The sequence below is a fragment of the Cryobacterium sp. Hh11 genome (assembly GCF_004404045.1).
In the GTDB taxonomy this organism is placed as follows: Bacteria; Actinomycetota; Actinomycetes; order Actinomycetales; family Microbacteriaceae; genus Cryobacterium; species Cryobacterium levicorallinum.
Genome location: NZ_SOHF01000037.1, coordinates 57,672 through 115,342 on the forward strand (window position 1 = coordinate 57,672; position 57,671 = coordinate 115,342).

A 57,671-nucleotide genomic window follows, 5' to 3' on the forward strand; every position below is an offset into this window, starting at 1 on the left:
GACGCGGTGAAGCCGCGCGCCCTGGCGTCGTCGGTGGCGGCAAAGGTGGCTCGAACGGCATCGAACAGGCCGGTATAGGTGGCGAGGTTGGAGCGCGGGGTGCGGCCGATCGGCTTCTGGTCAACCTGCACCAGGCGATCCACGGCTTCGAGGCCGGTGACCGCGGCGACCGGGCTCGAGTCGAACTCGACTTCAGTATCGGGGTCGCCCAGATCGAGCACCGGAACGTCGTCGGGATCGGGGTGCAGGTGTCGACCGACGGCCTCGGCGAGCACCTGGCTGACCAGGGTGGATTTGCCCGAGCCGCTGACGCCGGTGACGGCCGTCAAAACCCCGAGCGGAATCTGCGCATTGAGACCCTGCAGGTTGTGCCGGGTCACGTCGTGCAGGCCCAACCAGCCAAGCGGATGCCGCAGCTCGCCCCGCGCCACCGGCTCCCGGTCCGCAGCAAACAGGTAGCGCCGCGTGACGGAGGCGTCGACCTCGGCCAGCCCCGCGGTCGGCCCGCTGTAGAGCACCTCGCCGCCGCCCTCGCCGGCCCGAGGACCGACGTCGACGACCCAATCGGCGCGTCCGACGACGTCCATATTGTGTTCGACCACGAAGACGGAGTTGCCCGAGAGCTTGAGCTGCTCGAGCACGAGCAGCAGCGGCTCGGCGTCGGCCGGGTGCAGACCGGCCGAGGGCTCGTCGAGCACGTAGATCACCCCGAATAGGCCAGAGCGCAGTTGGGTGGCGATGCGCAGCCGCTGCATCTCGCCCGGCGAGAGCGTGGGGGTCGAGCGGCCGAGGGCCAGATAGCCGAGGCCCAGTTCGAGCAGTACATCGATGCGGCGCAGCAGGTCCCCGGCCAGGGTGACGGCCACCTCTGACACAGAGTCGCCCGACACAATCGGCCGCAGAACATCGGCCAGAGCTGTCATCGGCAGGGCGTTGAGCTCGGCGATCGAGTGACCGGCCACGGTGACGGCGAGGGCTTCCGGCTTCAGGCCACTGCCACCGCAGTCGGGGCACGGGCCGGTATCGACGTAGCGCAACACTCGCTGCCGCACGTTCGGGCTCTTGCTGTCGGCGAGGGTGTGCAGTACGAAACTCTTGGCGCTCCAGAACCGGCCCTGGTAGGGCTTGGCGATGCGGTCGCGCTGCGGCACGACCTCGACCACCGGCTGTTCCTCGGTGAACAGAATCCAGTCCCGGTCGGCTCTGGACAGGTCCTGCCAGGGCAGGTCGATGTCGTAGCCGAGCACCGCGACGATGTCGCGCAGGTTCTTGCCCTGCCAGGCACCGGGCCAGGCCGCGATGGCGCCGTCGCGAATGCTGAGGGTGGGATCGAGCACCATCGATGCTTCACTGACCGTGTGCGCCATACCCAGACCGTGGCAGCGCGGGCAGGCACCCATCGCGGTGTTCGGTGAAAAGGAGTCGGATTCGAGGCGACCGGCAGCATCCGCTGGATATATGCCGGCACGGGAATACATCATGCGGAGCGAGTTAGACAACGTGGTGACCGTGCCGACGCTCGAACGGGAACTCGGTGTACCGCGTCGTTGCTGCAGGGCGACCGCCGGGGGCAGGCCGGTGATCTCATCGACGTGCGGGGTATGCCCTTGTTGAATGAGCCGACGGGCGTAGGGCGCTACCGATTCAAAGAAACGGCGCTGAGCCTCGGCAAAGATGGTGCCGAAGGCGAGCGAGGATTTGCCGGAGCCCGAAACGCCGGTGAAGGCCACGATGGCGTCGCGGGGCACATCGACGTTCACATTGCGCAGGTTGTTCTCGCGGGCACCGCGCACCCGCACGAAACCCTCGGATTGATTTTCACTAAGCATCCGAGCAAGTGTAGTTCGCTCGATTGGGAACCGCGCGGCTCAGATCGAGGTGGCGTCCTCGACCTGACCGACGAGCTCTTCGATGATGTCCTCCAGAAAGAGCACACCGGTCACGGTGCCGTTGGCGTCGAAGGACGTCGCTACGTGCGCTCCGAGGCGTCGCATCGACGCGAGCGCGTCTTCCAGCTCGCTGTCACACGAGACGGATGCGAGACGCCGCAGCCGTTTGCTCGGTACCGGCTGAGTGAAGGTGTCGCCGCTGGTGAGATCCATGACGTCCTTGAGGTGCAGGTAGCCGGTCGGCTGATCGTCGTCGTCGGTGAGGATGTACCGCGAGAATCCGTGTTGGCTGACGGCCCGCTGAATGTCGGCCGGTGAGGCCGTGGAGGGCAGGCAGACCATCGATTCGATCGGCACCTGCACGTCGGACACCTTTTTCGCCGTGAACTCGAACGCGGCTGTGAGCGTGCCGGAGGCATCCTGCAGCATGCCCTCGCGGGTGGACTGCTCCACGATGCTGGCGACCTCGTCGAGGGTGAACGCGCTCGTCGCCTCGTTTTTGGGCTCGACCTTGCACAGGCGGAGCACGCCGTTGGCTAGCCAGTTCAGGCTGAAGATGATCGGGTTGAACACCCGAGCCACGAACACGAGTGGCGGCGCCAGAATGAGGGCGGCCTTTTCGGGAACGGAGAACGAGATGTTCTTCGGAATCATCTCGCCGAAGACAACGTGCAGAAAGGTCACCAGAATCAGCGCGAAGCTGAAGGCGATCGTGCTGATCATGCCCTCGGAGAGGCCGGTGCCCGCGAGCGGGTATTCGAGCAGACCATGAATGGCCGGCTCGGAGACGTTCAGAATGAGCAGTGAGCACACAGTGATACCCAGCTGGCTGGTGGCGAGCATGAGTGTGGCGTGTTCCATGGCCCACAGGGTGGTCTTGGCGGCCTTGCTGCCCTGGGCGGCGAGCGGTTCGATCTGGGAGCGCCGGGCGGAGATGACGGCGAATTCGGCGCCGACGAAGAACGCGTTCACCACCAACAGCACGACGAGCCAGATCAGTCCGGGCAGGTACGCGGTTAAATCGGCGCTACTCATGAATCAGGTCTTTCTGAATTTTATTGACGATGCGGTCGTGCGGGGTGGCGAGGCTCGGATCGGTCTCGGGGTCGACGGGCGTGTAGCGGACGCGGTGAACGCGTACGCCGTCGACGCGGTCGATGCGGAGCACGCCGCCCTCGATGGCGACCTCGTCACCGAGTTCGGGAATGCGATCGAGCTGATCGGCGAGGAATCCGCCGACCGTGTCGTAGTCGCCGTCGGTCGGCACGGTGACGCCGGCCCGGTCGAACAGCTCGTCGGGGCGCCAGGCCGCGTCGAACACGACCGACCGTCCGGAGCGGATGACGCCGGCCTTGGCCCGATCATGCTCGTCTTCCAGCTCGCCGACGAGTTCTTCGACGAGGTCTTCGAGGGTGACGATGCCGGCGGTTCCGCCGTATTCATCGGCGACCACGGCAATCTGGAACCCCTGCTGGCGCAGAGCGGCGAGCAGGGAATCTACGCCCATGGTCTCGGGAACGCGCAGCGCGGGGGCCTTCAGGTCGGCAGCGGTCACCGTGGCCCGCTCATCTAGTGCAACGGCGAAGGCTTGTTTCACGTGCAATACGCCCACGATGTCGTCGGCGTTCCTGTCGATCACGGGGAACCGTGAGTAGCCGGTGCTGGTCGCAAGACGCACAACGGCCTCGGCCGTGTCGGTGACATGAACGGAAGCCATGCGCACCCGGGGGGTCATGACATCGGCAGCAGAATGGTCGGAGAACCGCAGGGTGCGGTGCAGCATGGCGGCGTGGTCGTCGTCCAGCACCCCCTCGAGGGCTGAGCGGCGCACCAGAAAGCTCAGCTCTTCGGCGCTACGGGCACCGGAGAGTTCTTCTTTCGGCTCGATGCCGAACCGGCGAATGATCGCGTTGGCCGTGTTGTTGAACAGCAGAATGACGGGTTTAAACACGGCCGTGAACACGGTTTGGGCCGGCACGACGATTTTCGCGGTTGCCAACGGCACGGCGAGGGCGAAGTTCTTGGGAACGAGCTCGCCGATCACCATGGAGAACAGCGTCGCGAGCGAGATCGCGATGATCGTTCCCAGCAGCGGCACGACGCCGGCCGGTACGCCCGCACTGGTCAGCGGCCCGCTGAGCAGCGACCGGATGGCTGGTTCGAAGGTGAATCCGGTCAGCAGCGTGGTGAGGGTGATGCCCAGTTGGGCGCTCGACAGGTGCGTCGAGGTGATCTTGAGCGCCTTGATAGTCGGACCGAGTCGCTTTTCGCCGCGATCGCGGCGAACTTCGAGCTCATTGCGGTCGAGCGTAACCAAGGCGAACTCGGAGGCTACGAAAATTCCCGTTCCGACGGTGAGTAGGAGTCCTACGCCCACCATGATCCACTCATACATATTGTGCTCCTCTCAGATCGAGAAGCATGTCGGTGGTGGCGGGCGAGGGTTTATGCGAGGGAGGGTCTTCCATTGTGTTTATAAACCTACAGACGGATGCTGACAAACCGCCGGTTCGCCGCGTTTCGGCCGTGACCGGGCCCGGGTGCCGGGGTGGTCACCTCGGGCCCGGCCAACCGGGAATTCAACGCGACGATCACCCCGCCGGCCAGCGGAACGGCGTAGTGGGCGATTAGCATCTCGGGTATATTCGGCGCGAGGAATATAACCCGGTCGCCCGTCGTGATACGTCAGCGGATGGCGGGGGCCAGCTCCTCGGCGGCCTGCGCGAACTCTAGGTAGCTGCAGCGCCGAGCGCCGTAAACGATCGCATCCTTGTTTGGGAATACTTCAGCGCTGCGCTGGAGAAATCGCATCGGTGTGAGCGGTGAATCGTTGGGCGAGCTGGTCTTGGTGTCAATCACGTGGGGCTCCTGTGTCCGGAAAGATGCACCGAAGTGGGGCTAGTGGAAGGCGCTGACCCCGGTGAGGTCACGTCCGATGAGCAGCGACTGGATGCTCTCGGTGCCCTCATAGGTGTGGATTGACTCGATGTCAGCGAGGTGCCGAATAACGTGGTTTTCGAGCAGGATGCCGTTGCCACCGAGCATGTCGCGGGCCAGCGACGCGAGCGAGCGCGCCGCCCGGGTGTTGTGGAATTTGGCCAGGCTGGCCTGGATCGGGCGCAGCGTTCCGGCCGCGTCGAGTTCGGCCAGGCGCATGCAGTGCAACTGCATCGAGGTGAGTTCGGAGAGCATGAGAGTGAGGCGTTCCTGCACGATCTGAAAACCGGCGATCGGCTTGCCGAACTGCACCCGCTGCTGGGCATAGTTGAGGGCGGCTTCGAACACCGCGGTGGCGTGTCCGAGAGCCGACCAGGCCACACCGAGCCGGGTCGCGAACAGTACGACAGCGGTGTCCTTGAAGGTATGGGTGCCCGGCAGGACGGCGTCCAGCGGAATGCGCACGTCAGTCAGCGTGATGCGGGCCTGGTGCACGGCGCGCAGGGAGCCCTTACCGAGCATCGTCTCACCGTGGTAGCCCGGCAGGGACTGATCGACCAGAAATCCGCGCACGTTGCCGTCGTCGTCGCGGGCCCAGACCACGGTCACGTCGCCGACCGAGCCATTGCCGATCCACTTCTTCTCGCCGTTGATCACCCACTCGTCACCGTCTCGGTGGGCGGTGGTCTCCAAGGCCACCGAATCCGAGCCGTGGTCCGGTTCGGTCAGGGCGAAGGCACCGAGCTTTTCGGCCCGGGCCAGCGGCACCAGCCAGGTGGCTTTCTGCTCGTCGCTGCCGAACATGGCGATGCTGCGCAGGGCGAGCCCGCCCTGCACTGCCACAACGGTGCCCATCGAACCATCGCCGCGGGAGATTTCCATGTTGACCAGGCCCGCCGCGAGCGGAGACATGGGAGTGAGGCCGGGGCCGGTCACGCCGTCGGTGAGCAGATCGAGGTCTCCGAGGCGGCGAGCCAGGTGCAGCGGGTACTCCGCTTTGTCCCAGGCTTCGCTCAGCTCGTCGAGCGTCTCCACCGCAAAGGTACGTGCCCGGCCCCAGAAGGCCCGATCCGCCTCGGGAACATCGGCGAAGACGCCGTAATAGTCGGTGTCAAGCGGGGCGGACACATCGTAATCGGGCATCATTGCCTTTCGCAGCAGCGGGTGTGACTACAGTTCTACCTGACACTGAGTTTCAGGTCAAGTGACACGTAGTGTCAGATGCTGCCCGACTGGTACCGGCCCGCGATCGCCCGGGCGACGTCGTCGGGCAGGGCGGAGGCCGGAAACACCGCGACCAGCAGCTCGCTGGCCGGGGTGGCCTCGGCCACGCCTCCGGGGGCAAAGCGAGTGCGTACCGCCTGCAGGTGGGCGGCCAGTCCTGCCGAATCGAGCATCCGTTCTGTTCCGGCAGCGCGAATCATGCGGCGCAGCTCATAATTGTGCGTGGCCGTCACCGCCGCAGCGAATTGAATGGCTAGCACCGGGTCGACCTGCGGCAGCCGTCGCCGCAGATAGGCCGAGAAGGTCTTCTCGTAGCGCGACACCATGACCGTTTCCCGGTCGCGCAGAACGGATGTCTGGCGCACCACCCGGTCGCGCACCCGCACGACCTCGAGGCGCTCCCGAAACCGCTCGAACACGAGCGCGGCAGCGTCGCACACGGCCAGCCACGGGTCAACGTGTTCGCGGGTGAAATACTCGCCGATCTGCTCGAGCAGCTCATCATGATCGGCGAAGATCACGTCGTCCTTCGACCGGAACTGTCGAAAAAAGGTGCTGCGGGACACCCCGGCGGCGGCGGCGATCTGGGCCGCGCTGGTGGCCTCGTATCCCTGGGTGTGGAACAGGCCGACGGCGATGTCGGCGACGGCGACGCGGCTGCGGGCATCCGCTGGTCGCGAACTGGAAACCGGGGTGAGGGTGGCTGGTGCAGACGGATCAGACATGGTCTGGCGAAATTAGCACGGAACGGTGGGCGGCCGTCGCGCCGCCCTGCCCGCCAAAGGAATGCGACCGGGCCCGGGCCCGGTCGCTGGGCCCATGTTCTATCGTGGGCCCACTTGCCGGGCCCGGGCCCGGCAAGTGAAGGGGCGGGCCGGGGCAGATTGCGGCTCGGGTGGATGTACCGGCGAATGCACAAGGTTTCCATAAGGCCCGCGAAGCACGCTTGCACCATTCGCTCACCCTGAGGAGATAGGTGTGTCATGAGCAGGTTCGAAGGTAAGGGAATCGTCCGCAGCAACAGCAATTCCTCCGGAATGCGAGGTAGTCCACCTTCCCAGGACAGTGGAAGATCCCAGCGAGTCTTCGGCAAGCCCATGCGCATCCTCGCCGCCGGCATGGCCGCCGTACTCTACGCCGGACTCGGCCTGACGGCCGCACTCCCCGCGCAGGCGGTCGTTGCCCCAGTCGGTCAGGGCTTCGCCGTCACGGTTTCTGACCTCGCCTACATTCTCAAGCAGATCAAGATCGCCGAAGCCCACGTGGCCAACACCACCTCGGCTACCGGCCCCTGCGGCGCCCTGGTCGGAACGGGCGCCAACCAGATCGCTAGCCCGCTGCTCTCACTCGGTCTGCGCACCGTCGACGGTTCCTGCAACAACCTGCAGCCCGGCCAGGACCAGTTCGGCGCCGCCGACCAGGTCTTCCCGCGCCTGGCGACGCCGGTCTTCTCCGCAGCGGATGTCACTCCCTCCGGCTTCGGACCGCCGAACCCGACCTCCTACGCCCAGAAAAAGGGCCTCGTCTTCGACTCGGAGCCGCGCACGGTCAGCAATTTGATCGTCGATCAGACCTCGACCAACCCGGCCGCCATCGCTGCCGCCGGAAACCCGGTGCGGACCCAGGGCAATGAGGGCGTTGTGGCCTGCACGACCGACCCGAGCCCGGACGTGCCATTCGGCGTTCCGGCCGGCTGTATCCCCTCCCACGAGACGCTGTTCATGCCGAATGTGACGACCGACGTCGGCCTCTCGCCGCCATACAACTCCTTGTTCACCCTGTTCGGCCAGTTCTTCGACCATGGCATTGACCAGACGGTCAAGGGCGGCGGCACCGTCTTCGTGCCCTTGCAGGCCGATGACCCGCTGGTCGCCGGGCCGGACCACGTGTTCGGCAACGCTGACGACCTCGACCCGAACCTGCGCTTTATGGTGCTGACCCGCGGCCAGAACCAGCCCGGAGCCGACGGCGTCGCGGGCGATAACCCGTCCACCCCGGCCGATGAGAGCGCCGACGACATTCGGGATGCCCTCAACACCAACTCGCCTTGGATCGACCAGAGCCAGACCTACTCCTCGCACGCCTCGCACCAAGTATTTCTGCGCGAGTACGTCACCGAGGGAAATCGACCGGTTGCCACCGGCAAGCTGCTCGGCGGACCGGCCGGACCCACAGCTGGCGGTATGGCCACCTGGGCGACCGCCAAGGCCCAGGCCGCGAACGTGCTCGGACTCCTGCTCGTCGACCAGAACGTCACCAACATTCCGATGTTGGCAGTGGATGCCTACGGCAAGTTCATCCCGGGACCGCTGCGCGGAATGCCGCAGTATGCCACCGCGACCGGCCTGGTCGAGGGTGACCCGGCGAACCCCGTGGCCGTTCCGAGCAACGTGCTGTACTTCAACACCCCGTTCCTCACCGACATCGCGCACAACGCGGAGCCGAAAGCCGGACTGACCCCGGACGGTAACTCGACTGCATCCGCTGACTTCGCCAGCCAGCCGGCCGGAACCTACGACGATGAAATGCTCAACGCGCACTTCATCGCCGGAGACGGTCGCGTCAACGAGAACATCGGCCTGACCGCCATTCACCAGGTCTTCCACTCGGAGCACGACCGCCTGGTGGACGATATCGAGAACACCCTGACCAACGACACTTCTGCCAAGGGCGTTGCGGCCCTGGCCGAGTGGAAGTTGGCCAGTGGGGCCGCCGGCTGGAACGGCGAGCGTCTGTTTCAGGCTGCTCGATTCATCACCGAGATGGAATACCAGCACCTCGTGTTCGAGGAATTCGCGCGCAAGGTGCAGCCGGGAATTAACCCGTTCGAACCGTTCGCGTTCACGCAGACCGAGATCAACCCCGCGGTCAAGGCGGAGTTCGCTCACGCCGTGTACCGCTTCGGGCACTCCATGTTGACCGAGACGATCTCGCGTACGAACGAGGGCAAGCCCGGCGCCGACGGCGAGTTCGGCACGAGTGACGACGTTCAGGGCAGCCTGAACGACATCTCCCTGCTCGAGGGGTTCCTCAACCCGCCTTCGTATACCGACGGTGGGCCCGATGGTCAGCTGACCTCCGAGGAGGCAGCCGGCAGCATCATCATGGGTATGAGCGACCAGGTTGGTAACGAACTCGACGAGTTCGTCACCGATACGCTGCGCAACGACCTGCTCGGCTTGCCGCTCGACCTGGCAACGATCAACATGACCCGTGCGCGTTCGGAAGGCGTGCCGCGGTTGAACGTGTTCCGCCGCGACCTGTTCAACAAGACCAACGACGGGGCGCTCAAGCCCTACACGAACTGGATCGACTTCGGGGAGAACCTCAAGCACCCGGAATCGCTGATCAACTTCGTGGCCGCCTATGGTCAGTTCCCCACCATCACGGGAGCAACCACGCTCGACGGCAAGCGCGACGCCGCGCGACTGATCGTGAGCCCGGACGCCCTGGCTTTGGAAGTTTCTCCGGACGGCGCCATGGACTTCATGAACAGCACGGGAGCGTGGGCCAACTCGGGCACACACTCGATCACCGGGCTCGACGAGGTCGACCTCTGGGTTGGTGGCCTTGCGGAGATGACCACCCCGTTCGGTGGCCTGCTCGGCACGACGTTCAACTATGTGTTCGAAAACCAGATGACCGACCTGCAAAACGGTGACCGACTGTACTACCTGGCCCGCACGCCCGGCATGAACCTCCGTACCCAGCTGGAGGGCAACTCCTTTGCCGAGCTCATGATGCGCAATACCAACGCGCACACTCTGAAGGCCGATCCCTTCGCCACGGCTGACTGCAAGTTCGAGCTGAAGAACCTGGCTGGAACCGTTGCCGGCTTCGAGGCTTCGGGCAATACCGTCGCCAACGACACGCAGTCTGAGTGTGACGAGACAGCGCTGCTGATTCGTATGCCCGACGGCACGATCAAGTACCGTGCCCGCAACACGGTCGACCCGACCGGCATCAACGGCCAGGCGGTCTACAACGGCACCGCCCAGGTGGATCGGGTATTCGGCGGCAACGACAACGACACCTTTTGGGGTGGCCTCGGCAACGACGTCATCGAGGGTGGTGGCGGAGCCGACGTGGCTCTCGGCGGTGAAGGTGACGACATCATCACCGACCTTGCCGGAGACGACGTGCCCAAGGGTGGCCCCGGCAACGACGCGATCGACGCCGGTCCCGGACTCGACATCATCATGGGTGGCGAGGGCAAGGACTTCACTAACGGTGGAGCCAATGCCAACGAAACCTTCGGCGGCGCTGACGACGACTTCATCATTCTCGGTGAAAGCCTCGACGCGGCCTTCGGTGACGGTGGCGACGACTGGGAAGAGGGCGGCAACCAACCCGACCTCATGATCGGAGACAGTAGCAATCTGTTCTTCCTGGACGACTCACAGAAGCCCGGTCACGACTTCATGATCGGCCAGGGCGGCGATGATGACTACGACATGGAGGGTGGCGACGACATTGGCGTTGCCGGTCCGGGAATCGAAAAGAACGCTGGCGGGTCCGGCTACGACTGGTCGACCGGCCAGGGTGACCCGCAGGCGCAGGACGCCGATCTGGCCCTGCCGATCGCGCCCCTCGACATTCTGCAGGTCGGTGTGCGCGACAAGTTCAATGAAGTCGAGGCACTTTCCGGCTGGAAGCTGAATGACATCCTGCGTGGTGACGACCTTGTTCCCAGTGCTGTGGGTGGCGGCGGCTTCATCGGCTGTGACGTTCTGGACCAGGCCGGAGTTGACCGCATTGCGGGCTTCGACGCGCTGATTCCGGAATTCACGACCACGCTGGCATCCGTTGTCGCACTGTCGGCACAGGGTGACTGCCCGATCCTGACCGGCCCGAACGTCTGGGGCGCCGGCAACGTGCTCCTCGGCGGCGGCGGAAGCGACCTGATCGAGGGACGAGGAGCCGACGACATCATCGACGGTGACGCGTACCTCAGCCTTCGACTGAGCGTTCGGACCAACCCGAACGATCCGGCGACGGAGATCGGCAGTGCCAGCATCAACGGCACGAACCAGAGTGCCATGACCAGCCAGTACCTGTCTGACGGCGCCGGTGGACTCACCGGACCGACCCTGCAGGAGGCTGTCTTCGCCGGCGCGGTCAACCCGGGCAACATCGTGGCTGTCCGCGAGATCCTCGACGGAACGGGTGGTATCGACAGCGCGCAGTTCTCTGGTCTGACCAGCGACTACGAGGTGACGACGACCGGCGGCGACGGCACTCTCGGTTCTGCGGGCTCGGTCACCACGGTGATCGACAACCGCGGCACCGACGGTACAGACACCCTGCGCAACATCGAGCGCCTGCAGTTCAGCGACACCGTGGCTCCCGGAACCCCGACCATCGGTGCGGCCATTGCCGGCAACGGGCAGGCAACCGTGGACTGGACCGCGTCGCCGACCGGCATCGCCACCAGCTTCTCGGTGAGGGTGCTCGACTCGTTCGGAGACCAATTCGGTGCACTCCGCACCGCAGCCGGAACCGCGTTCAACCTGGTGGTCACCGGGCTGAACAACGGCTCCAGCTACACCTTCCAGGTATCGGCGACCAACGCGGAGGGGACGAGCGCATTCTCGGCACAGTCCAACGCGGTGACTCCGTCGGCACCGGTGGTCGCGGGAGCTCCGACGATCGGAACCCCGGTCGCCGGTGACGCCCAGGTGAGCGTGAACTGGACGGCCCCGACGCCGGTGGCCAACCAGGCGACAATCACGGGCTACCGGGTTCGCGCCTACGAAGGAACGAGCGCCACGGTGTTCCGAACCTCGCTGGTCGCTGACGTCTCTACCGTCACGATTACCGCTCTGACCAACGGAACCGGGTACACCTTCGACGTCGCCGCGCTCAACGCGGTCGGCACCGGAGCGGCCTCGGCCCGGTCAGTGGTAGTCACCCCGACCGCTCCGGTGGTGCAGGTGGTAGCTGGAGCTCCCGTGATCGGAGTCCCGGTTGCCGGTAACGCATCGGCGACAGTGAACTGGGCCGCCCCGGCACCGGTGGCCAACCAGGCTCCGATCACGGGCTACCGGGTGCGCACCTTCGTCGGAACGGGAGCAACGGCTGCTGCCACCGCGACGGTGGCCAACGTCACCAGCACGGTGATCGGGTCGCTGACGAACCGTACCGGGTACACCTTCGATGTCTCCGCGATCAACGCGGTCGGCATCGGAGCGGCATCCGCTCGTTCGGTTGCGGTCACGCCGCGCACGGAGTTCGTGCTCCCGACGGTGATCGCACGCACGCCGGCGTCCGGTGCTCGCTCGGTCAGCCAGACCGGCAATCTGACGGCGACGTTCAGTGAACCTGTTGCCGGGGTCAGCGGAACGACGTTCGTGCTGCGGCTCGGGACGACGGTGATCGCAGCTGCGGTCAGCTACAACGCCACGACTCGAGTCGCGACGTTGAACCCGAGTGCGACTTTGCTCGCCGACCGCAGCTACACGGCTACTCTGTCGGGCATTCGGGACGCGGCCGGAAATACGATGGTGGCCAGTTCCTGGTCATTCATCACCGGTCCGGCTCCGAGGATCACCACGAGAACTCCCGCTTCGGGAGCCACCGGGGTGCGCCGGAACGCCAACGTGCTCGCGACCTTCAGCGAAGACATCACCGGAGTCAGCGCGACCACGGTTCAGATCACCCGGGTCTCCACCGGCGCGGTCGTCACCACCTCGTCGGCGTTCAATGCCACCACGAACGTGTTGACGATCAACCCCTCGGTGACCCTGACCTCCAATGTTCAATACCGGGTGACCATCATCGGTGGCACCGCGAGCGTTCGAGATCTGATCGGGAACCCGTTCGTGACGAGCACCTGGACGTTCACGACCGGCGCCCTGCTCTAGGAAATACCTGATCCGCTTCACCCGGCCGGCGACTGAATCCAGTCGCCGGCCGGTCCCACCACTACAGCTGAACAGCACAAAGCCTTGAGGAGAGAAATGACATCACGCAGGGAAGTTCTCCAGCTCGGCGCCTTCGGTGCGCTTGGTCTGGCCAGCATGGAAGGGAATGACAATGACGTTCCGACCGTGCCGCTGCCCACTCAAAGCCAGCTCGCCCCCGCGAACATGCCGGTGCCCTACGCCGGCGTCTTTCGCCGCCCGCCGGTGCTGGCCCCGTACCAAACCGGTTTCGACGAGGGTGACCCCGACCGCCCATTCGCCCGGTACGCACTCACCCAAAAACTTGGCCAGGCGCAGTTTGTGCCGGGCCTGTCGACCACGATCGCCGGCTACAACGGCATCTTCCCAGGGCCGACCATTCGGGCTAGGCAGGGCACCCGGTGCGAGGTGCGCATTCGCAACGCACTGCCGGCCAAAGGCCTGCTGCATCCCAGCGCCTTCCGCACCGTGACCCACCTGCACGGCTCGGCGTCGCTGCCGCAGTACGACGGCTATGCGAACGATGTCACGGCCCCCGGAGACGTCAAGAACTATCACTATCCCAACTGGCAAAACGCGCGCACGCTGGGGTACCACGACCACAACCACCATGTCACCGCGCAAAACGTCTACGCCGGCCTGGCCGCGTTCTATCCCCTGTCGGACGCCTATGAGCGCGCACAGCTGCCCCAGGGCGAGTTCGATGTGCCGCTGATGATTTCCGATGCACTTTTCAACGCCGATGGGTCCCTCGGCTACAACGACCGCTTGCACAGCGGATTTTACGGCGACATCTACGTCGGCGAGAACGAGTCGATCACGGTGCTCATGCAGTTCGACACCGGGCCGGAGGCCGGCGGCCGCTACATGATTCACTGCCACAACCTGGTGCACGAGGACCATGACATGATGGTGCAATTCGCGGTGGGAGACTCCCGGGTGAACGACCCGATCTACTCCGATCCCGCCTATTGGGACACGATGCCGATGAATGCCTACCCGCCGGTGTACCTGCCGGGGCTGCCAGCCGGCACCTGATGGTTCACGCGACCCGTCCGACCTCGGCGGTGCGGCTTCTCGCTCTGCTCAGCGCTGGTTTACTGGCGGCTGGAGTGCTGAGTGGCTGCACCGCTTGGGCCTCCGCCCCGCCTGGCACGACCAGCACCTCGACTAGGCCAGCCGCGGCATCCGCTTCACGCAGCGAAATTGGCAATGGCCGACCCCTGGTCAACTACGACGGACCACTGGTGCAACGCCGGGTCGTACTCGCGATACATACGAGAGCGGATGCCGATCTGCCCACGTTGCGCGCCGGCGTGGACCAGCATGCCGACGGTGCCAACCTTAGGCTCGCCCAGATTTCCCCCGATGTGTTGCCGGCCGGGGTGCTGGAGCAGGCCGTGCCCCAGCTGACCCTGCTGCTGCCGGCGGGGTCGACCGAAGACGATGCGCGCGGCCTTATCGATGCATCGACGGCCACCCAACCCGCGCAGTACTTCGTGCTGACCGTTCTGGTGCACGATCTCGTCTTCGAGGTGGACGCGACCGACCCGGGGGCGTTGGCCGATGCTATTGCGCGTGAAGGCATCCTCTCTGATGCTCTGGGAAACTACGAGACCACGGCTGGCACCGACACCTTGGGCGTGAGCTACCTCGGGACACTATTGGGCGACGAAATGGTGGACTCCGTGCGCAGCGCGATGGCACGCCCGGCCGGCACCACACCCCGGCGGGTGGCTGTCCTGGCCGGTACTCCCGGCGGGACGGGCGTTGACGTCGCCGCCGAACCGATCCCACAGCCGGTGGCCTTGGCTGGCGGAACCCCTCATGAGGTGGTGAGCGATGCGCCGGTGGCCGAGGCCGAGGTTGACTCGACACCGTTGGGACCGTGGCTGGCCTACTGGATCGGACTCGCGGTGGTGCTGGGCGTGACGGTGCTGCTCGCCGGTTGGAGTCTGGTGCGGCGGCGGCGCAGGCTTCGGGCTAGCGCGTTCGAACCGGAACGACCCGATCCAGAGTCGCCATGACGGAGGTGCCGCCGCCCACCCAGGAGCGCACCTCGAGGGTGCCGCCGGCGACCTCGATGGTGTCGCGCATGATGCGCAGACCCATGTGATTCTCGGGTGCGTCCGCGGCCATGTCGAAGCCGCAGCCGTTGTCATGGATGAGCAGGATGGTGCGATCGGTATCTTGCATGAGCGTCAGCTCGACGGTGCCGGCCTTGGCATGCTTCACGGTGTTGGCGAGCACCTCGCGGGCCACCCGATAGAACATCGCCGAGCGGTCCCGGTCGAGATCGCAGTCGGGGGGAATATGCAGTTTGACCTCGATGTCGTGCTCGAGCAGCGGGGCGGCCAGCCGGGTGAGGGCGGTCGGCAGTCCGAGTTCGGCCAGATCGGGTGGGTAGAGCTCGGTCGTCATAGCGCGCAGGGTGCGCACGTTCTTTTGCAGGATGGCCTTGGCCTGGCCGAAGAGCGCCCGATTCTCGGGGGTGGAATGCATTTCCTCGGCTTCGAGGGCGTAGGACAGGCCGGCCAGATCTTGAATGACTTCGTCGTGCAGATCACGGGCAATGCGCTGGCGTTCCAGGTCGGAGGCGTCGATCGCGTGCTGCAGGAGGCGGCGTTTCGTTGACTGGTGACCCTGGATGCGCCGGGCCAGCTGGATCGCCGGCACGAGCTGGGCCATTTGAAGGGCTCCAAGGGACAGCAGGAAGGTGGGAATCAGCCCGACCACGAGTGCGTTTTGCTCGTCACGGACCCCGTCGTCATTGAAGTACGCCTCCAAAATTACGACCTGACCGTTGGCCGCCGTGGTGCGCACGTGCACCTCGACCAATTCGCCGGCCTGGGATTCGTGCGCGTTCTCGGCGCCGTCCTGCACGCCGAGGTTTGCACGCCCCTTGCCGCCGGCCAGGAGTTCAGGGGCAAAGCTCGGCAGGTCGAAGACCTGGCCGACCAATGCCGGGAAGTCGGAGTACACGATTCGCCCCTCGGAGTCCCAGACCTTGATGCGCGCAATCGATCCGTCGGAGATGCGGGGAGCCAGGCGGTCGTCCAGTCGACGGGTCGATCCGGGCAACCCCGCGAGGAGGTCGTCGGTAATGAGCGGTCCGATGGAATAGTCGGCGAGGCGTTGAGCCTGTTGGATGGCGTTGTCCAGGGCGTTGCTCTTGGATTCAGCGCGGACCCAGAGTGCGGCCGGGACGGCGATGATCATCATGGCGATGACGCCGACGGTGATGAACCGGCCCACCGCCGAGCGCACCTCGGAACGTTCGTCCGACCGGGTTCGGTCGAGGCGGCTGGGCTTCGCCGCCGAGTTAGACATGCTGGGCGGGAACCAAACCCAGGCGAGTGGCGATCACGACGGCTTCGAGCTGGGAGTGTGCGCCGAGCTTGCCGAGGATGGACTTGACGTAACCCCGGCAGGTGTTCTCCGAGATGCCGAGGGTCTTGGCGTTGGCCCGCACGTCGGAACCCTCCCCCATGAGGCGGAGCACCGCGAGCTCGCGCTTGGTCAGCTCGGGAAACGGAACCTCCTCGTTGTGCTGTCGGCGTCGAGCGCTGAGCAGGCCCACGAGCGACGGATGCACAATGAAACCGCCAATCCGAGCATGGCGGAGCGTGTCGAGCACCGTGGCGAGCGAACCATCCTTGGGCAGGAAGGCGCAGACGCCGATCGCCGCGGCCTGTTCGAGGGCCTCGAGGGCCGGGTCGCCGGTGAGGATCACGATGCGGGTCTGCGGGGCGCGGGCCAGAATAGCGGCGGCCGCGACGAGCCCGCTGCCGTCGGGCAGGTGGTAGTCCATGACGACAACGTCGGGGACCAGCTCCAGACACGCAGCGATGCCGCTTGCGACGTTGTTGGCTGAGCCAACGCTGCACAGGTCGGGCTCGCGGTTAAGGGAACCGGTGAGCAACTCGGCAAAGGTCGTGTGGTCGTCGACGATGAGAATGCGAATCTGTGCAATGGCGGGCGAGTAAAGCGCCTTCCCCTGAATGCTGGGTTCAAGGGGGGACATCTGCGTGGTCATCTGCGGCGACCTCTCTGCCCTGTCGCGAGCTGCGTTAGCTCCATAGACCAAATAAGTATCCGCAGAACATGAGATTTTGTCGAGTCCTGTTGTTTTTGTCCCCCATATGGTACGACTCGGGAATCAGGCGCGAGCGACGGCGCGGCGCAGGAATGAGGTGATGACATCAGTGGCCTCTCGGAGGGAATCCGCGACCCGCTCTGGTCGCGGAAGTGTGCTCGGTCGGGGGCGCGAATCGGGTGCTGGCACTCCCAGCTGTTCGTGCAGCACGAGAAAGGCCGAGAGCACGTCGGCAAGGTCACCGTCTTCGGCGGCCGTCGCGTGCAGCAGACGCAGCTGGGCTGAGCGCAGAATCTGGCCGGGTGCGCAGCCCAGTTCGCTCTGCATGGCATGGCGGCACCGGTCATAGGCCTGCAGGCCCTGGGCGTGGCGCCCGGCAGCCTCCAGCCCGAGGATGAGGGCCGTCCAGGCTCGTTCATTGAGCGGGTCATCGGCAATCGCGAGGGTGGCGAGATCGACGGAATCGTCGATCCGGTGCAGAGCAGCGGCGGTTTCGGACGCCAGAACGCGGGCTACGGTCAGCCGGGACGCGTGCAGGACGCGTGCCTCCGAGGCCCAGGCTGCGACCAATTCATCACCGAGCAGTGAGGCTTCGGCGAGGTCGAGGGCGCGAAGTAGGAGGGGGTACGCCAGATCGGGATTGGACTTCTGGGCTCGTTGCAGCAGATCGTCGAACTGGTCAAGGTCGACATCGACCAGGTCGCGGTCCAACACATAGCCGCCGGTCGTTGTCTGCAACGGCCCGAGCTTTCCCGCACCGGGCTGCAGGTGGCTGCGCAGCACGCTGACATAACTTTCCAGGGTGGGCAGGGCTGCGACCGGAGGGTTTGCTCCCCAGAGCAATTCGATCAGGTGGTCTTTTGACACCGGGAGGCCAACGTGTACGAGAAGAATCTCCAGGATCTGGCGTGGTTTCGGTCCGCCGAGTTGGTGGGCGTGCAGAACTACGGAGCCGCGTCGAATGGTCAGGTTGCCGAAGAGTTGAACGTTGAGGTGTGCGAAGGGCGCGCTGGCTGGCTGCACTTGGGTGTCCGATTCCATTGTCATGACGACCTCCACTGTTGGAATGCGACAATGGTGCCTGTTTGCCCAAGCCCGGGGTAAGCCGCGGGTGGACTAGGGAACTACCCCCAATTTCGGGGACCATTTCAGGAGTTGGTATGGTGCCCGGTTCCGAGGGACAGCCTAGCCCCCTGAGGCCCGTCCAGGACGAGGGCAATGACCTGATTGGGGATTTCGAAAACGAGGGCCGCTTGAACGGATGCTCCGCTCTGCTCCGCCGGGTCGACCCAGAGCGCGGTGGACCGCGCGCCGAGTCCGGACAGGGAGTAGTTGGCGGCGCGAAAGGCGAGGCCGGAGGCATCCGTTACGGTCAGTTCGAGCAGAATGCGCACGCGGTGGGCCCCGGGCTGCACCGGGCTGGAGAGCAGATCGGCGGCGGTCGCCGGCACCCAGCCATCTCGAGCCAGGCGATGGCCAATGGGATCAGAATTTTGCGGCGGCGTTGGAACAGGGAGCTCATCCAGCAGGGCCACGGCGAAGCTGCCCGGGTCATGATCTCGTGCCCGGTGTGCACGGCGAGGGTGCCCAGGTTGACCAGAATAGCGCCGGCCATGGCGGAGAATTCGGCCGATTCCTCCGTGTAGTCGACCATCGCCGGCGCAGCCCCAACCGCGAGCAGCACGTTGGCGGTGAAGCCGGCGACGACGGTAATCGTGAGCCACTGCACGAGCGGATGGTGCCGGTGGAGTGCCGCCAGCACGCGAATGGCCTAACCAGCGGATGCCGGGGTGACCGTGGGAGTGTCGGTGGGCATCCGCTTGTCTAAAATGACCGTCATTAGAGCACCCGCAGCGGTAGATAGACCGAGCTGCCCAGACGTGTGAACTCGGCCGACTTCTCGGCCATTCCCGCCTCGATGGCCTCGAGACTGGTGAGGCCGTTCTCTTCGGCGTACACCCGAACATCCGCTGAAATACGCATGGAACAGAACTTGGGACCGCACATGCTGCAGAAGTGGGCGGCCTTGGCGGGGCCGGCCGGCAGCGTCTCGTCGTGAAAGCTCTGCGCGGTGTCCGGGTCAAGCGAGAGCGCGAACTGGTCGGTCCAACGAAATTCGAACCGGGCCCGACTGAGGGCGTCGTCGCGTTCCTGGGCGCGCGGATGCTGTTTGGCCAGGTCGGCGGAGTGCGCGGCGATCTTGTAGGTGATCACGCCGGTTTTCACGTCGTCGCGGTTGGGGAGGCCGAGGTGTTCCTTGGGCGTGACGTAGCAGAGCATGGCGGTGCCGGCCTGGGCGATGATGGCCGCGCCGATCGCGCTCGTGATGTGGTCGTAGGCCGGTGCGATATCGGTGGCGAGCGGGCCGAGCGTGTAGAACGGGGCCTCCTCGCAGAGTTCCTCTTCGAGCGCCACGTTTTCGACGATCTTGTGCATCGGAACGTGGCCGGGGCCCTCGATCATCACCTGCACTCCGTAGGACTTCGCGACCTTCGTCAGCTCACCGAGGGTGCGCAGCTCCGCGAACTGGGCCTCGTCGTTCGCGTCGGCAATCGAGCCGGGGCGCAGGCCGTCGCCGAGCGAGAAGGTCACGTCGTAGCGGCGCAGAATCTCGCACAGCTCCACGAAGTGGGTGTAGAGAAAACTCTCCTGGTGGTGCGCGAGGCACCAGGCGGCCATGATCGAGCCGCCGCGCGAGACGATTCCGGTCACCCGGTTGGCGGTCAGCGGCACGTAGCGCAGTAGCACGCCGGCGTGCACGGTCATGTAGTCGACGCCCTGCTCGCACTGCTCGATCACGGTGTCGCGGTAGATCTCCCAGGTGAGCAGCGACGGGTCGCCGTTGACCTTTTCAACGGCCTGGTAGAGCGGAACGGTGCCCACCGGAATGGGCGAGTTGCGCATGATCCACTCCCGAGTGAGGTGAATGTCCTTGCCGGTGGAGAGATCCATCAGGGTGTCGGCGCCCCAGCGGGCCGCCCAGACCATCTTCTCGACCTCTTCGGCGATCGACGAGGTCACCGCCGAGTTGCCGATGTTCGCGTTGATCTTCACGGTGAAGGCCTTGCCGATGATCATCGGCTCGCTCTCCGGATGCTTGTGGTTGGCCGGAATGACGGCCCGGCCGCGCGCCACCTCGTCGCGGACGAGCTCGACCGAGACGCCCTCGCGCGCGGCGATGTAGGCCATCTCCGGCGTGACAATGCCGGCGCGGGCCCAGACCAGCTGGGTGGCAGCGCCATCGATGGGCAGCGGATGCTCCCACCCGGCCCGAGTCTGCGGCAGTCCCTTCTCGAGATCGATTGTGGCCGTCTCGTCGGTGTAAGGGCCGGACGTGTCGTACAGGTCGAAGTGTTCGCCGTTGCTGAGGTTCACCCGGCGCACCGGAACTTCGAGCCCCGGCCAGCCTTCTATCGGTTCGTAGCGTTTGCTGCTGCCCTGGATCGGGCCCGTTGTGACGGTTTCGGACATAGTTGTGTCGTCAATTGTGCGCATGTTCTCGAACTTCCTACGCCGGCATTACCCGGACAGGTTCAACGGTCGACGGCCCTGGCCGTCCTCTCAGCTCGCTGGTGCGCGCTCCCGTGGTTGGTGTGTCTTCTGACTCCTTCACCCTAGCGCTGGTTGCGCGCTCGGGTCCTACCGGGGTCGCGGTCACCGCGCCCGGTGGAGGCCGTCGCGCCGGGCATAGCTGGCGCTGGGCATCCGCTTAGCGAGCGAGGGCGGCCAGCTCGGCGCGGGTCGAGGCGCCGACCTTGCGCAGCAGGTTGGCCACGTGAAACTTCACTGTGTTCTCGCTGATGGTCAGGGCCTGTGCGATGGCCTTATTGCGCGCCCCAGAGGCGACGAGTTCGAGCACGCCGCGTTCGCGTGGGCTGAGGCCCCAGGCCGCAGCGGCGGTGACGGATGCCGTGGGCGCGTCGAGCGGCAGCGACACGGCCATCTCGGAGCCCCAGCCGGCGGTGGCCTCGACGTTGAGGGTGCCGCTGAGCGCGACGACGCGGGCGGCAAGCTGGCGCACGCTCGGAACCTCGGCATCGAGGTTGCCCGGACCGTCGTCCCGAATGTGGATGAGCAGGTTACTTCCGTCGCAGTCCCACTGCACGCGCACCCGCGCGACCCCGGCCTGTTCGACGAGGGCGAGTACGGCGCCGCGCACGATGGCGCGGGCTTCGTGGGCGACCTCGCCGGGCAATGCCCGACCGTTCACCGGCGGCTCGATGAACTGCACGTCGAGGTCGCCGAAGCGCACGAGCGGTCGCAGGTCGTTCCTGAGGCGTTCGAAGGCGCGGGCGACGGGTTCCTCGGTGAGACTGCGATCGAGGTCGCTCACCGCGCGCAGGGCGACCATCGCGGCGGCGGCGAGTTCGGTGGCCTTCTGTCGGGCGGCGGTGTCACTCGTGCTGCCGGAGCGCAGGACAGCGAGCAGGGATTCCAGCGTGGTGGCGTGTGCGTCCGTGAGGTCGGCGATGAGTTTGGAGCGTTCGGCGGCTGCGCTGCGCGCTGTTTGAACCGGGGAGTTTGCGGGGAGCGTCGAGCGTTTTGTGGTCGTGGCGGATGACGCGGCCGGTTCGGCTGCTCCGGTAGCAGCATCAGACCGGAGGGCGGCGGCCGTGCTGCGGGCAGCGGCTTCAGTGGCGGTGGCGCGCACGCCGGGGTTAGATGGAGCGGAAGTCATGCCCCCAGCCTACCCGGGCCATCCTTGGAGCCCACCCAGAGCCATCCGTTTGGGTAGGAAAACCGCTCGTTTGGCGGGCAGCATTCCCACTCGAAGGAGTGGACCATTGAATCATGACCGAAACGACAACCACCCCACTGGCAGCGGATGCCCTCGGCCTCATTTTCGCCGAGAACGGCCGCGTCGTCGAGGCGCTGCGCTCGGCATCCGCTTCAGTACTGGATGAGGCGGCAACCCTGCTCGCCGCGGCGCCCCGGGTATTTGTGCTCGGTGCTGGCCGCTCCGGGCTGGCACTGAAGATGACCGCGATGCGACTCATGCACCTCGGCCTCGACGTGCACGTGGTCGGCGAGGTGACCAGCCCGGCGATTGTGTCGGGCGACGTGCTGCTGGTGGCGAGCGGATCCGGAACGACGGGCGCCATTGTGCGTGCCGCCGAGACGGCTCACGGCGTGGGGGCGAGCATTCTTGCGCTGACCACGGCGCCCGAGTCGCCGCTCGGGCGGCTCGCCGCGGTGACCGTGGTCATTCCCGCGGCTGCCAAGCAGGACCACGCCGGGCAGGTGTCGGCCCAGTATTCGGGCGGCCTGTTCGAGCAGTCGGTGTTGTTCGTCGGCGACGCCCTGTTTCACACGCTCTGGAAGGCGAGCGGTTCCACGGCCGAACAGCTCTGGCCGCGTCACGCCAACCTCGAGTAATACCGACCGGGCCCGGGCCCGGAAACCGGGCCCATGTTAGATCATGGGCCCACCGACCGGGCCCGGGCCCGGTCGCAAGAAACACGTACCCCAACAGAAAGAAGAACCCCCATGAAGCTTCAGGTAGCTATGGACGTACTGACCACCGAAGCGGCGCTCACGCTGGCTGCTCAGGTTGCACCGCACGTCGACATCATCGAGCTCGGCACCCCGCTGATCAAGGCAGAGGGCCTGCGCGCCGTCACCGCGATCAAGAACGCGCACCCCGACAAGATCGTCTTCGCCGACCTCAAGACGATGGATGCCGGCGAGCTCGAAGCCGACATCGCCTTCGCCGCCGGTGCAGACCTCGTCACCGTGCTCGGCACGGCCGGGGACAGCACCATTATCGGAGCCGTCGCCGCCGCGACCAAGCACGGCAAGGGCATCGTCGTTGACCTCATCGGCGTTGCCGACAAGGTCACCCGCGCCCGCGAGGTCACCGCGCTCGGTGCCCAGTTCGTCGAGATGCACGCTGGACTCGACGAGCAGGCCGAGCCCGGCTTCTCGCTCGCCACACTGCTCAACCAGGGCGAGACCGCCAAGGTTCCGTTCTCCCTTGCCGGCGGCGTGAACCTGTCGACCATCTCTTCGGTGCAGCGCGCCGGAGCAACGGTCGCCGTTGCCGGCGGAGCAATCTACGGCGCCGAAGACCCGGCCGCAGCTGCTGCCGCCCTTCGCGCCGCGATTATCTAGCCCAAGCGCTTGATCTGGTGCCGTCCCGCGTCTGCGGGGCGGCACTTTTGCGTTAAGCGGATGTCCCTGCCCGGGTGAGGAGAAATCCGACCGGGCCCGGCCAGCGGCATCCGTTGTCAAAGCCTCGCTCTCGGGAACACGCCAGGGCTCGTTTTGGCTCGAGGACCTCGAGCCGCGTACCGGCTATCCAGCGCTCACCGGCGACCTGCGCTGCGACCTCGCGATCGTTGGCGGCGGCTACCTCGGGCTGTGGAGTGCGGTGCTGGCCAAGCAGCAAAACCCTGATGCGAGGGTGCTTTTGTTGGAGGCGCGTACGGTCGGCTGGGCGGCATCCGGTCGCAATGGCGGCTTCTGCGAGGCGAGCCTGACCCACGGTGACGACAACGGGCGCAGTCGCTGGCCGAAAGAGATCGACCGACTGACCGAACTGGGCAACGAGAACCTCGACGAGATCGAACGAGAGGTGGCAGACCTCGGCATCGACTGCGGTTTTGAACGCACCGGATCTATCGACCTCGCCATCGAAGAGCATCAGATTGAGTGGCTGCGCGAAGAGCCGACCGGCGAAAACGTGGTGTTTCTCGACGAGTCCGCAGTGCGGGCCGAGGTCGCGTCACCGACCTACCTCGCCGGCGTCTGGCACCGGGGCAGCACCGCCCTCGTGCATCCGGGCAAGCTCGCCGCCGAACTGGCGCGCGTGGCGACCGACCTTGGAGTGGAGATCTTCGAGCACTCGCTCGTGCAGAGCGTGGACACGGCCCGACATCGGCCGGCCCAGGGCGCCCGGGTAGTGACCACGGGCGGCACCGTGACCGCCCAGAAGGTCGCGCTCGCCACCAATGTCTTTCCCTCGCTGCTCAAACGCAACAAACTCGCGACCGTTCCGGTCTACGACTACGTGCTAATGACCGAACCGCTCGATGCGAGCCAGCTCGCCGCGATCGGCTGGCAGAATCGGCAGGGCCTGAGCGACCTCGCCAACCAGTTTCACTACTACCGGCTGAGCGCCGACAACCGCATTCTGTTTGGCGGCTACGACGCCGTGTACCACTACGGGCGAAAGGTGCGCAGCGGCTACGAGAACCGACCGGAGACCTTCGAGAAGCTCAGCAGCCACTTCTTCACGACGTTTCCGCAGCTGGCCGGCGTGCGCTTCAGCCACAAATGGGCCGGCGCGATCGACACGTCCACGCAGTTCTGTGCCTTCTTCGGGCAGGCTCGCGGCGGGCGCATCAGTTATGCGGCCGGCTTCACCGGCCTCGGTGTTGGTGCCACGCACTTCGCCGCCCAGGTCATGCTGGACCAGCTGGCCGGCCGCAGTACGGAGCGCACTGAACTGGCCATGGTGCGGGGCCGTCCGCTTTCGTTCCCACCGGAGCCGCTCGCATCCGCTGGAATTCAGGCCACGCGCTGGGCACTCAATCGTGCCGACCACAATCGGGGCCGCCGCAACGTGCTGCTCAAGGGGCTCGATGCGCTGGGCCTAGGCTTCGACTCGTAGGGCTTCAGCCGAGCAGCAGCTTGCGGAGCTGGTCGGTCGAGTGCACGACCGCGGTCGCCGCCTCGGCCTCGGCTGGCGAGCCGTAGCCCCACTCCACCAGAATCGCGGGAATGCCATTCGCCTGCGCGCCGATGGCGTCGTAGCTGCGGTCGCCGACCAGGACGGCGCCGCCGGTGTCTACGCCGGTCGCGGCCAGGCGGGCGAGCGCCTCTGCGACGATGTCGGCCTTGTTGCTGCGGGTGTCGTCGGCGGAAGCACCGACGGTGGCTGTGAAGTACTTGGCGAGGTCGAAGTGCGTGAGAATGGCGATCGCACTGAGCTCGGGCTTGCTGGTGGCCAGGGCGAGCGGAATTCCGGCCGCGTGGATACGTTCGAGCAGGCCGGCGACGCCGGGAAAGACAGCCGTGTCGAGCGCGGCGGCGCCGTGGTACTCGGCGCGGTAGACGGCGATGGCTTCGACGGCTTCGGCGGGGGTCATGCCGGCGTATTCCTGAAAGGCGTCGAACATGGGTGGGCCGACGTAGGCGAGCAGTTGGGCAGGGGAGGGCACCGGGCGGCCGAGCAGCGTAAACGTGCGGGCCAGAGAGCTGGTGATGGCCGGGGCGGAATCCGTGATGGTTCCGTCAAGGTCGAAGAGAATAGCGCTCCAGGTGCGCGTCAATGTTGCGTTCATTCGGCATAGCCTAGGCGGTCAGCCGAAAAAGTGTCCCATTTACCCATTTTCTCAGCATTCGTACGGTTAGCGAGGCGCTAGCCTTTTTGTTCGCCCTCACAAAGGAATCCGTATGACGTTGTCTCCGCCCGCCCGCCTGATCTACGGATGCATGGGACTCGGCGGCGACTGGAGCCCCGCTCCTTACGTCGCGGCCGATATCGACCACGCCGCCGCCGCGGTCGAGGCCGCGCTGTCCATCGGCATAACGGTGTTCGACCATGCCGACATCTACCGCTTTGGCAAGGCGGAGCAGGTGTTCGGTGAGGTTCTGAAACGCTCTCCGGGACTGCGCGAGCGCATCGAGATTCAGACGAAGTGCGGCATCCGCTTGGATGCAGAGCACGCTCCCTACGACCTCGGGGCGATCGTGGCGCGCGTCGACGACAGCCTCGCGCGCCTGGGCGTTGACTACGTCGACACGCTGCTGCTGCACCGGCCCGATCCGTTGCTCGAACCCGCCGTTGTCGCCGCGGCGGTGACCGACCTGCACGCCGCCGGAAAAATTCGCGCGCTCGGCGTCTCGAACATGTCGGGCGCGCAGATCGCGTTCCTCCAGCGCGAGATCGACCTGCCGATCGTGGTGAACCAGCTTGAGATGAGCCTGCTCAAGCGCGACTGGGTCGACAGCACGGTGCTGGTCAACCACCCGGAGGGCGCCGACAATACCTTCCCGCACGGCACGCTGGAGCACTGCGCGAGTAATGGGGTGCGGCTGCAGGCCTGGGGCGCGCTCGCGCAGGGCCGGTATTCCGGGGCGACGGGCACGGCGGCCGAGGAGGCGGCATCCGCTTTGGTGCAGACGCTGGCCGAGGCGAAGAACACGACCCGTGAGGCCATCGTTCTCGGCTGGCTGATGCGACACCTCGCGCACATCGACCCCGTCCTCGGATCGAGCGATCCGGCGCGCATTCGGGCCTGCGGGGATGCAGCAGCGCAGGCAGCGGCGATGACCCGCGACGAGTGGTTCGCGCTGTACCTTGCGGCCCGCGGGCGCCCGCTGCCCTAGTTAGAAGAGCTTCGACGCCGTGTCGTCGAGGCCGCGCATGGCGTCGTAGTCGAGGAGCAGACAGCGGATGCCGCGATCCTCCGCCAACTTGCGGGCCTGCGGTTTGATCGTCTGCGCGGCGAAAACCCCACTGACCGGTGCCAAATGCGGGTCGCGATTCATGAGTTCGAGGTAGCGCGTGAGCTGCTCCACCCCGTCGATATCACCATTTCGCTTGAGTTCTACCGCGACCGATCGGCCGCTCGCATCCTGCGCGAGGATATCGACCGGCCCGATGGCGGTCATGTATTCGCGGCGCACGAAGGTGAAACCCTCGCCGAGCAGATGAATGTGCTCGGCCAGCAGCTTCTGCAGGTGCGACTCGGCGCCGTCCTTGATCAGGCCGGGGTCGATGCCGAGCTCGTGCGCCGAGTCGTGCTGCACCTCGTACACGCTGACCACGAGCTGGTCGGCGGTCTTGCCGTGGGTGACCGTCCAGAGGGCGGTGATTCCGGCATCCGCTTGATCGCCGTCGGGCTCGGAGATGGCGATCGAGCAGGGTGGGCTCATCCAGTTCAGCGGTTTGTAGGAGCCGCCGTCGGAGTGCACGAGCACGCTGCCATCGGACTTGATCATCAGCAGGCGGGTGGCCAGCGGCAGGTGCGCGCTAAGACGCCCGGCATAGTCAACGGAGCATTTCGCAATTACAAGGCGCACTGATCGATCTTAACCGAGTCGACCTGAATCGTTCGAAACGGATGCCGCCGGCCGCGCCGCCGGAGCGGCCAGCCCGGCCAGCACCATCAGCACCAAAACCAGGTACAGCGCGTTGAGGATTCCCCAGGCTTCGCCGAGCAGTCCGAGCACGGGCGGTCCGACCAGAAAAGCACCGTAGCCGATGATGGCGACGGCGCTCACCCGCGCCGCAGCGTTCTTGGTGTCGTCCGCGGCCGCCGACATGCCCACCGGAAAACCGAGCGAGGCGCCGATACCCCAGAGGATTGTGCCGACAAAAACGAGCGGGGTGTTCGGCGCGAGGATGAACAGTACGAGCCCCGCGATGCCGATTCCGGCGCAGGCCCGCAGCACGAGCACCCGGCCGAACCGGTCGAGCAGGGGGCCACCGATCACGCGGCCCACGGTCATCGCGGCCACGAACACTCCAAACACGACGGCGCCGTCGGTGTTGCTGAGGCCGTGTCCATCGACCGAGGCGAGGGCCAGCCAATCGTTCGCCGAGCCCTCGGCGAACGTCATGCCGAGCACGATCAGCCCGATCAGTAGCAGTTTGCGATCACGCCAGACGGCGAGGCTGCCCTGCAGGCGCGCGCGCCAGGCGAGGCGCGGGGCATCCGCTTCAGTATCGATTTCGATGGCGGCCGGCAGGAACCGCACGGCCACGAGAACGGTGCCCAGAACGAGTGCCGCCATGACCAGCAGATGCCAGAACACCGAGATCTCCAACGCGGATGCCGCGGCGCCGCCGAGCGCGCCGACCACCGTGCCGAGGCTGAAGCAGGCGTGCATGAGTGGCATGAGAGTGCGACCGATGGCCCGCTCGGCGGCCGCGCCCTCGACGTTCATCATGACGTCGAGGGATCCCATGCCTGCGCCGAACACGGCGAGGGCCGCGAACACGAACGGGGCCGAGGGCGCGAGGCTGACGCCGACGCCCATGAACACGAGTCCGGTCGCCGACAGCGAGATGCTGACCAGCATGGCGCGGCGTGCGCCGAGGCGGGCGAGCAGTCCGGCGGCGATCAGCAGTCCGACGACCGAGCCGGCCGAGAGACCGAAGATGAGGATGCCGACCTGCGCGGTATCGAGCCCCAGGCCGTCGCGGACGGCGGGAACCCGCGCCATCCAGCTGGCCAGGCCCAGTCCGGAGACGAAGAACGCTGCGAACACGGCGTTGCGCCAGCCGATCAGGCCCGAGCGTGTGGCGGCGGTAATCACGGGGGAGTTGGTCATCGGGCTCCTCAAGTGGCGGGCGGGAGGCCTCGACAGCGGGTGGGTGGGAACCTTAACGCTACAACGAGAAGTTCCCACAGAGGGTGGCGATGGCACTGAACGCTCATGGTGACCTCGCGGCGTGGGCCCGCATGATGCGGCAGATCGACTGCAATTGCGGTGGTTCTCGCTGAGGACCTGCCTGACACCGGCGCATGACGCCCGAAGACACCGCCGATTGGCGTCGCTCAGCGGGTTAGCGTAGCCTTACCTTAGCCAATAAAACCCCCGTCCTTGGAGTCCCATGCGCATCCCGCTCTCCCTCGCCGCCCTCGTTGCCGGCGCCACCGTTCTTGCCCTCGCCGGGTGCACCCAAGCCGCCGAGCCAGCGGCAGAAGGGGCCACGAGCGACGGCGCCTTCACGCTCTACTCCGGTCGCGACGAAGCGCTCATCCAGCCGCTCATCGATCAGTTCGAAGAGACCAGCGGCATCAGCGTCGAGGTTCGTTACGGCAACACCGCCGAGCTCGGCGCGTTGCTGCTCGAGGAGGGCGACGCCACGCCGGCCCAGGTCTTCCTCGCGCAGGACGCCGGAGCGCTCGGCGCCCTCGCCAACGCCGACCTGTTTGCCACGCTTCCCGCCGAGACGACCGACGCGATCCCGGTCGGATTCACCTCGACCGACGACACCTGGGTCGGCGTCACCGGCCGGGCCCGCGTGATCGCCTACGACAGCGAGGCGATGAGCGCGGCCGAGGTGCCAACATCCGTTGACGCCTTCACCGACCCGGCGTGGGCCGGAAAATTTGGAATCGCGCCGACCAATGCGAGCTTCCAGGCCTTCGTCACCGCCTACCGCGTGCTGAACGGCGAAGAAGCCGCCGATGAGTGGGTCGCCGCCATCGCCGCGAACAGCCCGGTCATCTTCGACAACAACCGCGCCATTCTCGCCGCCGTCAATGACGGTGTGATCGAGGCCGGACTGCTCAATCACTACTACTGGTTTGCCATGGCCGCCGAGACCGGCGAAGAAAACATGCGTGCTCAGCTCTCCTACCCCGAAGCTGGAGACGCTGGATCCATCGTGAACGTGGCCGGGGCCGGCCTGCTGGCCGGAGCAGCCGAAGACGCCGACGCGCTCGAATTCATCGACTACCTGGTCGGCGCGAAGGCGCAGCAGTACTTCGTGGATGAGACATTCGAGTACCCGTTGATCGCTGGCATCGACGCCCCGGCTGGCCTGCCGGCGCTCGACTCGCTGGTCAACCCCGACCTCGACCTCGCCGACCTCGACACCCTCGAAGACACCCAGACCCTGCTCGGCAAGCACGGCCTGATCTAATATTAAAGCAGTGAAGGCGCGGTTGCGGGCTCAGGTCGGCAGCCGCGCCCTACCCTTTACCAAAGCGGATGCCCCGGCGCCTGCCCGGTCTCGGAGCGCCAGCCGCTGCGGAGAGCTGCGCCCGACCCCACCGTTGGCCGCTCCCCGAGCCGCCCGAGCACCCGGGCCGCGCGCATGACCGAACTACTGATCCCGCCGCCGGAAACGGCCGCGACCCGCGCGCCAGCCCGGTACCGCTTCGGTGCCCCGCCCTGGCTGCTGGCCGTCGCTGCGCTCTGCGCCGCAACTGCCGCCATCCCGCTGGTCTACCTGGTGGTGCGCACGACCGAGGCCGGTCTGACCGAACTTCTCGATACCCTCGTGCGCCCGCGAGTGCTGCAGCTCACGATCAACACCGCGCTGCTCGCCGCCGCCGTCACCCTGTCCGCTCTCGTGCTCGGCACGATCTGCGCCTGGATCCTCACTCGCATTCGCTTGCCGTTCCAGCGCACCCTCCTGCTGGTCTCGGCGCTGCCGCTCGCGGTGCCGAGCTACCTCGCCGCCTACGGCTGGCTGGTGTGGTTTCCGCACCTTAACGGCTTCTGGGCCAGCTGGTTCGTCATGACCATGGTCTGCACCCCCTACGTGACGCTGCCGGTTGCGGCGGCGCTGCGCGGGGCATCCGCTGATCTGGAATTGGTGGCCCGCACCCTGGGTCGCGGTCCGCTGCGGGCGTTTGCGGCGGCGACCTGGCCGCAGATTCGCCCGGCCGCGATTGCCGGCGCGCTGTTGGTCTGCCTCTACTCGCTGAGCGATTTCGGGCTCGTCTCGATGCTGCGTTTGCAGACGCTGACCTGGGGAATCAACGCCGCCTACGGCGCAAGCTTCGACCGTAACCAGGCCGCGCTGCTCGCCCTCGTGCTCGTGGTGCTCGCCCTCGTGGTCGTGGCCGGCGAACGCCGCAGCCGCCGTCAGGTCGCCAGCGTTCCCGGTCGCAGCACCATGCCGGCCCGCGCGCCCGGCCGCAAGGGGCCCTTCTACGTTGCAGTGCTCGTCGCCGCGCCGCTGGCCGGGGTCGTGGTTCCCGTGGTCGGGCTGCTCAGCCGGCTGATCGAGGCCGAAACCCTGCGCGCCATCGACGTTCCCCGGCTGCTCGAGGCGGTCGGTTCGACCCTCGGGATCGCCCTCGCCGCCGCCGTGGTCGCCGTGCTCGTGGCGCTGCCGATCGCGGCGCTCGCGGCCCGCTACTCCGGTCGCCTGGTCGCCGTGATCGAGGCCGTCGGGTTTCTCGGCCACGCCCTGCCCGGCATCGTCGTGGGGCTCTCGCTCGTATTCTTCGCGCTCGCCGCGGTTCCGATGTTCTACCAAACCTCCGTCGTGCTCGTCTTTGCCTACGTCGTGCTGTTCATGCCGCGGGCGATCGGCAGCGTGCGCAGCGGCATCGCGGCGGTGCCGACGAGCCTCGGCGACGTCTCCCGCATGCTCGGCCTGTCACCGTTTCAGGCCTGGTGGCGGGTCACCGCGCGCCTCGCCCTGCCCGGCATCGCGATCGGTGCACTGCTTGTGGCCATCTCGGCCATGAAAGAATTACCAGCGACGCTGCTGCTGCGGCCGACGGGCGTGTCCACGCTCGCCACCGAGTTGTGGAGTCGCACGGCACTGTTCGAGTTCGGCGCTGCGGCGCCGTACGCTGCGGCGCTCGTGCTCGTGGCGATGGTGCCCGCGGTGCTGCTTAGCGGCATCCGCGGCACAGCAAGGGAGAACTAGTGGGCTGGGTAACGATCGAGGCGCTCCGCGTCGCCTACGGTGACCGCCGCGTGCTTGACGACGTCAGTTTGCGCATTCCGCGCGGCTCGCTCGTAGCCGTTCTCGGTCCAAGCGGATGCGGCAAGACCACGCTCCTGCGCGCCGTCGCGGGTTTGTTGCCGGTCGCCTCCGGCACCATCAGCGTCGGTGGACGCCTCGTCACCGGCCCCGGCGTGCAGCGGGCGCCGGAGAAACGCGGAATGGGCTGGGTCCCGCAGGATGCCTCGCTGTTTCCGCACCTCACTGTCGGCGAGAACATCGGCTTCGGGCTGCCGCGCACTCAACGGAGCGACGATCTGTACTGCGAACCAGGCGAGGTCCCCGGCGGTGTGGTCGGATTGCTGGCCGGCCTCACCCGCAGTGGACGAGCAGCCCGCGCGCGCCCCTCCTCGCCGCATTCGACCCACCTCAAAGCAGCGCCGATCAGCCCGGACCGGAGCCGGCAGATTAGCCGCTCGGCCCGCATCGCCGAGCTCGCCACCCTCGTTGGCCTGGCCGAACTCGTCGATCGTGCCCCCTCACAGCTCTCCGGCGGCCAGGCGCAGCGGGTCTCGCTGGCCCGCGCGCTCGCCCCGCGGCCCGACCTCATGCTGCTCGACGAACCATTCGCCGCCCTCGACCCCCTGCTGCGCGCTGCCCTGCGCACCGAGGTCGCGGCCCTGCTGCGCGGCCAGCACAACACGAGCCTGCTGGTGACCCACGATCAGGAAGAGGCACTCTCCCTGGCCGACTTCGTCGCGGTGATGCGCGGCGGCGAGATTCTGCAATTCGGTACCCCAGCGGATGTCTACGAACGCCCGGTCAGCCCCTGGGTCGCCGGCTTCGTCGGCGACACCGTCGAGCTCGACGGTTTGTGGCGCGGTGGCCGCGTGGAGTGTGCCCTCGGCTTGCTGGCGGCGGACTGGATGGGCGCAGCATCCGCTCCCGCCGACGGAACGCCGGTGCTCGTGCTGCTACGTCCGGAATGGCTTACGTCTACCTCAAGCGACGCGGCCGAGTCCGCGACCGACCAGGGGACGGATGCCGTCACCACGGCCATCGCCTACGCCGGCCACGACGCTCTGGTCACTTTCACCGTCGCCGGAGGCCTCGTCGTGCGCGCACGCGTCGCGGCGCCCGACCTGCCGCGCATCGGCGACCGGGTTACCCTCGGGGTACGCCAGAACGCCCTCGCCTACCCGCTGGGCTAGCAACGAGAATGTTCAGCGAGTCGCCTGGCGCGAGCTCGCGATCGTGCCAACCTTAGAAGAGGTAAAAGCTGCGGGAGGTGCGTTCCCACAGTAGGAACGTAAACCTGCAGTCAATAGTTGTAGCCAAGCCAATGGAGGCCTGATGAACGAGCGCAATCCTAATTCGATCATGAGGCGTAAACCCATTACCGACATCGGCGATGAGGCCGCCAAGAACGGTCTCTTCAAGAGCCTCGGGCTCTGGCAGCTCACCGCGATCGGCGTCGGTGGCATCATCGGAATTGGCATTTTCACCCTCGCTGGACTCGTTGCCAACGGCGGCCCGGACGGCGAAGGCGCGGGACCGGCCGTGCTCATCTCGTTCCTGATCGCCGGACTCGCGAGCGCGGCTGCCGCCCTCAGCTACGCGGAGTTCGCCGGGATGATCCCTCGAGCCGGCTCCGCGTACACCTACGGCTATGTCGCCCTGGGTGAGATCGTCGGCTGGTTCATCGGCTGGGACCTGCTGCTCGAGTACATCGCGATCGTCGCCGTCGTGGCGATCGGCATCTCGGGGTACTTCACCGAGTTCATGAGTGGCATCGGTATCGAAGTTCCGACCTGGATGCAGGGCACCCCCGATACCCTGGACGGCGGCCTGATCAACCTGCCCGCCATCGTGGTGTGCGTGCTCGTGACCTTCATCCTCAGCCGTGGAACGCAGACCTTTGGCCGCTTCGAACTCGTCGCCGTCGGGCTCAAGGTGCTGTTGATCCTCGCCATCATCGTGCTGGGATTCTTCTACATCAACACCCAGAACTACGTTCCGTTCTTGCCCAACGGGTTCGGCGCGGTCTTCACCGGCGCAGCCACTGTCTTCTTCGCCGTCTTCGGCTATGACGCCATGAGCACCGCCGCCGAAGAGGCCAAAGATGGCAAGAAGCACATGCCGAAGGCAATTTTGCTCTCGCTCGCTATCGCCATGGTGCTCTACGTGCTCGCCACTCTCGTTCTCACTGGTATGCAGAATTGGCAGGATATCGACCCGACCGCCGCCTTTGCCGTCGCGTTCCAGTCCGTCGGGCTTCCGGTCGTCGCGACCGTGCTCTCGGCCTTCGCTGTCATCTCGATCCTCACCGTCATGCTGACCTTCCTGCTCGGCGTCAGTCGGGTCTGGTTCTCGATGAGCCGCGATGGCTTGCTTCCCAAGTGGTTCTCCGGCACCGATAAAAAGGGAACCCCCGCCCGCGTGACCTGGATCGCCGGCCTGGCCGCGGCCGTACTGGCCGGGGTCTTCCCGATCCGTCTGATTGCCGACCTCACCAACATCGGGATTCTTGCTGCCTTCGTTGTGGTCTGCGTTGCAGTGATTGTGCTGCGACGGACCCGTCCCGATGTTCCTCGCACCTTCAGGCTGCCATTCATGCCCTGGGTGCCCGTGTTCGGGGTGCTCGCTTCTGCCTTCCTTATTACGCAGCTGCACTGGGAGACCTGGCTGCGCTTCGGCATCTGGCTCGTCATCGGTTTGGCCATCTACTTCTTATATGGTCGCCGTAACTCGGTCATGAACCCGAAAAGTCCGCGCTACATCGAGCATCCGGTCGATCCGCACTAGCCTCGCACGGGCAACGGATGCGCGGCCTGGCGCGGCATCCGCTCAGCTGATCAGCGCGCGCCGACGACCATCCAGGCCAGGCTGCGCGCCCGCAGAGACAGCGTCACAGCGCGGGCACCGAGATAGCCCAGCGCGAACGCGGCCATGAGCAGCGCGAGCCCGGCCTCGCCCGCCGGTGCCCAAACCAGCACCGCCGTGGCCAGTGGCACGAACGCGGCGAGGTTGAGCAGCCCGGTTAGGGCGAGATAGCGGGCGTCACCGGCGCCGATGAGCACGCCGTCGAGCACGAATACGACCGCGCCGAGGGGAACGGACGCCCCGAGCACGATCAAGGTCAGCGGCAGCAGTTGAGTTACCGCTGAGGCATTGGTGAACGCGTGCCCGAGCACCCCGCTCGTGCCGATGACGCCCAAGGCGAGGACGAGTCCGGCCAGCACGCCCCACTCCAGGCAGCGGCGCAGCACGGCGCGAACCTGTGCCACATCCCCGGCACCGAGGCCGCGGCCGACGAGGGCCTGGGCCGCGATCGCGAGGGCGTCGAGGGCGAAGGCCAGGGTCGCGAACAACGTCATCGCAATCTGAAAGGCCGCGAGCTCGGGGGAGCCGAGCTGGGCGGCAACGAACACGGCGAGCAGCATGGCGGCGCGCAGGCTCAGCGTGCGCACGAACAGCCAGCCGCCGCTCCTGGCACCCAGCAGCAGCCCGGCCCGGTGCGGGCGCAGCGGGGCGCTGTGGCGCCTGGCATGCCGGGTGACCACGACGAGGTACACAGCGACCATGCCCCACTGCGCCACAACGGTGCCGACGGCTGACCCGGCGATGCCCCAGCCGAGCAGGTAGATGAACACGTAGTTCAGTGCGATGTTCGCGCCGAAACCGATGCCGGCCACGTAGAGCGGGGTGCGGGTGTCCTGCAGGCCGCGCAGCAGGCCGGTTGCCGCGAACACCAGCAGCATGGCGGGCAGGCCGAACATGGAGATGCCGAGGTAGGTGGCGGCATCCGCTGTCACGGCGGATTCAGCGCCGAACGCCCCGACCAGCGCCGGGGTGGCGAACAGGCCGCCAGCCGCGAGCACGACGCCGAGGCCGAGGGCGAGCCAGAGCCCGTCGATGCCGACCGACACCGCCCTCTTGGAATCGCCCGCACCGAGCCAGCGAGCCACGGCCGGGGTCGTGCTGTAGGCGAGAAAAACCATGAGACCGATGATGGTCTGCAGCACCGCGCTGGCCAGGCCGAGTCCGGCCAGCGGAGTGGTGCCGAGGTGCCCGACCATCGCCGAATCCGCCAACAGAAACAGCGGCTCGGCCACGAGTGCGCCGAGCGCGGGTACGGCGAGACGCAAAATGTCCCGGTCGATGGGCTGCGTGCGCAAAATATTGATGCTTCGACTCTACGGCGGCCCTGCGCTCCGTATCACGGCCCAGCCACCTCATGACCGCAGCCAGATCGGGCGCCGTCATCCCGGCCACCTCCAAGAATGCCAAACGGATGCGACCGCTAAGACCCGAAATCGCTTCAGCCGACCCGCGAAATTGTTAAGAATTTAGAATCTTTCATCAACGACGTCCCCGAATCCCGCCCATCCCACCTCCCCTGCAGATAGGTTCGTCCTGAAGCCTCCGCTGATCGTGGATGCTCCGGGCACACTTTGCTCTGTCGGCGCCACCATCACCGGTCCGAGGTGTTCCTTTATCCCGCAAGGGTGTTCGCCACCTCACGGCCGAGCGTGCGGACATCCGCTTCGAAAGGCCCCACCATGCCGGACCCCCAACCGCACCCCGAAACACCCAGTATCGGCGTCGTCCGCGAGAGCGGGGCGGATGAGCGGCGAGTTGCCCTCGTGCCGCGCGCCGTCGCGTCCCTCGTCGCGAAGGGACTCGACGTTGTCGTCGAATCCGGCGCGGGAGCAGAGGCCCTCATGGGTGACGACCTCTACCTCGAAGCCGGCGCCAGCATCGGCGATGCCTGGAGCGCCGACATCGTGCTCAAGGTCGCCCCGCCCACCGACGCCGAGATCGCCCGCCTCAAGCCGGGCGCGACCCTGATCGGGTTCCTGGCACCGCGCAATGCGGAGAACAAAATCGCCGCCCTGCAGAACGCCGGCATCATCGGCTACGCGGTCGAGGCGATCCCGCGCATCTCCCGGGCTCAGGTCATGGACGCCCTCTCGTCGCAGGCGAACGTCGCCGGGTACAAATCCGTCATCCTCGCGGCGTCGCTCTCCACGCGGTTCTTCCCGATGCTCACCACGGCCGCCGGCACGGTCAAGCCGGCGAGCGTGCTCGTGCTCGGCGTTGGCGTCGCGGGGCTGCAGGCTCTCGCCACCGCGAGAAGGCTCGGCGGTCGCGCAACCGGCTATGACGTGCGTCCGGAGGTCGCCGACCAGGTGCGGTCGGTCGGAGCCCAGTGGCTCGACGTTGGCATCGATGCTGCCGGAGACGGCGGCTATGCCCGCGAACTCACCGCCGACGAGCGCGCCGAGCAGCAGAAGGCGCTCGAGGCCGCGATTTCCACGTTCGACGTCGTGATCACGACGGCGCTGGTTCCGGGACGCCCGGCACCGCGGCTCGTGACCGCTGCGGCCGTGCACGGCATGAAACCCGGCAGTGTCGTCATCGACATGGCCGGGGAGACCGGCGGCAACTGCGAGCTCACCGTTCCCGGCGAGACCGTCATTATCGGCGGCGTCACCATTGCCTCCCCGCTCAATCTGCCCTCGACGATGCCCGAGCATGCGAGTGAGCTCTACTCAAAGAACCTCACCGCCCTGCTCGAGTTGCTCGTGCGGGACGGCCGGCTCGACCCCGACTATTCCGACGATGTGGTGGCGCTCTCCTGCGTTACACGTGACTCAGTCTCGAACAGGAACTAACCCATGGACTCCTTTCTGGCGAACATCGCCATCCTCGTGCTCTCGGGCTTCATCGGCTTCGCAGTCATCTCCAAGGTTCCGAACACGCTGCACACCCCGCTCATGTCGGGAACCAACGCCATTCACGGCATCGTCGTGCTCGGCGCCCTGATTGTGCTGGGCACCGCGGAGAACCCCGGCATCCCGCTGCAGATCATCTCGTTCGTGGCCATCGTGTTCGGAACCGTCAACGTCATCGGCGGCTTCGTCGTGACCGACCGGATGCTCGCCATGTTCAAAACCCGCCCAGTCGACACCAACACCAGCACCGCGACCGACGGGAAGAACTGACCATGGACATCCTCGTCTACGCCCTGTACATAGTCGCTTTCGCCATGTTCATCCTCGGGCTCTCCGGGCTGACCGCCCCGAGGTCCGCGGTGCGCGGCAACAAGATCGCTGCGGCCGGCATGGCCGTCGCCGTCGTCGCGACCCTGATCCACATCCGCGAGACCAGCAGCTGGCTGATCATCGTCGCGGCTCTCGTCGTGGGCGTGATCCTCGGCATCCCGCCCGCCCGCAAGGTGAAGATGACGGCAGTACCGCAGCTCGTCGCGCTGTTCAACGGAGTCGGCGGCGGAACCGTCGCGCTCATCGCCTGGGGCGAGTTCATCGAAAGCGACGGCTTCACCGGCCTGCACGCGGCCTCCGGCCCGGTGCTCCCGCTCGTCATCGCCTCCCTGTTCGCGGCGATCATCGGCTCACTGTCGTTCTGGGGTTCGATCGTCGCCTTCATGAAACTTCAGCAGATTCTGCCCGGGCGCCCCCTGTCGGTCGGCCGCCTGCAACAACCGCTCAACGCGATGTTGTTTATCGGCGCCATCGTCGCGGCCGTCATCGTCGGGATCGGCTCAACCACCACCGGCGCTGACCTGGTCTGGTTCGTGGCGATCCTCATCCTGGCGGGCATCCTCGGGGTTATGACCGTGCTCCCGATCGGCGGCGCCGACATGCCCGTGGTTATCTCGCTGCTCAACGCCCTCACCGGTCTCTCCGCGGCGGCGGCCGGGCTCGCGCTCAACAACATCGCGATGATCGTCGCCGGCATGATCGTCGGAGCATCCGGTACCATCCTGACCAACCTCATGGCCAAAGCCATGAACCGGTCGATTCTGTCCATCGTCGCCGGCGGCTTCGGCGGCGGCGGCTCCAAGGGTGTTTCGGCCACGAGCACCGGTGACCAGCACGCGAAGTCCACTTCTGCAGCGGATGCCGCCATCAAGCTGGCCTACGCCAACCAGGTCATCGTCGTGCCCGGCTATGGCCTGGCCGTCGCCCAGGCCCAGCACGCCGTGAAGGACATGGCCAAGGTGCTCGAGTCCCGGGGCATCGAGGTCAAGTATGCGATCCACCCGGTGGCCGGACGCATGCCGGGGCACATGAACGTGCTCCTCGCCGAGGCCGACGTCTCCTACGACGCGATGAAGGAGATGGACGACATCAACGGCGAATTCTCCCGCACCGACGTCACCATCGTCATCGGAGCCAACGACGTCACCAACCCGGCGGCGCGCAACGACCCGAACTCGCCCATCTTCGGCATGCCCGTGCTCAACGTGACCGAATCCCGGTCGGTGATCGTGCTCAAACGTTCCATGAGCTCGGGCTTCGCCGGCATCGAGAACCCCCTGTTCTTCGCGGCCAACACCACGATGCTCTTCGGCGACGCGAAGAAGTCCGTCGCCCAGGTGACCGAGGAACTCAAGGCGCTGTAGGGGGCTCTTGTTGCATGACTGCGCCCAATGCTGAAATCAGCGCTACCGTGCCAGGATCGCCAGTCCTGCCAGGGTTGAGCCGTCCACCAGTGCACGAGCGCGAAACAGGTGATCAGCGGCCGCCGACCCGGGTGCCGCGCGCATCCGCTCGTAGAATTCGACTTCGCCGAGCGGATGCCTGCGCGCTCGTCTATCACGGCCCACACGATCCCGCTACACGGCTGCCTGTCACCCCGCCCGGATAGGCTGGAGGCATGACTGAGCTGGCGACTGCATCCGGAATCAACAGACACGAACTTGACCCGGAGGTGCGCCCGCAAGACGACCTCTTTCGGCACGTGAACGGACAGTGGATCGCGCGCAGCGAAATTCCCGCCGACAAGGCCCGCTGGGGCTCCTTCATGATGCTCGCCGAAGACGCCGAAAAGGCCGTGCGCGAGATCATCATCGAGGCGCAGACCGCGCCGGAGGGCAGCCTCGAACGCAAGTTCGGCGACCTCTACACAAGCTTCCTCGACGAAGAGCGCATCGAAGCGCTCGGCGCGACACCCCTGCACAACGACCTGGCAGCGGTCGATGCCGTCACCACCATCTCCGAATTGCTCGCCACCCTCGGCCGCCTCGAGCGTGGCGGAGTGGCCGGAGCCTTCCACCTCTACGTCGACAACGACCCGGGCAACCCCGAACGCTACCTCGTCTTCATTGCGCAGGGCGGCATCGGCCTGCCTGACGAGTCCTACTACCGCGAAGAAAAGTTCGCCGAGATCCGCAGCAAGTACCAGCAATTCCTTGAGCGGATGTTCACCCTCGCCGGTTTCGCCGACGCCGCCGGCCGCGCCGCGCGCGTCTTCGAGCTCGAGACCGAACTTGCCTCGCACCACTGGGACAAAGTCAGCACGCGCGACAGCGAGAAGACCTACAACCTGCGCACCTGGGATCAGGTCTCGGCGCTCGCTGCCGGCGCCGACGTCGACCTCTGGTTGGACGGCCTCGACGGCCCGTCCGGTGCTCTCGCCGAGGTCGTCGTGCGCGAACCGAGTTACATTGTCGGACTCGCGGCGACGCTCACCGAGGACCGCCTGGAGGCCTGGCAGGACTGGCTGCGGTGGCAGGTCATCCGCTCGAGTGCTGCGTACCTGTCTGGTGAATTTGTCGAGGCGAACTTCGACTTCTACGGTCGCACCCTGAGCGGCACCCCGCAGCTGCGCGAGCGCTGGAAGCGCGGTGTCTCGCTCGTCGAGGGCGCCCTCGGTGAGGCCGTCGGTCGCATCTACGTGGAGCGCCACTTCAAGCCGAGCGCCAAGGCGAGCATGGACGTGCTGGTCGCCAACCTCGTCGCCGCCTACGAAAACAGCATCAGCACCCTCGACTGGATGACCGAGGAGACCCGCGGGAGGGCGCTCGAGAAGCTCAGCAAGTTCACGCCGAAGATCGGCTACCCGGTGAAATGGCGCGATTATTCGAGCCTGGAAATTGCCGCCGATGACCTGATCCGCAACGTCAAGGCCGCTGGCGAGTTCGAGTTTCAGCGCGAGCTCGGCAAGATCGGCAAGCCGCTCGACCGCGACGAATGGTTCATGACCCCGCAGACCATCAACGCCTACTACAACCCCGGATTCAACGAAATCGTCTTTCCGGCCGCCATTTTGCAGTTTCCGTTCTTCGACGAGGAGCGCGACCCGGCCGCCAACTACGGCGCGATCGGCGCGGTCATCGGCCACGAGATCGGCCACGGCTTCGACGACCAGGGCTCCAAGTACGACGGCGACGGCCGCCTCACCGACTGGTGGACCGCCGACGACAAGGCCGCATTCGAGCTGCGCACGACCGCACTCATCGCCCAGTTCGAGGGCCTTGAACCAAAGGCTATCCCCGGAAACACCGTGAACGGCGCGCTCACGATCGGCGAGAACATCGGCGACCTCGGTGGGCTCTCCATCGCCTGGAAGGCCTACCTGCTGTCGCTCGATGGCCAGGACAGCCCGGTCATCGACGGCCTCACCGGGCAAATGCGCTTCTTCTTGTCCTGGGCCCAGGCCTGGCAAATGAAATTACGCGACGCTGAGGCCATCCGCTTGCTGGCCATCGACCCGCACTCGCCGAACGAGTTTCGCTGCAACCAGATCGTCAGCAACATTCCTGCGTTCTACGAGGCGTTCGACGTTTCCGAAGCGGATGCCCTCTGGCTCGCCCCCGACAAGCGCGTCACGATCTGGTAGCGGTATCGTCCGCGGCGGGCATGCCGGGGTCCGAGTGGGGTGTCATGATCTGGCCTTCTCGCCTCGGCCAGTTCGCGCGTCCCCCGTCTGGGTTAGGGTTGGCCGTGCGCCTTGATCGGCCAGAGGCTGGCCTTGCGCCGTTTGCCGCTGTAGTCGCTGGCTGAGCAGAGTGACTCAGAGCAGATTGACGCAGAGCAGATTGACGCAGTCCGGGTTTGTAGCAATCGGCAGCACCGAGGGAGGAATGAGCCAACGATGGTCTTGTCCAACGGTTCTGGTCCGAGCGGCGGCGGGCAACGGTCCGGCCCGGATGCGGGCGATACCGTCGCCTCAGGTTTGATCCGTTCCCGCCACGCCTCAGCGCCCGGCGGCAAACACCGCGGCACCGAGACTCCAGAAAGCTTCGCTCGCGGCTTCGCCGCCCTCGGCGACCTCGCCCTGAACGGTGTGCAGGTCTCGGCCCGGGCGACCGACCTCGCGACCGGGCGGGTCTTGTTCTCGGTCGACGACCACGTCTCCATGCCGACCGCGAGTATCGGCAAGGTGCTGTTGCTGATTGAGGTAGCCACGCGGCTGAAAGACGCCGAGTTCGGTATGGCCACGATGCTCGAGCGTACGAATGTCGATGCCGTGAGTGATTCCGGCGTCTGGCAGCACCTGCAGGTGGCCCGATTGGGCGTCGCGGATCTCGCCGCCCTCGTCGGGTCGACGAGCGACAACCTCGCGACGAACGTGCTCATTCGCGCCGTCGGGCTGCACTCGGTGCGTGCCCGCACCGAGCAGCTCGGCCTCAGCCGCACGGCGCTGCTCGACCTGGTGCGCGACAAACGCGGCCCCGATGACGCACCGCAGCTGTCGGTGGGCAGCGCCAAGGAACTGACCTGGCTGTTCACCGCGCTCGCCCGCGGCGAAATCGTGGACGCTGAGACGAGCGCGCGCGTGATCGGCTGGCTGTCGCTCAACACCGACCTGTCGCTGGTCGCGAGCGCCTTTGGGCTCGACCCCCTGGCGCATCGGGAGAGCGATCACGGCCTGCTCATGGTCAACAAGACCGGCACGACCGCCGGGGTGCGCAGCGAGGTGGGTATCCTCCGTGGCCCTCGGGCCGGTGCGACCTACGCCGTGTCGATGGCATTCGACGACGCCCTGCTGATGACCCGCCTCGCGGTGCTCGAGGGGATGCGCGCGGTCGGGGCGGACCTGCTGGAGTACGTGCACTAGCTCCCGCCAAGTTGTGCCATCGTGTACGGGACGGGCATTGACGCCCGTCACCGGAGCGAAGGAGCTATGCCATGGCGGTTATCGGATGGATTGGACTCGGTCACATGGGCGGCCCCATGACGGCGAACCTGCTGAAGGCGGGGCACAGCGTGCGCGGCTTCGACCTCAACGCCGAGGCCCTCGACGCTGCGGTCGCTGCCGGCGTGACCCGAGCGACCAGCATCCAGGACGCCGTTGACGGCACCGACGTTGTCTTCACCATGCTTCCCAAGGGTGAGCACGCCCGCGCGGTGTACTTCGGCGAGGCGGGAGTTTTCGCCCATGCCGACCCGAAAACCCTCCTGGTGGAGTCGTCGACGATCGACATCGAATCCTCCCAGGCCCTGCACGACGCGGCGAAAGCTGCCGGTTTTCGCCTCGTCGACGCCCCGGTCTCGGGTGGCATCACCGGTGCTGAGGCCGGCACGCTCACCTTCATGATCGGTGGCGAAGCGGATGCCGTCGCCGACGCGACCACCTACATCCAGCCCATGGCGGCGCACATTATTCCGACCGGCGGGGCCACGACCGGCCAGGCGGCAAAGATCTGCAACAACCTCATGCTGTTCATCAACCTCGCCGCAACGTCCGAGGGGGCGGTTTTGGCCGATCGGCTGGGACTGGACCCGCAGGTTTTCTGGGATATCGCATCCGTTTCATCGGGCGACAGCTGGGCGCTGCGCACCTGGTATCCGGTCGAGGGGGTCGTTCCGTCCGCGGCGGTGAACCGCGACTTTTCGCCGACCTTCACCGCCGAACTTGCCAATAAGGACATCGGTCTGGCCATCGCCGCGGCGGAGGCCACCGACACGCCGCTCGAGATCGGCAAGCACGTCGCCCAGCTGTTCCAACGCCTGGTCGACCAGGGCCAGGGTGGCAAGGACTGCTCCATGATCGTGAAGCTCGTCGACGGCACCCTGGCCTGACGCTTGCGCCGAGCCGTGAGTTTCATACCCCTTCAAACGCTTCCACGCGTTGAGGCCCACGGGGCGGCGGGTTGACCATGGCGACCAAATGTATCTGGGTTCGTTCAGGTGTTGAGGGCATGGAAGCCTTCCAGAAAGCCGAGAAAGGAACTCAGGCCGACGACGACGGTCAGCGTGGTCAGCACCGTGGCGGCCATGGCCCAGTCGGTGCGGGTAAGGGGGATGCGCCGCCAGGTGCTGCGCGGGGTCAGGCCGAGGCCGCGCGACTCGAGGGATTGCGCCATCCGCTCGCCCTTGCGAATCGATAGCACCAGCAGGGCGAAGGCTGCCCGACCGTACTGGCGGAGGCCGCGAGGCGGCTTGCCATTGGGGCGGAGGGGAGCGCGCACCGCGTGCGCCTGGCGGATGGTCTGCCACTCGCGCGGCAGCTCTTCGAGCATGCGGTAGCCGGCGAGTACGGCGTAGGTGAGGCGGGAGCCGAGCCGGGCGTGCTGGTGCAGGCTGGTCATGAGGGCCACGCCGTCGGTCGAGAGCACAAAGCCGATCGAGAGCACGCCGATGACGAGGGTGCGCAGGGCGAGGGCAGCCCCCACGAGCAGTCCCTCGGTGGTGATCCGCAGCACCCCGGACTGCCAGAGTACGTCCCCTGGCCGGCTGAGCGCGTTCACGATCAGAAGGCCGAGAGCAAATGCCAGAAATGGAATATGTGCGAGAACGAATACTTTCACGGGAATGCGAGCCGTGACAGCGACCGCGCCGAGAGCGAGCAGGTATAGCACCAGTGGTGTGATCGGATCGAAAACAAACATCAGCACGAGGGAGACGACGAACAGAAGCGCAAGTTTGACGGTCGGGTTGCGCCTGGCCAGGGCGCTGACGGGCCGTCGTGTCGGGGGAGCATCGACATCGATGAGTTGAGCAGTCATGTCGTCGCGCCCACGGCAGCGTCGAGCTGACCCAGCACGCGGCGAATCCGCGCGTCAGAATCGAATTCCTTGAGCAGGTGCCGAATCAGCGGGGGCAGCTCGAGCCCGGCCTGCTTCAGTACCTCGTCCCACCGCAACACCTCGAACACCGGCCCGTCGACGATCACCGTGTGGTCGGCCAGCACGATCACCCGGTCGGCGAGGGTTGTAACGGTACGAAGATCATGACTGGAGAAAAGGATGCTGCGGCCCGCGTCGGCCGCCTGGCCGAGCGCTGCCAGGGTGGCGATGGTGTCCCGGCGATCGAGGCCGAAGGTGGGTTCGTCGGCGAGCAGCACCGGCCGATCGTGCGCGAGCATGGCGGCGACGCTGAGCCGCCGCTTCTCGCCGCCGCTCAGTCGATACGGGCTTTGATCGGCGAGGTGGGTCAACCGGTGCCGGTACAAAATGGCCTGAAGCTCGTCATCGCTCAGGCTCGGCAGCCCATGCCGAATCTCGCCGCGCACGGTGTGTTCTACGAATTGGTGCTCGGCATTCTGAAAGATCATGCCGGGTCGGGCGCCGGTCACGGTGCCGACCGATGGCCGGTGCAATCCCGCCAAGGTCAGCAGCAACGAGGTTTTGCCCGTTCCATTGCCGCCGAGCAGGGCCACGATTTCGCCGCCCCGCAGATCGAGGCTGACGCCGGCGAGAACCGGTGTGGCGGTCCCGTTCGGCGCGCCAACCCCGCGATCAATGACCACATCCGTGGCGGTCAGAACGATCCGGCCGAAGTCCTGCCGTCGCCCCAAGGCTCCGGCCGGCTCGCCGAGTGACCGGAGGCCGGCGCGCACGCCCGCTTCGCCGAGCCCGCCGGCGCACCCGGTCACGGCGAGCAATTCGGTTTCGAGCGGAAGCCAGCATCCGTTTTGATTGAGCGAGCGCCCATGCTGGGCGAGCACGTCGACCGTGGGGCCATCGGCAATGACGGTTCCGGCCTCGCCGAGCACGAGTGCGCGTGGCGGCAGCCCGGCGATTCCCGCCGTGCCCGTGAACTCGTCGATGCGGTGTTCGACCAGCACGACGGCCGGCCGGTAGGTGTCGACGGCCGAACGGATGGCGCGGCGCACGGCGCCCAGGCCCGCCGCGTCGAGCATCGAGGTGGGTTCGTCCAGCAGGAGCACGGCCGGTTCGGCGATGAGGGTGGCGGCGAGGGCCACGCGCTGGCCTTCGCCGCCGGACAGCTGCCCGGTCGACCGGTGTCGCAGCATCCGTGCCTGAACAGCGTCAAGCGCGCGATCGATGCGCGCCGAGATAAGTGCCGGGTCGACACCGCGGTTTTCGAGCGGCAGGGCAAGCTCCTGTTCGACGTCGGGCAGGCAGACCGACGATGCGGGGTCCTGCGCGACCACGCCGACGAGCCGGGACAGCTCGACGACGGAGGTTTCGATGCTGAGCGTCCCTCCCATGCGCACACTGCCGCCGAGCGAGGCTACGACCGAATGCGGAATGACGCCGGTGATGGTCTGCAACAGGGTGGATTTGCCCGAACCGGAGGCGCCGAACACGATGAGCTGCTCGCCCGGCGCGAGGCGCACCGACACGTCGCTGAGCACGGCCTCGGGCCGACGCGGGAATCGCACCGACACGTCCTGCAGTGTCAGGATGTCGGTCTCAGGCACGGGCGAGGCGATCGCGGCCGATCGCGAAGTTGTCGACGACGCCGGTTTTGTCGAGGGCATCGACGATGAGTTTGGCCAGCAGCCCGCCGAGAATCACGCCGGAGATCAGCTGAATAGCGAGGCGCAGCAGAAAGATCTCCTGGCCGTACCAGCCGGAGCGAAATGCCGAGTAGAAGAACACCAGCCCGGCGCCGAGCAGCCCCGAAAGTGCGTAGGTCAGCCAGCTGTAGTTGCGGTAGCGAGTGAGGGCGAACGGAATCTCGCTGCCCGCGCCTTGAATGGCGGCGGCGACGAAGAGCAGCGGCCCGACCATAGAGCCGAGAAAGACGACCTCGATCACCGACGCGATAACCTCCGCAAAGATGCCGGCGAACGGCCGTCGCACGATGGCGATCGCGATCGGGGCGACGAGCAGCCAGGAGCCGAGCAGAAAGTGCTGCGCGAGGTCGCCGGCCGGACCCATCGCGATCGACAGGGCGGTCCAGGCCTGCACGAATATCCAGTAAAGAAAGCCGAACACGACACCGAGCACGACGACAAGCACGAGGTCTTTGAGGCTCCAGTGCCTTTTCTTGGCGGATGCTGTGGGCATGGCCGTTTCCTTCTGGTCGGCGTCAGGACGCATGGGAGTTCAGGCTCGGGCTGTTGAGGGACAGGGTCGCGTGCGTCGCCACGTGCTGCACCGTTCGGCCGGCCACGATCCAGCCGGCGGCGATGACCTGCAACACGAGGGCGAGGTCGCCCTCGAGCCGGGTGACGAAGTGCTCGCTGTGTACCGTGAGCCCGGAGGCCTTGGCGCTCTCGATCGCGGCGTAGATGTCGCGCATGTGATCGGCGGAAGCAGAACCGGTGCCGTCATCCAGTGGATACAGTGCCCATTCTGCGACAGCGTGTACGCCGGTGGGCGTGAGGTTCACGACCTCGGCGAACAGCCCGCCGGTGGGCGGCAGCGTGCAGGTGACTTCGCCAGGGCATCCTCGGGAGAATTGCACGGTTGCCGTGACATGGGCTCCGCTGCGGCTCGCGCCGGCGACGACCTGGCTGACGTAGCGCAGCAGGTCGGGTTCGGCGCCGGACAGGTAGGTGCTGACGACGCCGGTTTGAAGTGCGATCCCGGTCGAATCTGCCTGCTGGAGCGCGTCGAGAATGACGGCGGCGTAGTCGTCGCGCATGACGGCGAGGGTGAGGCGCGCGCCAATGCCGAATTCCGCCGGTGTGGCTGTGAAGGGGGTTTCTGGAATGATCGTGCCCATTTCTTTCGTGGGGGCACGGGAAAGACGAGTCAGCCTCCCTGCGCTGGCATGATCCAGATCAGGTTCGACGGTCGAAGCCTCTGCAGCTTCCTCTCAGCCCGATTAATCGGACTCCCGTGTTGATACAACGAAAGTATGGCATGCCCGGCGGGGCCGAGGTCGCCGAGGCTGGCGCCCTGCAGCCGCCACCGACACACCACTGGAAATTGGGCAGCACGTGCAGCAATTGTTCCAGCGCCTGATCGACCAGGGCCAGGGCGGCAATGTGTGTGACGACACCTGTGCCGGTCGGCGAGGGCGTACTGTGCCCCGCCGTGTCGCTAGCCCTCGATGATGAGGATGCTTGCGGCGATCACGCTCCGGGCACGATTTGTGCACGACAGTGTTATTCGTTCGGATACCGTAGACCGATCTTTGCCCGGATGGCATCCATTGTGCGCATGACCGTCACCGATTCCTCGGGAGTGATCAGGGGGCTACCGTGATTGCCGTCTCGGATGACGCGTTCCACTTCGGCTGCTTGAAACTGCATGCCACGTCCGGATACTGCTTGGTCATAGACGTCGACAAGTGAATTCCTTGCGTCATAAAGCGACACCGTGGTTGGTGCGTACCAGGTGTCCGCGATTTCGATGCGGCCCTCGGTGCCAAGGATCGTGGCTCGGTTGGGGCCTCGCGTCTCGAGTGATGAGAACGATGTCGACATCGCGCCGTTCTCGTGCGTGAGGATCGTCGCGACCGACGCGTCAACTCCTGATCGGGTGAACGTTGCGTGAGCGTCGATGTCGACGGGGGCACCAAGGATATCGTGCGCGAAGGAAACGGGGTAGATACCGAGGTCCAGGAGCGCGCCGCCGGCTAGATAGGGGTTGTTGATGCGGTGAGTGTCTTCACGAGGAAGGTTCTGCGTGTGGTCGGCGTGGAGGGAACGGATCTCCCCGAGGCGGCCCGCCGCGATCAAGTTGCGCACGTGTGCCATGTGCGGGAGGAACCGCGTCCACATGGCCTCGACCACGACGAGGCCCATTTGCAGGCCGAGTTCGACGACGGTGGAAGCCTGGGCTTCCGTGAGAGTAAACGACTTCTCGACGAGGATGTGTTTGCCGTGTTCGAGCGCGAGCGTTGCATTTTCGGAGTGCAGGTTGTGTGGCGTTGCGATGTAAATCACGTCGACGTTCGGGTCGGTAGCGAGGTCCTCATACGAACCATGGGCCTGGGGAATCCCATGGGTTGCCGCGAAAGCCTCGGCTGACGCGAGAGAACGCGACCCCACGGCCGCCACCCGGTGGCCGTGGGCGATCAGGTCTCTCGTGAACGCTCCGGCGACGCCCCCCGTTGCGAGGATCCCCCAGCCAATCATCCCGTCAGATCGTGGGAACGGGTCCCTCATACTCACGGCGCCGTCCGGTAATCGAGGACTACTTGCAGCGCGGCCTCTGGCGACGCGTCGAGCATCGTGAAGGCGGCAGGAGCGTCTTCCGCTGGCATCGTATGCGTAATGAGCGAGGTGACGTCGAGTTGGCCGTCGCTCACAAGTCGGAGCGCCGTAGTTGACATGCGCAACTCGTTCCAGCGGTGCTGAAGCGTTGGTGAGACACCGGAAATCTGGGATCCGATGATGGAGATGCGGTTGTGGTGAAATTCGTTGCCGAGGTGAACGGGGGTCGCAGCGCCCTGAAAAAACCCTCCGACAACAACGCGCGAGCTGTAGGCCGCGGTGCGTACGGCCTCGTGAAGTGCATGGTAACTGCCACTCATTTCGATAACCACATCGGCCCCACGATTTTCCGTGAGCTCACGGACTCGCTCGGCGACGTCGTCGGCGGCCGGGTCAAGCGTGAGGGAGGCGCCGAGGCGCTCGGCGAGTTCTCGGCGCCCCGGGAGCAGGTCGACGGAGACCACGCGCCCTCCGTTGAGCCGAGCGAGTTGTGCCACGATTTGTCCGGGAACGCCGGCTCCGAATACGACAACGGTCTCGCCGACGTGTATGTCGGCGTCGAGTACGGCATTGAGAGCGATCGCTCCGATCTTCGCAAAGATGCCTGCGACGGGATCGAGTCCGTCCGGCATAAGGCGGTCCATGACCCACGTCATGGGGCGGACGACGGAGGACCGGTGGCCCCACGTTCCCCAGACGAGGCGGCCAATCAGCCCCGCGTCCACGCCGTCGCCGACCTCTGTGATGGTGCCAACCTCTTCATAACCCCAGGCATCGAGCGGGTAGGAGTGCGTCGAGTCGCCCGGTACGAACAACCGGCGGCGAGCATCCCATTCGCTGTTCAGGTACGGGTTGCTGCCGCGGTATGCGGTGAGCTCCGTGCCCGCGGAAATGCCGGAATACAGGGTTTCGAGGCGTACCTCGCCGGCGCCAACGGGAGCGTCCTCAAAGTCGATGACTTCTGCCAGGCCGGGTGAAGTAAAACGAACGAGCCGTCCCATGTTCAGTTCCTTTCGGTTGGGAGGTTGGTGAGTATGTCTGCACGATCGACGGCGACAAGCCTGAAGAGCAGGGCTTGCTCTGGATACAGCATGGGCGCGGGGAGCCCGATGCGGCCGAGGACGCTTCCGGAGAGGGCGATGGGGTCCGTCCACCACGACGGTGCCCCGCCTTTCACTCGCATGAGAGCCGAAGCGGACAGCTCAATCGGTTCGATGCGGTAGATGGCTTCGTCGCGCAGACCGGGGATTCGGATGCGACCGGGGTGCACAGCCACACTTGTGGCGAGTGCGACGAATGAGATGATCGCGCGGTCCTGGTCGGGGGCGACGTAGCCGTGTGCCCAGTACGCCTCATCGGGGTAGTCGCTGTGCACGGCAGTGCCGGTATGGATGAGTTCCCGCTCTTGTTTGTAGAGGTCAACCCAGGCCGCGAGCTGGTCAAGTTCCGCGTTTGATGCGTCGCGGAGGTCCCACTCGATCCCAAAATGCCCAAAAAGCGCCGTGGCCGCGCGGAACGCGAGCGCGTGGGTGCGGTGGGTCGTGTGCGCCGTCGCTGCGCCGACGTGCGACCCCACAAGCTCCGGGGGCAGGAGCAGCCCCGTCCAGCGTTGGATCTGCTGGCGCTCGAGGGCGTCAATGCAATCGCTCGCCCACACGCGCTGCGTGCGCTCGAGCACAGCGAGGTCGACTCGACCACCGCCGGAGGAGCACGACTCGATCTCAAGTCCTGAATGTCGCCGATGCAACTCGTCCATGAGCGCGTACGTCGCGAGGGTCTGCGCGTGAACGCGTGGAGTGCCTGTCACGCGATCGCCAGCTTCCACGAGGTCGCGGTTGTGGTCCCACTTGATGTAGTCGATGTCGTACTCGTCTACCAGGGCACTTATCGACTCAAGAATGTAGTCGAACGCCGCAGGGATCGTGAGGTTGAGTACCTGCTGCGAGCGGCCCGCGATGGGGAGTCTGTCTCCCGGCGCGAGAATCCATTCAGGGTGCGCTCGGGCGACGTCTGAGTCCTCGTTGATCATCTCAGGTTCAAACCAGAGCCCGAACTGCATACCGAGGGAGCGCACGACCGTGACCAGGGGGCCGAGTCCGTCCGGCCAGACGTCGCGGTCGACTTGCCAGTCGCCGAGCCCTGCTCGATCGTGGCGGCGGTGAGTGAACCAGCCGTCGTCGAGGACGAACCGCTCCACGCCTACGCGTGCACCGAGCTCGGCGAGCGTCGTCAGCGAGTCGAGGTCTTGGTCAAAGTACACGGCCTCCCAGGTGTTGAGGACAACCGGCCGGGGGCTCACCGGGTGCGACGCTCTTCCGCGAAGATGCTCGTGGAACGACGCGGCGATGTCATCAAGGCCGTTCCCATGCGCCGCGTATATTGCCGGCGACGAATAGGAGGCACCCGGCTTGAGGATCATTTCGCCGGGCAGAAGAAGTTCACCGCCGCCGAGCACACGCGATCCGGTGATTCCGAGCTCGGCGAAGGTGGCGTGATTGCCGCTCCAGGCAGTGTGAACTGCCCATACCTCGCCGGAGCGGAAGCCGAAGCCCGGTGTGCCGGCTGCGAGAAGGATGCTCGAGTCCGAGCCAGTGCGACCGCGCCGTCCTTCCCGGAGATGCGTGCCGACCACGAAGGGATGGCGTTGGGGAGTGCGCTCTCGGAGGTGCCGACCCGCGAAGTCGAGGAGCTCGCCGGCTTCGGCCGGGACAGGGAGAACGACGCGGAGCGCGTCGACCGAGTAATCGCTGTCCTGTGCGATATTCGTCAAGCGCGCCTCGAGACGGAGCAGCCCGGACGGCAGGAGCGTAATCGTGGTTGTGAGCTGCAACTCAGCGACGGTATCGGTTGCCTCGGCCACGAGGGATTGAATCGTGCCAGCCGATCCGTCGATGCGCCAGCTCGACGCGGTGAACGCCGTCGAGAAGGATGTGCCACTTCGATGCCCCTCCAGGCCGGGGGTTCCCATCCATCCCGCTGATTGCTCGGGGAGCAGTGTCGGCGACCGGCGGGACTCAAGCAGATCGGCCCCGCCCTGGGTCTCGGCGAGGGAGCGGAGGAAGGCCTGGTCGGTGGAGGTCGCAGCGAAGGGAGCGCCCCAATGGAGGATGCGCGGAATGCCGGAGGACACGTCGATCGTTACGCACGTTCCGCTGGCCTCGAGCGTGACCAGCTGCGCCACGTCTACTGCCGTCGATACACTCATCCGTGCCCCTTTTTCACTCGTTTAGATTCCATGCTGAAACTATTAAACAAAAGTATGGCATACTCAAACGGCGCAATCACGGCCGCCTAAGTGGCAAGTTGGATAATTCTTGAAGAAGATCGGAGTTTGGCGATGGACGGTGTCGAATCCGACGTCAGCTCGCTGCTGTCCGCGCCGTCGAAGGCCGTCGCGATTGAGGTTCTCGTGCATGGCGCCCAGTCTCGAGCGCGACTCGCGCGCCGTATGGGGCTCTCGCCCGCGACCCTCACGCGACTCGTAAAGCCTCTGCTCGAAGGGGGCGTGCTCATCGAGTCGGACGCCGTGCGTTCTCCCGGTCGAGGCCGTTCCTCCCTTCCCCTTGATGTGGTCCCTGACCGGTACAAATTCGTTGGCGTGAAGCTCACCGAGGAAGCCATCTACGCCGTCGTCACTGACGTGCGGTCGCGCATCATCGATCAGGTTCGTGTGCCGCTCGGTTCCCGTGACGTGTCGGATGTCGTGACTGCCGTGCGCGACATTGTCATGGACTTCCAGTCGGGCATGGACCAGCCCCTCGATGCTGTTGGCGTAACGGTAGGCGGCCGGGTCGATGAGGGTGAGATTGTTGCGGATTCTTCCTTCCTCCAGTGGCGCGATGTGCCCTTTCGCTCGCTATTGGGGGCGGCCGTCAGGGTGCCCGTCTACCTGGATAACGACGTTGTCGGCCTTACCAAGGCCCAGCAATGGTTCGGTCATGGCAAGGGGTACTCGAGCTTCGCTCTGCTTACTGTTGGTGCCGGAGTTGGGTATGGCCTCGTCATCAATGACCTGATGATTCCGACTTTTCTAAACCCCCTTAGCCACTATCCCGTTGATCCGTCGGGACCGCTGTGTCCGCTCGGGCATCGGGGCTGCATGACGGCATTCTTGTCCTCGAGCTCGATCACCGCGGCGGTGTCTGCCGCACATGGCCGTTTCATCGAATACGACGATGTTCTCGAGATGGCCAGGTCTGGGGATGCGCCAGCTGTTCGTGTCGTCCAGGAAGCCGCTCGCGCCCTGGGCCGTGCAGCATCCGCTATTACGGCATTTACCGGTGTGAAGCGCATCATTCTTTCGGGCGAAGGGGTTCACCTCGCCGATGCCGCGCGCTCGAGCGTTGACGAGGGGCTGTCTGAATATGACACCGATAGTCCCCTCCACAGCGAACTCATTGTGCGTCCTATGGACTTCCCCGAATGGGCAAGAGGCGCGGCCGTTATTGCTATTCAAAAAACGTTTCCTAGAAGTTCACCCGGTGGTACTGCGGGCAGCGAAGTAGGCGCCCCAGCGGAGCATTCGACAGCTGTAATTGACTCTGAGTGACCATCTGGTCTGCATTGGGTGCTTGCAGGGAAGGCCTGCGCGTGACCGTTTTCGTTTCATAATGAAACTATATCGAGAGACCTAACGGGCGTCTGCGGTCGAGCGCAAGGCGCCGATTTCGTCCGCGTCATTCCTTCTCGGCGAGCCGCAGCGTTCGCGCCGTCAGCTCGTCGATCGTTATGCGGTCGAAGTCGCGCACAGCGCTGCGCACGCGCACGGGTTCGCTGATGAGTAGGGAGTCCGGGATGGCGGCCGAGCCGTGCAAGGCACCGAAGACGCTACCGACGGTGGCCGCGTTGGAGTCGGTGTCCCGGCCGCCCTCAATGGCAATGCCCACCGCGCTGAGAAAGTCCTCACCCCAAAGCAGCCCCGCCGTAATCTGCGCGGCGTTGTTGATCGTGTGCACCCAGCTATAGTGCCCGAGCTCCCGGTCGATCGTGTCGAGTGCGACGACGTGGGTTGTGCCCTGATCGTGGAGGTCAAGCATCCGGTGAAGCGCCTCGGCAAGGCGTGATCCGCTGGGCACCACGGCGAGGGAGCATTCGAGCGCTTCGCGAGCGGATGACGCCGCGAACGCCACCGCTACCAGGCCCGCCGCCCACATTGCTGCGTACATGCCGTTTCCGACGTGCGAGAGTCGGGCATCGGTAATGGCGAGTGCGGCGGCCGGCCCAGGATCCCCGGGATGAATGTAACCGTAGACGTCGACGCGAATGAGGGCGCCAATCCACTCCCGGTACGGGTTTCGGTGGGTCGCTGTGGCGGGCGGGGTGAGGCCGGCGAGAAGGTTGCGGTAAGCGGCGCGCTCCGCAGTGTATGTCTGAGTGAACGGCATGCGGTCGAGCCAGAGAGCGGCGAGCTGGTCGGTGGTGAACTCGCGGCCATGCCGTTCGAGCGTGAGCATACCGAGGATCGTCCAGTCGATGTCGTCATCGCGGGGAACCTCCTGGAACCGGCCCTCGGTTGCGATGGGAGCGGAGGGATGCAGGTGGGCGACACCGTCGGGCAGTGGGTTCAGAAGCGGGAGGTATCCGCGGAGCGGCCAGTGGCCCGCGGCACGTAGGTAGATCTCCACCTGGGTTCGATCGAGACCCTCGATCGGCTTGCCGAGCGTGTTACCGACCGCCCGCCCGAGCCACGCGCCGCGAATCCGGTCGGGCAGCACCGCCGCGTCGAACCCGGTGCGGGGTGCAGCGTCACAGAGTGCGTACAGCACGTGCTCCTCCCGGGGCTCGTCGTACGGCCAGTCCGGCAGGGGCCGCAACTCACCGAGCCGAATCTCGACCGCCGCGAGGTGTTCCAGATCACCGGCCACTGCCGCCCGTTTGGCTTCCTCGAGGAGGTCCCCGACGGGATATCCGCTCACCTGTAATTCTTCCGCCTCGTCAGGCACGAGATCCCGGGGATCGAGTACGTTGTGCATTTCTTAACCTTTCACTGCGCCGGAGAGGAATCCCTCGGTCACCTGACGTTGCAACAAGATGAACAGGAGCACGACCGGCACGATTGTAATGAGCGCCCCGGCCGCCAATGGTCCGATGTCGACGGACCGACCGCCGACGAAAAGATACAGTCCCGTGGTCAGCGGGCGGTATTCGCCGCTGGGCAGGTAGAGGAGGGGGACGAGAAAGTTGTTCCAGTTCTGCAGGAACGTGAAGACTGTCAGGGTTCCGATCCCCGGGGTGGCCAGCGGCAACATCACTTGCGCGAAGATGCGTGCCTCGGAAGCGCCGTCGATGCGGGCAGCCTGCTCGAGCTCATCAGGCAGGTCAGAGAAGAATGCGCGCATGAAAAAGGCGCCGAAGGCGAGCCCGGTCGTGCTGAGCACAAGGATCGTGCCGACGAGAGTGTCGAGCATTCCCATGGTGCGGAGCTGAAAGTACAGCGGAATCATGTAAGCGAAGAACGGCACGAGCAAGCCGAGCACCACCGCGTAGAACAGGATGTTTCGACCGGGGAACGGCAACCGGGCGAACGTGTATCCCGCCATGGTGGAGAGCACGACTGTGATCACGGTGCTCGGGATCGTGAGGAGCACGCTGTCGAGCAGGTGTGAGCCGAACTCGCCGACGGTCCAGGCTTGCACGATGTTCTCGAACGAGAACGACGAGAAGAGGCCGAACGGATTGACCTTAACATCCTGCTCGGTTTTGAGCGCGGTGGAGAGGATGAGGATCACCGGGAACAACGACAGGAACGAGAGCACAACGAGCAGCAGGTGGTGCGAGGCACGAATCGCGCGTCGGCGGGGTGAGAGGCGGATCCTCGAAATACTCATACGGACTCCTGAAACGAGAGCCTACGCTGCAGGCGATTGAGTGCCACGGCGAAGGGAATGGCGAGCACGGTGATGACGAGCGCGAGCGCCGTGCCGTAACTGATGCGGTTGAGCTGAAAGGCATTGCTGTAGGCATAGGTGCCCAGAACTTCCGTCGCGTTCGATGGGCCGCCACCGGTCATGATGAAAACGATGTCGAAGACGCTGAATCCGCCGACGAGCGTCAGCGTGACAATCATCAGGAATACGGGCATGATTTGCGGGAGAACGATGTACCAGACGCGCTGTAGCGAGTTGGCACCGTCCATGCGTGCTGCATCGAGCAACTCCGCATCGACGTTGCGCAACGATGACAGCAGCACGACGAAGACGAACCCTGTCGTCGCCCAGACGGCAGTCACAAGGACTGCATACAGTGCGGTGTTCGGGTTGCCGAGCCACCCTGTCGCGAGTGCATCGAGCCCGACCGATCGAAGCAGCTGGTTGAGCCAGCCACGCATCGGATCGTAGATCCAGCCCCATACCACCCCGGCCGCAACGGCGGGGAGGATGTACGGAATGAAGAGCGCGACGCGGTACAGCGTGCTCGCCCGGCGCACCGTCCACATCAGCAGGGCCAGCGCAAGTCCGATGACCACCGGTGCTGCCGTGCCGAGAACTATCCAGATGATGTTGTTCATGAACGCTGGGCCGAGTGCGGGATCGGTGGCGAGTTCGACGAAGTTGCCGAGGCCCACGAACGCCGGTGAGGGGTCGACTCCGTTGTAGTCGAGCATCGAGTAGTAGATGGCGTTACCGAGGGGGAAGAGGAAAAAGACGGTTACGAGCACGAGCAGCGGTGCCACAAGGGCGACGCCCAGGCGGGCCTGCGCTCGCCTGGTGACGCGGGGTGCTGAGTGACTTCTGGTCGGTGGATTCATCGTTCTGTTCTTCTTCTTCCCCCTCACGTTCGTTAGTTTCGTGCCGCTGCTTCGAGTTCCTCGGCGACCTGCTCGGGAGTTTTCTGCCCGGTGAACAGTGCCTGGAATCCGTCGTACATGGTCTGGTTGAAGAGATCACTGGCGACCACGTCAATGTTCGTTCCCAGGTCACTGCTGCCTGCGGCGAAGGTCGCGGTGTCTTCGATCACCTGGGCGAGCAGCGGCAAAACTTCGAGATCCTTGGTGTCGATCGGGAACGCAGGGATGGTTCCGAGACTTTCCACCGCCCACTGGCCGTGCTCCTCCGAGACCAGGAAGTCCACAAATTTGATGGCCGCCTCCGGGTTGTCGGTGTTTGCGGACACGAGTGGACCTGACCCCAGGCCAGCCGTGAAGATTCCAGCGCCGTCTTCGCTCGGGAACGGGATGTAGCCGACCTCGAAGTCGGTGTTGGCCTCGACCTCCGGGATAAACCAGCTACCGGTCGGCAACATGGCCGCCTCTCCGGAGTAGAACAGCGCGGCACCGCCGTCGTAGGAGATTGCAGTGGGGAACTCCGGCAGGTAGCCCGCGTCGTTGAAGCCGGCCCAGAGCGCCAGCGATTCGACTACCTCGGGCGACGTCCATGAAGCCTCACCGTCGATCAGGTCGGCGACACCCTGAGAACCCACTCGGCTCGCGAGCGTCATGCTCAGCAAGTGACCTGCCTGCCAGCCTTCCTGGTCACTCACCGCGAAGGGGATGACTCCGGACTGCTTGATGTTGGCGGCCGCAGCTTCGAGGTCGCCAAGGTTTTCGGGCTGGTCGATGCCGAGGTCATCGAAGATCGTTTTGTTGTAATACACCCCGACGGTTTCGATGTCGCCGGGAACTCCGATTATTTTGCCATCGACGGTGACGCGGTCCTTCGCGAAGTCGTAGATCTGCCAGTCGTTCTTCTCGTAGCTCTCCGTCAGGTCATACAGGAGCCCCGCGTCGGCGAGGCTGCCGGCGAAGGTCGGACCCGAGCCCCAGTTGAAAACATCCGGCCCGTCACCCGACTGCAGTTGAGTCTGAAGAACAGTGCGCATCGTGTCGAAGGGCATCGCATCGATTTCGACGAGGATGCCGGGGTTTCGCTCTTCGAACTTCGCGACTCGGGCCTCGATCATTGGCAAGAACTCCGGGTCCTCCTGCTGCTCGACCAGGTAGCGGAGGGTGCCGTCGCCCTCACCCGAAGAGGCAGTCGAGCTAGCCGGTGTGCATCCGCTGAGCAGCAGCGCGAGTGCGCCGAGGCCTGCGACAGCGGCGAGTGAATGTCGAGATGTCATTGTTATCCTTTGGATGTTGCAAGCGGAGGCGAACGGATGTTCGATTGCCCGGGCGACCTGCGCCGATAGTTTTGATGAGAAAC

The 57,671-nt window shown here is 65.7% G+C and carries 47 protein-coding genes and 2 riboswitches (1 of these 49 only partly in view); of the genes, 18 read left to right on the forward strand and 29 right to left on the reverse strand.

Going from position 1 to position 57,671, the window contains the following annotated elements; translation table 11 throughout:
* From E3T46_RS16340 to E3T46_RS16365, 7 genes are all read right to left on the reverse strand, one after another.
* Window positions 1–1,829, reverse strand: the 5' portion of a protein-coding gene (locus tag E3T46_RS16340; RefSeq protein WP_134471057.1) for an excinuclease ABC subunit UvrA. It extends 640 nt beyond the left edge of the window; 1,829 of the gene's 2,469 nt are visible here — the first part of the coding sequence; it begins with the start codon at window positions 1,827–1,829; the stop codon falls past the left edge of the window.
* Window positions 1,830–1,868: 39 nt separating this feature from the next.
* Window positions 1,869–2,924 (reverse strand): hemolysin family protein, encoded by a 1,056-nt coding sequence (locus tag E3T46_RS16345; RefSeq protein ID WP_092448079.1) that lies wholly within the window; start codon window positions 2,922–2,924, stop codon window positions 1,869–1,871.
* A complete protein-coding gene (locus E3T46_RS16350) occupies window positions 2,917–4,284 on the reverse strand; it encodes a hemolysin family protein (RefSeq protein ID WP_134579355.1) in 1,368 nt (455 codons plus the stop codon). The genes E3T46_RS16345 and E3T46_RS16350 overlap by 8 nt, the downstream gene beginning before the upstream one ends.
* A gap of 86 nt (window positions 4,285–4,370) precedes the next feature.
* The gene (locus E3T46_RS18625) at window positions 4,371–4,571 is read right to left on the reverse strand and encodes an AMP-binding protein (RefSeq protein ID WP_277870989.1); all 201 of its coding nucleotides are present in this window, start codon (window positions 4,569–4,571) and stop codon (window positions 4,371–4,373) included.
* A 3-nt stretch (window positions 4,572–4,574) separates the two neighbouring features.
* Complete coding sequence (locus E3T46_RS18630) at window positions 4,575–4,748, reverse strand: hypothetical protein (protein WP_241980851.1); 174 nt, start codon at window positions 4,746–4,748, stop codon at window positions 4,575–4,577.
* A 39-nt stretch (window positions 4,749–4,787) separates the two neighbouring features.
* Window positions 4,788–5,969 (reverse strand): acyl-CoA dehydrogenase family protein, encoded by a 1,182-nt coding sequence (locus E3T46_RS16360; protein ID WP_241980857.1) that lies wholly within the window; start codon window positions 5,967–5,969, stop codon window positions 4,788–4,790.
* Window positions 5,970–6,043: 74 nt separating this feature from the next.
* The gene (locus E3T46_RS16365; RefSeq protein WP_134579357.1) at window positions 6,044–6,775 is read right to left on the reverse strand and encodes a TetR/AcrR family transcriptional regulator; all 732 of its coding nucleotides are present in this window, start codon (window positions 6,773–6,775) and stop codon (window positions 6,044–6,046) included.
* A 258-nt stretch (window positions 6,776–7,033) separates the two neighbouring features.
* Here E3T46_RS16365 and E3T46_RS16370 point away from each other — a divergent pair, with 258 nt between their 5' ends.
* The 3 genes from E3T46_RS16370 (at window position 7,034) to E3T46_RS16380 (ending at window position 14,979) form a co-directional block, all read left to right on the forward strand.
* Window positions 7,034–12,913: a peroxidase family protein gene (locus E3T46_RS16370; protein WP_134579358.1), complete on the forward strand. Its 5,880-nt coding sequence runs from the start codon at window positions 7,034–7,036 to the stop codon at window positions 12,911–12,913.
* 96 nt (window positions 12,914–13,009) lie between these two features.
* Window positions 13,010–13,990: a multicopper oxidase domain-containing protein gene (locus E3T46_RS16375; RefSeq protein WP_134579359.1), complete on the forward strand. Its 981-nt coding sequence runs from the start codon at window positions 13,010–13,012 to the stop codon at window positions 13,988–13,990.
* Entirely contained in the window at window positions 13,990–14,979 is a 990-nt protein-coding gene (locus E3T46_RS16380; RefSeq protein WP_134579360.1) for a hypothetical protein, read from the forward strand. Before E3T46_RS16375 ends, E3T46_RS16380 begins: the two co-directional genes overlap by 1 nt.
* Here E3T46_RS16380 and E3T46_RS16385 read toward each other — a convergent pair.
* The 7 genes from E3T46_RS16385 to E3T46_RS16415 all read right to left on the reverse strand — a co-directional run bounded on the left by E3T46_RS16385 (window position 14,936) and on the right by E3T46_RS16415 (window position 21,726).
* A complete protein-coding gene (locus tag E3T46_RS16385) occupies window positions 14,936–16,282 on the reverse strand; it encodes an ATP-binding protein (protein WP_134579361.1) in 1,347 nt (448 codons plus the stop codon). The two genes, E3T46_RS16380 and E3T46_RS16385, sit on opposite strands and share 44 nt — an antisense overlap.
* On the reverse strand, window positions 16,275–16,988 hold the full coding sequence (locus E3T46_RS16390; protein ID WP_134579362.1) for a response regulator transcription factor: 714 nt from the start codon (window positions 16,986–16,988) through the stop codon (window positions 16,275–16,277). Before E3T46_RS16390 ends, E3T46_RS16385 begins: the two co-directional genes overlap by 8 nt.
* A gap of 123 nt (window positions 16,989–17,111) precedes the next feature.
* Window positions 17,112–18,095 (reverse strand): BTAD domain-containing putative transcriptional regulator, encoded by a 984-nt coding sequence (locus E3T46_RS16395; protein ID WP_134579363.1) that lies wholly within the window; start codon window positions 18,093–18,095, stop codon window positions 17,112–17,114.
* 101 nt (window positions 18,096–18,196) lie between these two features.
* Window positions 18,197–18,442, reverse strand: coding sequence for a hypothetical protein (locus tag E3T46_RS16400; protein WP_166790314.1), 246 nt, complete (start codon window positions 18,440–18,442; stop codon window positions 18,197–18,199).
* Complete coding sequence (locus E3T46_RS18775; RefSeq protein ID WP_347232625.1) at window positions 18,421–18,810, reverse strand: hydroxyethylthiazole kinase; 390 nt, start codon at window positions 18,808–18,810, stop codon at window positions 18,421–18,423. Before E3T46_RS18775 ends, E3T46_RS16400 begins: the two co-directional genes overlap by 22 nt.
* A 77-nt stretch (window positions 18,811–18,887) precedes the next feature.
* The gene (gene thiC / locus E3T46_RS16410) at window positions 18,888–20,543 is read right to left on the reverse strand and encodes a phosphomethylpyrimidine synthase ThiC (RefSeq protein WP_347232626.1); all 1,656 of its coding nucleotides are present in this window, start codon (window positions 20,541–20,543) and stop codon (window positions 18,888–18,890) included.
* Window positions 20,537–20,644, reverse strand: a riboswitch (TPP riboswitch). (Overlaps the previous gene by 7 nt.)
* A 113-nt stretch (window positions 20,645–20,757) precedes the next feature.
* Window positions 20,758–21,726, reverse strand: coding sequence for a helix-turn-helix transcriptional regulator (locus E3T46_RS16415; RefSeq protein ID WP_134579366.1), 969 nt, complete (start codon window positions 21,724–21,726; stop codon window positions 20,758–20,760).
* A gap of 113 nt (window positions 21,727–21,839) precedes the next feature.
* Between E3T46_RS16415 and hxlB the strand changes: the two genes are divergently transcribed.
* The 3 genes from hxlB (at window position 21,840) to E3T46_RS16430 (ending at window position 24,660) form a co-directional block, all read left to right on the forward strand.
* The gene (hxlB, locus tag E3T46_RS16420; RefSeq protein WP_134472221.1) at window positions 21,840–22,424 is read left to right on the forward strand and encodes a 6-phospho-3-hexuloisomerase; all 585 of its coding nucleotides are present in this window, start codon (window positions 21,840–21,842) and stop codon (window positions 22,422–22,424) included.
* A gap of 111 nt (window positions 22,425–22,535) precedes the next feature.
* The gene (hxlA, locus tag E3T46_RS16425; protein ID WP_092448092.1) at window positions 22,536–23,159 is read left to right on the forward strand and encodes a 3-hexulose-6-phosphate synthase; all 624 of its coding nucleotides are present in this window, start codon (window positions 22,536–22,538) and stop codon (window positions 23,157–23,159) included.
* A gap of 31 nt (window positions 23,160–23,190) precedes the next feature.
* Window positions 23,191–24,660 (forward strand): FAD-dependent oxidoreductase, encoded by a 1,470-nt coding sequence (locus E3T46_RS16430; RefSeq protein ID WP_134579367.1) that lies wholly within the window; start codon window positions 23,191–23,193, stop codon window positions 24,658–24,660.
* Between the two features lie 4 nt (window positions 24,661–24,664).
* On the opposite strand, the gene E3T46_RS16435 is transcribed toward E3T46_RS16430, so the two are convergent.
* On the reverse strand, window positions 24,665–25,333 hold the full coding sequence (locus tag E3T46_RS16435; RefSeq protein WP_134579368.1) for an HAD hydrolase-like protein: 669 nt from the start codon (window positions 25,331–25,333) through the stop codon (window positions 24,665–24,667).
* Between the two features lie 112 nt (window positions 25,334–25,445).
* Here E3T46_RS16435 and E3T46_RS16440 point away from each other — a divergent pair, with 112 nt between their 5' ends.
* Complete coding sequence (locus tag E3T46_RS16440; RefSeq protein ID WP_241980858.1) at window positions 25,446–26,381, forward strand: aldo/keto reductase; 936 nt, start codon at window positions 25,446–25,448, stop codon at window positions 26,379–26,381.
* Here E3T46_RS16440 and nucS read toward each other — a convergent pair whose 3' ends face one another.
* Entirely contained in the window at window positions 26,382–27,077 is a 696-nt protein-coding gene (nucS, locus tag E3T46_RS16445) for an endonuclease NucS (RefSeq protein WP_134579369.1), read from the reverse strand.
* Between the two features lie 9 nt (window positions 27,078–27,086).
* A complete protein-coding gene (locus E3T46_RS16450; RefSeq protein ID WP_134579370.1) occupies window positions 27,087–28,331 on the reverse strand; it encodes an MFS transporter in 1,245 nt (414 codons plus the stop codon).
* A gap of 283 nt (window positions 28,332–28,614) precedes the next feature.
* On the opposite strand from E3T46_RS16450, the gene E3T46_RS16455 reads away from it, so the two are divergent.
* The 4 genes from E3T46_RS16455 to E3T46_RS16470 all read left to right on the forward strand — a co-directional run bounded on the left by E3T46_RS16455 (window position 28,615) and on the right by E3T46_RS16470 (window position 34,221).
* On the forward strand, window positions 28,615–29,652 hold the full coding sequence (locus E3T46_RS16455) for an extracellular solute-binding protein (RefSeq protein ID WP_134579371.1): 1,038 nt from the start codon (window positions 28,615–28,617) through the stop codon (window positions 29,650–29,652).
* 174 nt (window positions 29,653–29,826) lie between these two features.
* Window positions 29,827–31,398, forward strand: a complete 1,572-nt coding sequence (locus tag E3T46_RS16460; RefSeq protein WP_134579372.1) for an iron ABC transporter permease — start codon at window positions 29,827–29,829, stop codon at window positions 31,396–31,398.
* Window positions 31,398–32,627, forward strand: a complete 1,230-nt coding sequence (locus E3T46_RS16465) for an ABC transporter ATP-binding protein (protein ID WP_134579373.1) — start codon at window positions 31,398–31,400, stop codon at window positions 32,625–32,627. Before E3T46_RS16460 ends, E3T46_RS16465 begins: the two co-directional genes overlap by 1 nt.
* Before the next feature lie 142 nt (window positions 32,628–32,769).
* Window positions 32,770–34,221, forward strand: a complete 1,452-nt coding sequence (locus E3T46_RS16470) for an amino acid permease (RefSeq protein WP_134579374.1) — start codon at window positions 32,770–32,772, stop codon at window positions 34,219–34,221.
* Window positions 34,222–34,271: 50 nt separating this feature from the next.
* On the opposite strand, the gene E3T46_RS16475 is transcribed toward E3T46_RS16470, so the two are convergent.
* Entirely contained in the window at window positions 34,272–35,594 is a 1,323-nt protein-coding gene (locus E3T46_RS16475; RefSeq protein WP_134579375.1) for an MATE family efflux transporter, read from the reverse strand.
* 384 nt (window positions 35,595–35,978) lie between these two features.
* Here E3T46_RS16475 and E3T46_RS16480 point away from each other — a divergent pair, with 384 nt between their 5' ends.
* The 6 genes from E3T46_RS16480 (at window position 35,979) to mmsB (ending at window position 43,253) form a co-directional block, all read left to right on the forward strand.
* Window positions 35,979–37,094 carry an NAD(P) transhydrogenase subunit alpha gene (locus E3T46_RS16480; protein WP_134579376.1) on the forward strand — a complete coding sequence of 372 codons (1,116 nt, stop codon included), beginning with the start codon at window positions 35,979–35,981 and terminating at the stop codon, window positions 37,092–37,094.
* A 3-nt stretch (window positions 37,095–37,097) separates the two neighbouring features.
* On the forward strand, window positions 37,098–37,424 hold the full coding sequence (locus E3T46_RS16485) for an NAD(P) transhydrogenase subunit alpha (protein WP_134472235.1): 327 nt from the start codon (window positions 37,098–37,100) through the stop codon (window positions 37,422–37,424).
* A gap of 2 nt (window positions 37,425–37,426) precedes the next feature.
* A complete protein-coding gene (locus E3T46_RS16490; RefSeq protein ID WP_134579377.1) occupies window positions 37,427–38,848 on the forward strand; it encodes an NAD(P)(+) transhydrogenase (Re/Si-specific) subunit beta in 1,422 nt (473 codons plus the stop codon).
* Window positions 38,849–39,102: 254 nt separating this feature from the next.
* On the forward strand, window positions 39,103–41,067 hold the full coding sequence (locus tag E3T46_RS16495; RefSeq protein WP_134579378.1) for a M13-type metalloendopeptidase: 1,965 nt from the start codon (window positions 39,103–39,105) through the stop codon (window positions 41,065–41,067).
* A gap of 255 nt (window positions 41,068–41,322) precedes the next feature.
* A complete protein-coding gene (locus E3T46_RS16500) occupies window positions 41,323–42,288 on the forward strand; it encodes a serine hydrolase (protein ID WP_134579379.1) in 966 nt (321 codons plus the stop codon).
* A gap of 71 nt (window positions 42,289–42,359) precedes the next feature.
* The gene (mmsB, locus tag E3T46_RS16505) at window positions 42,360–43,253 is read left to right on the forward strand and encodes a 3-hydroxyisobutyrate dehydrogenase (RefSeq protein ID WP_134579380.1); all 894 of its coding nucleotides are present in this window, start codon (window positions 42,360–42,362) and stop codon (window positions 43,251–43,253) included.
* 104 nt (window positions 43,254–43,357) lie between these two features.
* Here the strand turns inward: mmsB and E3T46_RS16510 are convergent, their stop codons facing one another.
* From E3T46_RS16510 to E3T46_RS16540, 7 genes are all read right to left on the reverse strand, one after another.
* On the reverse strand, window positions 43,358–44,179 hold the full coding sequence (locus tag E3T46_RS16510) for an energy-coupling factor transporter transmembrane component T (protein WP_134579381.1): 822 nt from the start codon (window positions 44,177–44,179) through the stop codon (window positions 43,358–43,360).
* Entirely contained in the window at window positions 44,176–45,840 is a 1,665-nt protein-coding gene (locus tag E3T46_RS16515; RefSeq protein ID WP_166790315.1) for an ATP-binding cassette domain-containing protein, read from the reverse strand. Before E3T46_RS16515 ends, E3T46_RS16510 begins: the two co-directional genes overlap by 4 nt.
* Entirely contained in the window at window positions 45,833–46,432 is a 600-nt protein-coding gene (locus E3T46_RS16520; protein WP_134579383.1) for an ECF transporter S component, read from the reverse strand. The genes E3T46_RS16515 and E3T46_RS16520 overlap by 8 nt, the downstream gene beginning before the upstream one ends.
* 22 nt (window positions 46,433–46,454) lie before the next feature.
* Window positions 46,455–47,093 carry a YkoF family thiamine/hydroxymethylpyrimidine-binding protein gene (locus E3T46_RS16525; RefSeq protein WP_134579384.1) on the reverse strand — a complete coding sequence of 213 codons (639 nt, stop codon included), beginning with the start codon at window positions 47,091–47,093 and terminating at the stop codon, window positions 46,455–46,457.
* Window positions 47,094–47,110: 17 nt separating this feature from the next.
* Window positions 47,111–47,221: riboswitch (TPP riboswitch) on the reverse strand.
* Window positions 47,222–47,478: 257 nt separating this feature from the next.
* Window positions 47,479–48,453, reverse strand: coding sequence for a Gfo/Idh/MocA family oxidoreductase (locus E3T46_RS16530; RefSeq protein ID WP_134579385.1), 975 nt, complete (start codon window positions 48,451–48,453; stop codon window positions 47,479–47,481).
* 32 nt (window positions 48,454–48,485) lie between these two features.
* Window positions 48,486–49,532 carry a zinc-binding alcohol dehydrogenase gene (locus E3T46_RS16535; RefSeq protein ID WP_134579386.1) on the reverse strand — a complete coding sequence of 349 codons (1,047 nt, stop codon included), beginning with the start codon at window positions 49,530–49,532 and terminating at the stop codon, window positions 48,486–48,488.
* Between the two features lie 2 nt (window positions 49,533–49,534).
* On the reverse strand, window positions 49,535–51,736 hold the full coding sequence (locus E3T46_RS16540; protein WP_134579387.1) for an alpha-galactosidase: 2,202 nt from the start codon (window positions 51,734–51,736) through the stop codon (window positions 49,535–49,537).
* Window positions 51,737–52,129: 393 nt separating this feature from the next.
* Here E3T46_RS16540 and E3T46_RS16545 point away from each other — a divergent pair, with 393 nt between their 5' ends.
* Complete coding sequence (locus E3T46_RS16545) at window positions 52,130–53,080, forward strand: ROK family protein (protein WP_166790316.1); 951 nt, start codon at window positions 52,130–52,132, stop codon at window positions 53,078–53,080.
* A gap of 127 nt (window positions 53,081–53,207) precedes the next feature.
* Here the strand turns inward: E3T46_RS16545 and E3T46_RS16550 are convergent, their stop codons facing one another.
* From E3T46_RS16550 to E3T46_RS16565, 4 genes are read right to left on the reverse strand one after another with little or no spacing between them, the layout of a single operon-like run.
* Window positions 53,208–54,503, reverse strand: a complete 1,296-nt coding sequence (locus E3T46_RS16550) for an ADP-ribosylglycohydrolase family protein (RefSeq protein WP_134579389.1) — start codon at window positions 54,501–54,503, stop codon at window positions 53,208–53,210.
* Between the two features lie 3 nt (window positions 54,504–54,506).
* Window positions 54,507–55,358: a carbohydrate ABC transporter permease gene (locus tag E3T46_RS16555; RefSeq protein WP_134579390.1), complete on the reverse strand. Its 852-nt coding sequence runs from the start codon at window positions 55,356–55,358 to the stop codon at window positions 54,507–54,509.
* Window positions 55,355–56,278, reverse strand: a complete 924-nt coding sequence (locus tag E3T46_RS16560) for a sugar ABC transporter permease (protein WP_134579391.1) — start codon at window positions 56,276–56,278, stop codon at window positions 55,355–55,357. Before E3T46_RS16560 ends, E3T46_RS16555 begins: the two co-directional genes overlap by 4 nt.
* A gap of 32 nt (window positions 56,279–56,310) precedes the next feature.
* Window positions 56,311–57,588 (reverse strand): extracellular solute-binding protein, encoded by a 1,278-nt coding sequence (locus E3T46_RS16565; protein ID WP_134579392.1) that lies wholly within the window; start codon window positions 57,586–57,588, stop codon window positions 56,311–56,313.
* Window positions 57,589–57,671: the final 83 nt, after the last annotated feature.

Coding starts and splice junctions, on each gene's coding strand:
- E3T46_RS16495 (WP_134579378.1), top strand. CDS start 39,103: ATGACTGAGCTGGCGACTGCATCCGGAATCAACAGACACGAACTTGAC.
- E3T46_RS16375 (WP_134579359.1), top strand. CDS start 13,010: ATGACATCACGCAGGGAAGTTCTCCAGCTCGGCGCCTTCGGTGCGCTT.
- E3T46_RS16390 (WP_134579362.1), bottom strand. CDS start 16,988: ATGACCACGCAGATGTCCCCCCTTGAACCCAGCATTCAGGGGAAGGCG.
- E3T46_RS16350 (WP_134579355.1), bottom strand. CDS start 4,284: ATGTATGAGTGGATCATGGTGGGCGTAGGACTCCTACTCACCGTCGGA.
- E3T46_RS16365 (WP_134579357.1), bottom strand. CDS start 6,775: ATGTCTGATCCGTCTGCACCAGCCACCCTCACCCCGGTTTCCAGTTCG.
- E3T46_RS16500 (WP_134579379.1), top strand. CDS start 41,323: ATGGTCTTGTCCAACGGTTCTGGTCCGAGCGGCGGCGGGCAACGGTCC.
- hxlA (WP_092448092.1), top strand. CDS start 22,536: ATGAAGCTTCAGGTAGCTATGGACGTACTGACCACCGAAGCGGCGCTC.
- mmsB (WP_134579380.1), top strand. CDS start 42,360: ATGGCGGTTATCGGATGGATTGGACTCGGTCACATGGGCGGCCCCATG.
- E3T46_RS16385 (WP_134579361.1), bottom strand. CDS start 16,282: ATGTCTAACTCGGCGGCGAAGCCCAGCCGCCTCGACCGAACCCGGTCG.
- E3T46_RS16540 (WP_134579387.1), bottom strand. CDS start 51,736: ATGAGTGTATCGACGGCAGTAGACGTGGCGCAGCTGGTCACGCTCGAG.
- E3T46_RS16490 (WP_134579377.1), top strand. CDS start 37,427: ATGGACATCCTCGTCTACGCCCTGTACATAGTCGCTTTCGCCATGTTC.
- thiC (WP_347232626.1), bottom strand. CDS start 20,543: ATGCGCACAATTGACGACACAACTATGTCCGAAACCGTCACAACGGGC.
- E3T46_RS16380 (WP_134579360.1), top strand. CDS start 13,990: ATGGTTCACGCGACCCGTCCGACCTCGGCGGTGCGGCTTCTCGCTCTG.
- E3T46_RS16435 (WP_134579368.1), bottom strand. CDS start 25,333: ATGAACGCAACATTGACGCGCACCTGGAGCGCTATTCTCTTCGACCTT.
- E3T46_RS16345 (WP_092448079.1), bottom strand. CDS start 2,924: ATGAGTAGCGCCGATTTAACCGCGTACCTGCCCGGACTGATCTGGCTC.
- E3T46_RS16455 (WP_134579371.1), top strand. CDS start 28,615: ATGCGCATCCCGCTCTCCCTCGCCGCCCTCGTTGCCGGCGCCACCGTT.
- E3T46_RS16415 (WP_134579366.1), bottom strand. CDS start 21,726: ATGACTTCCGCTCCATCTAACCCCGGCGTGCGCGCCACCGCCACTGAA.
- E3T46_RS16440 (WP_241980858.1), top strand. CDS start 25,446: ATGACGTTGTCTCCGCCCGCCCGCCTGATCTACGGATGCATGGGACTC.
- E3T46_RS16520 (WP_134579383.1), bottom strand. CDS start 46,432: ATGCCCACAGCATCCGCCAAGAAAAGGCACTGGAGCCTCAAAGACCTC.
- E3T46_RS16565 (WP_134579392.1), bottom strand. CDS start 57,588: ATGACATCTCGACATTCACTCGCCGCTGTCGCAGGCCTCGGCGCACTC.
- hxlB (WP_134472221.1), top strand. CDS start 21,840: ATGACCGAAACGACAACCACCCCACTGGCAGCGGATGCCCTCGGCCTC.
- E3T46_RS16360 (WP_241980857.1), bottom strand. CDS start 5,969: ATGCCCGATTACGATGTGTCCGCCCCGCTTGACACCGACTATTACGGC.
- E3T46_RS16450 (WP_134579370.1), bottom strand. CDS start 28,331: ATGACCAACTCCCCCGTGATTACCGCCGCCACACGCTCGGGCCTGATC.
- E3T46_RS16560 (WP_134579391.1), bottom strand. CDS start 56,278: ATGAATCCACCGACCAGAAGTCACTCAGCACCCCGCGTCACCAGGCGA.
- E3T46_RS16460 (WP_134579372.1), top strand. CDS start 29,827: ATGACCGAACTACTGATCCCGCCGCCGGAAACGGCCGCGACCCGCGCG.
- E3T46_RS16395 (WP_134579363.1), bottom strand. CDS start 18,095: ATGACAATGGAATCGGACACCCAAGTGCAGCCAGCCAGCGCGCCCTTC.
- E3T46_RS16480 (WP_134579376.1), top strand. CDS start 35,979: ATGCCGGACCCCCAACCGCACCCCGAAACACCCAGTATCGGCGTCGTC.
- E3T46_RS16535 (WP_134579386.1), bottom strand. CDS start 49,532: ATGGGACGGCTCGTTCGTTTTACTTCACCCGGCCTGGCAGAAGTCATC.
- E3T46_RS16530 (WP_134579385.1), bottom strand. CDS start 48,453: ATGATTGGCTGGGGGATCCTCGCAACGGGGGGCGTCGCCGGAGCGTTC.
- E3T46_RS16485 (WP_134472235.1), top strand. CDS start 37,098: ATGGACTCCTTTCTGGCGAACATCGCCATCCTCGTGCTCTCGGGCTTC.
- E3T46_RS16555 (WP_134579390.1), bottom strand. CDS start 55,358: ATGAGTATTTCGAGGATCCGCCTCTCACCCCGCCGACGCGCGATTCGT.
- E3T46_RS16525 (WP_134579384.1), bottom strand. CDS start 47,093: ATGGGCACGATCATTCCAGAAACCCCCTTCACAGCCACACCGGCGGAA.
- E3T46_RS16550 (WP_134579389.1), bottom strand. CDS start 54,503: ATGCACAACGTACTCGATCCCCGGGATCTCGTGCCTGACGAGGCGGAA.
- E3T46_RS16470 (WP_134579374.1), top strand. CDS start 32,770: ATGAACGAGCGCAATCCTAATTCGATCATGAGGCGTAAACCCATTACC.
- E3T46_RS16370 (WP_134579358.1), top strand. CDS start 7,034: ATGAGCAGGTTCGAAGGTAAGGGAATCGTCCGCAGCAACAGCAATTCC.
- E3T46_RS16510 (WP_134579381.1), bottom strand. CDS start 44,179: ATGACTGCTCAACTCATCGATGTCGATGCTCCCCCGACACGACGGCCC.